Here is a 52,194-nt window from a genome sequence, read left to right as displayed (position 1 = left end):
AAATGAAAAGACAACCTAAAAATGGTTGTTTTTTTGTGCTTTAATGATAAAAGCCGTGTTTAAGTAAAAAAGTACGAAGTGTTTTAAAAGAAATCGTCTATAGACATACACCCATTTCAACATTTCTACATAGTATATTACAGGATGGAATCGAGATGATTATTCAAAAAATTGTATACAAATGTTAATTGAGGGACAGAATGGATGTATGGAGGTGGAGGGCTTGAGTTCATTTTTAGCACATAGTCATTACGAGGAAACGTGCGTTATTTGTGAGAATCTTAAACCGAAAGGCATACATCTATATACTTCTTTTATCTGTACGGATTGTGAAAGTGATTTAATACAGACAGATACAAATGATCCAAGATATAAATATTTTCTTAAACAACTTAGGAAAATTACCACACCAGAAATTTTCTCTTAACAAGTCCTTTTTAGGGCTTTATTTTTTTGCTATGAAAGGGGAAAGGAAACCACTTTTTTGCTAAAATAAATAAGACTCTTAAAAGGAAGTAATACGATGAAAAAACAAATGAATACGCCTCTTTTTAACGCACTACTTGAACATAACAAAAAGAATCCTATTTCTTTTCATGTCCCTGGACATAAAAATGGACAAAATATTCAAAGCGAAGCAAGCCACTTTTTTGAACAGATATTAAAAATGGATGTAACAGAGCTGTCAGGGCTAGATGATTTGCATTCACCTGAAGGAGTTATCTTAGAAGCCGAGCAACTTTTAGCTGAACTTTTTCAAACGAGGAAGAGCTTTTTATTAGTAAATGGATCAACAGTAGGTAATTTAGCAATGATTATGGCCGCTTGCAGAGAGAATGATACGGTCTTAGTACAGCGAAATTGCCATAAATCTGTATTAAATGCTTTAAGATTAGTAAAAGTAAGACCAATTTTTTTAGAACCCGAGTATGATCACGACTGGAAGGTAGCTACATGTGTTAATGTAGATACAGTAAAAGAGGCAATTAGTCTTTATTCAAACGTGAAAGCCATCATTCTAACCTATCCTAATTATTATGGAATAGTCTCCGATTTAGAAGGAATTATAAAGGAAGCCCATCTTCATCACATTCCTGTTTTAATTGATGAGGCACATGGCGCCCATTTTAATATCGGACAGCCTTTTCCTGCTTCAGCCGTTCAGTTAGGTGCGGATATCGTCGTTCAATCTGCCCATAAAACACTTCCAGCTATGACGATGGGTTCATATTTGCATGTGAACGGCCACTTAGTTGATGTAAATAAGGTAAAGGATTATTTGCAGATATTTCAATCGAGCAGCCCATCATACCCAATTATGGCATCACTCGATTTAGCGAGAAAATACTTGGCTACATACACACAGCAGGATTTAGATGCTTTACAAAAGAGCATCAAGCAGTTTAAAGCAGAATTAGAAGACATTCCTGGAATTAAGGTTCTAGCATACCCCAATCATCAGGGAGACTTATTAAAAGTAACGATTCAAACTAGGAGTAACTTTAGTGGATTTGAGCTTCAAAAGAGATTGGAAGAAGAGGCTGTCTATACAGAATTAGCAGACCCCTATAATGTACTCTTAGTTCTTCCCTTATTAAAAGAAGGTCAAAGGTATCCGTTTGAAGTAACTGCACGAAAAATAAAAAAGGTGTGTAAAGACTTGCCTTTTCACGAACAAAAGAGCAAACTGACGATGAGTAATCGAAAAGTCTCAGGACTAGCAATTCCTTATAAGGAAATGGACGACTTAGAATCAATGGATGTACCTATTGCTGAAGCAATAGGATTTGTTTGTGCAGAAACAATTATCCCCTATCCCCCAGGAATTCCACTCCTGTTAAAAGGGGAAGAAATAACAAATGAGAGGATTAATCAGCTTCAAACACTGTTAGAAGCAGGAGCAAGATTCCAGGGAGGCTCCTTACTAACTCGAGGAAAAATAAGGGTATTTAAATAACAAGTCTGTGTTAAAGAACAATGCTAATTTTATACCCTGTTGATTGGAGTGGAAGGCTCGAAGACTCCTGTGGGAGTACAGGGGAGACCCCGCAGGCGTAAGCGCCGAGGAGGCTCGCCGAAACGCCCACGAACCGCTCGAGTCTGGAGCGGAAAACAACAGGCAATTTTAACAGAGCAGAAAACAAAGAAGTAGTTTGCTTTTTTAATATATGGAGGTTTTATTTTGAACAGTGGAATATTTATTACGTTTGAAGGTCCAGACGGTGCCGGAAAAACAACAATTTTAAGTATGGTAGCTACTCACTTTAAAGAGGCCATGGTGACAAGAGAGCCTGGCGGCATCGATATTGCTGAACAAATTCGCCAAGTAATCCTAAACAAAGAGAACACCGCTATGGACCCGAGAACAGAAGCCTTGCTATACTCGGCTGCACGAAGACAGCATTTGATTGAAAAGGTAAAACCTGCTCTAGAAGAAGAGAAAATGGTTTTATGTGATCGGTTTGTTGATAGTTCACTAGCCTATCAGGGGTATGCAAGGGGCCTAGGAATTGATGAGGTATGGTCTATTAACCAGTTTGCCATTGAAGACTTAATGCCCCAGTTAACAATCTACTTTGACATTGAGCCAGAGTTAGGGTTAAAACGGATTAACAAAAATAAAGAAAGAGAGATCAATCGTTTAGATTTAGAAAATCTCGAGTTCCATCAAAAGGTAAGAGACGGATATTATCTATTAATGGAACGTTTCCCAGATCGAATTGTGCGTATTGATGCATCCGGTACAGTTGAAGAGGTCTATGAACAAACAGTAAAAATGATTAATGAGAAACTAGGAAAGTAAAGGCCTACAGTTGTTAGGCCTTTTTTTGACATATCAGAATTAATCCCGTGTTCCTATCTATAACAAATGTAAGCAGGACAATAACCTGTTATAATATAGGTAAGAAAACTTTTGCCGAAAAATTAAGAAGAGAGGGTGTTCCACATGAAACTTATCATTGCTGTTATACAAGATCAAGATAGTAACCGATTATCAAAGGCTTTAATAGAAAATAATTTTAGGGCGACAAAATTAGCTAGTACAGGTGGGTTTTTAAAATCGGGGAACACCACTTTTATGATTGGGACGGAGGATATTCGAGTTGACCGAGCACTTCAAGTTATTAAAGAAAACTGTAGGGCTAGGGAACAGCTAGTGTCACCAGTTTCACCTATGGGTGGAAACGCAGACTCTTTTGTTCCATACCCCGTAGAAGTAGAAGTCGGCGGTGCAACAGTTTTCGTTCTTCCAATCGAACAATCCTTACATTTTTAATTTGATGAATACCTTAAGCTATCTTAAACAGTAAGTGAGTGATTACATTGGTCAAAACATGGGATCAACTAGAAGAGCTACAGCCAACAGTCCTAAAAATGTTAAAAAACAGCTTAGTGAAAAATCGAGTGGCCCATGCGTACCTATTTGAAGGCATGAGAGGAACAGGTAAAAGGGAAATAGGCATATTGCTAACAAAATCCCTTTATTGTGAAGCGCTAATCGATGGTTACAAACCATGTGAATCCTGCAATAATTGCCGACGAATCAATAATGGAAATCATCCGGATGTTCATATTGTGGAACCGGACGGGCTATCTATTAAAGTCGATCAGATTAGGAATCTACAAGCAGAGTTTGCAAAAAAAGGTGTAGAATCTTTGAAAAAAGTATATTTAATCTCATATGCTGATAAAATGAGTGTAAGTGCGTCTAATAGTCTTTTAAAATTTCTTGAGGAACCTAATCCTGGAACAGTAGCCTTTTTATTGACGGAGCAAATGCAACAAATATTACCTACTATTCTTTCTAGGTGCCAAATATTAGCATTCCAACCTTTAGCCCCTCAAGTGATGGTTAAAAAACTGGTCGAAAACGGTGTAAAACCAACTAAGGCGCCATTACTAGCTCAGCTTACAAATAATTTAGAGGAAGCTCTTAAATTAAATGTCGATGAATGGTTTGCACAAGCCCAAAAAATAGTGTTAAAATTATATGAGGTGTTGAAAAAAAATCCGTTGGAGGCAATGGTCACACTCCAAGGGGATTGGTTTTTACACTTTAGAGAAAAAGAACAAATTAATCGTGGTTTAGATCTTTTACTTCTTATCTTTAAGGATTTACTATATATACAGCTAGATAAGCAGGAGCAAATTGTTTTCATTGAAGAAAACGAGCGGTTAAAACAGTTTGCCTTGCAATCATCTGGACGGCGCATATCGGATCAAATGTCAGCTATTCTTGATGCAAAAAGGAAGCTGCAGGCAAATATGAATCCTCAGCTGATGATGGAACAGCTTGTGTTAAAATTGCAGGAGGGATCTTCATTTGTATGATGTTGTAGGAGTACGCTTTAAAAAAGCGGGGAAAATCTATTATTTTGATCCAGGAGAGCTCTCCATTCAAAAGGATGACTTTGTCATTGTTGAAACAGTCCGTGGCGTTGAATATGGAAAGGCTGTCATTGCTCGTAAACAGGTTGAGGAGCACGATGTCGTCCTTCCATTAAAAAAGGTGGTCAGAATTGCGGACCAAAAGGATCGAATGATTGTCGAAGAAAACAAGTTTGCAGCCCAGGAAGCTTATGAAGTATGTAATGAAAAAGTCAATGAACATCAGCTGGATATGAAACTGGTGGATGTTGAATATACATTTGATCGAAATAAAATCATCTTTTACTTTACTGCCGATGGAAGAGTAGATTTCCGTGAGCTAGTAAAAGATTTAGCAGCTATTTTTCGGACACGAATTGAATTGCGACAGATTGGCGTACGTGATGAAGCCAAGATGCTTGGGGGCATCGGCCCTTGTGGAAGAATGCTGTGCTGCTCCACATTTTTAGGTGATTTTGACCCTGTTTCAATTAAAATGGCGAAGGATCAAAATCTTTCATTGAATCCTACCAAAATTTCTGGCTTATGTGGCAGGTTAATGTGCTGCCTAAAATATGAAAATGATGAATATGAATCTGCAAAAGCACTACTTCCAGATTTAGGGGAAATCATTGAAACGCCACAAGGTACAGGAAAAGTAGTAGGATTAAATATATTAGAGCGGGTGCTTCAGGTTGAACTAAAGGAACAAGAGCGGGTTCTGGAGTATACTTTGGATGAAATCACTAAAGAAGGTGCCTTTTCTATACAATCCACAGATTAATGAGGTGGAAGACGTGGATAAAAAAGAAATTTTTGAGTCAGTAAGTAATATGGAAACACAAATTGGACATCTTTATCAGAAGCTAGGGGAATTAAAGCAGCACCTAGCCGAAATACTAGAAGAGAATCATTATTTAAAGCTTGAAAATGAACATCTGAGGCGCCGTTTAGATGTAACCACGGAAAATGACAAGAAAGAAATAAAGAATAAGAAGGGGATAATCCCTGAAGCATCTCCTGGGGTAAAACCATTTGATGTTGGTGAAGGATATGATAACCTCGCCCGTCTTTATCAAGAAGGGTTTCATATTTGCAACCTTCATTTTGGGAGCTTGCGTAAGGAAGGCGATTGCTTATTTTGTCTTTCTTTCCTTAATAAGAAATAACCGAAAGAGGCTGACGAAATCAGCCTCTATTTTCATACATTTTTAGATAGGATGATTACGTGTGGTTAACTTAAAAGATGATGAGCGGCTTGATTATTTACTAGCTGAGAATTTAAGAATTATTCAAAGCCCCTCCGTTTTTGCTTTTTCACTCGATGCTGTATTATTAGCTCGGTTTGTGTATGTACCTATACAAAAGGGAAATCTTATTGATCTTTGCAGTGGAAACGGAGTCATTCCGTTGTTTTTAAGTGCTCGTACTAAGGGACAAATTACGGGTGTAGAAATACAAGAGCGTTTATATGATATGGCGAATAGAAGTATTGAATATAACGGTCTACAAGATCGACTACATATGATTCATGGAGACATAAAGGAAATACCAAAGCAGCTAGGATATGGAAAATTTGATGTGGTTACTTGTAATCCGCCTTACTTTCCAACTCCGTCAAAGGATGAAATGAATCCCAATGAACATTTAGCGATTGCTCGACATGAGATCCTTTGTACCCTAGAGGATGCGATCAAGGCCTCGAGTCAGTTAGCGAAGCAGGGAGGAAAGGTAGCTTTTGTACACCGCCCGGGCAGACTATTGGATATCATCACTCTTATGCGTCAGTACAGACTTGAGCCAAAACGAATTCAATTTGTCTATCCTAAGAAGGGGAAAGAGGCCAATACCCTGTTAGTAGAAGCAATTAAAGACGGCAGCCCTGACTTAAAAGTTTCCCCGCCGCTGTTTGTTTATGATGAGGATGATCAGTACACTTCGGAAATAAGGGCAATCTTATATGGAGAATAACAACCACTTCTTTTATGTGCTAACATGTAAGGATGGAAGTCTTTATGGCGGATATACCACGAGCCTTGAGCGTCGAGTGATGCAGCATAATGAAGGAAAAGGGGCCAAATACACTCGGGGAAGAGGGCCGGTAAAACTAACCTATTTTAAAAGGTTTGATAATAAAGGGGATGCACTGAGGGCAGAGCATCATTTTAAAAGTTTAACTCGAAAGAAAAAAGTCGAGTTTTTAATACGCGAAACGGGTGATGAACATGTGGCAGCAGAAAAGCTTTGAGAATGAAGAAAATAAGGGGATTCTATATCTTGTTCCCACTCCAATTGGAAATCTTGAAGATATGAGCTTCCGGGCGATTAGGATATTAAAAGAAGCTGACTTGATTGCTGCAGAAGACACTAGAAATACCAAAAAACTATGTAACTATTTTGAAATTGGCACCCCGATTGTCAGCTATCATGAGCACAATAAAGAAACGAGTGGGGAGAAACTGATTCAAAAAGTACGACAAGGTTTAAAGGTAGCTCTTGTAAGTGATGCAGGTATGCCAGCAATATCTGACCCTGGTTACGAGTTGGTTACGGCGGCAATTAACGAGCAAGTGCCGGTTGTTCCATTACCCGGGGCCAATGCCGCGTTAACATCCTTAATTGCCTCAGGGATAGTTTGTCAGCCATTTTACTTTTATGGGTTCTTACATCGCAGCAAAAAAGATAAGCGGGCCGAATTAGAGCTCTTAAAGAGACAAACGGCAACCATTATTTTTTACGAATCACCCCACCGGCTGAAAGAAACATTAGCCGTTATGCTGGAAGTTCTGGGGAATAGAAATATGGCTGTTTGCCGCGAGTTAACAAAGAAGTATGAAGAGTTTATTAGAGGAACACTTGAAGAAGTAATCAAGTGGGCACATAAAGATGAAATTCGTGGAGAATTTTGTATTATTGTTGAAGGAACAAAAGAAGAGGTAGAAGAGGACACCAACTGGTGGGAAGCCCTATCTATTGAAGAGCATGTCAATCACTATATGTCAGTTGAAAACATTTCTTCTAAGGATGCTATTAAGCAAACAGCCAAAGATCGAGGCCTGAACAAAAGAGAAGTGTATCAGGTATATCATATTGAATAAAAAAAGCTCCGGCACGTAAAGTGCCCGGAGCTATTATTTTGCTAATTCAAAGTTGCTTTTGATTTCTTCTAGTAATTTCTCTGCACCTTCGCGGCTTAGAATTAATTTCCCGCCAGCAAGAGCTAGGTTATCATCAGAAACTTCACCAGTTACCTGACAAGTCATATTTGGCTTGTATTTTTTTAAGATAATACGCTCATCGTCTACATAGATTTCTAGAGCATCCTTTTCAGCAATACCAAGAGTACGTCTTAATTCAATCGGAATAACCACACGACCTAATTCATCAACTTTACGAACAATACCTGTAGATTTCATTTTAAAGTGATCTCCTCTCATCAATACGAAATTATTTATCTATTTTTATTCGTCATTATTCGACAAAATTCTTACAAATTTATAATACCAGTACTTCCCATATCCGTCAATTACTTTATGTTAAAAATAATATAAAATTTTTTCCAACAGTACAAACGTTGATTTAATAGGGTTTTACTAAATATTCATACAATTGTCATAGATTTTTAATATTATTGGATTTTCAGAAAGTTGCTTTTGCAATATCTACATCATTCGACAAATTTCTACAACAACAGACTTAATCCCATATATTGTTCGAATATCAGATTTGATTTATGGGGGCAGAAAAAAGAGTTTTAAAAAAGAGTCAAAAGAAGCGCGTCCTTGCACAAAAGTTTATTTTTCGGTATATTTTGATGATAGAAGCGGGAAAAAAAGGCAATAATGGGTAAATGGGGTTTAGGCTTTTTTACCCGATTATTGTCTATCCCCAGAGCTTGTGCTTTTCTGATGAGGAGGAAAAATAATGGAGGAAAAACTAAAGACTTTTTACCTTACCACACCTATTTACTATCCAAGTGGAAATTTACATATAGGACACGCCTATACGACTGTTGCTGGTGATGCAATGGCACGGTATAAGCGGATGCGCGGTTATGAAGTCATGTACTTAACTGGAACGGATGAGCATGGTCAAAAAATCCAGCGTAATGCCGAGGAAGCAAACATTACACCACAACAATATGTGGATGGAATTGTAGATGGGATTAAAGAGCTGTGGAATAAGCTCGATATTTCCTATGATGACTTTATTCGTACAACAGAAGAAAGACATAAGCAAGTGGTGTCAAAGATTTTTGCGAGACTTTTGGAGCAAGGAGATATTTACCTCGATCAATATGAAGGCTGGTATTGCACTCCATGTGAGTCCTTTTTTACGGACCGCCAATTAGTAGAAGGAAATTGCCCGGATTGTGGCCGAACAGTAGAGCTCGTCAAAGAGGAATCCTACTTTTTTAGAATGAGTAAGTATGCAGATCGGTTATTACAATACTATGAGGAAAATCCGGAGTTCATCCAACCCGAGTCTCGTAAAAATGAAATGATTAATAATTTCATCAAACCTGGGTTGGAGGATTTAGCGGTTTCTAGAACTACGTTCGATTGGGGGATTAAAGTTCCTGGCGATCCAAAGCATGTCATTTATGTTTGGATTGATGCTTTATCCAATTATATTACCGCCCTTGGATATGGGACGGAGAATGACTCCAAATATTTAAATTACTGGCCGGCGGATGTTCATCTTGTTGGAAAGGAAATTGTCCGCTTCCATACGATTTATTGGCCGATCATGTTAATGGCGCTTGAGCTGCCTTTACCAAAGAAGGTTTTCGCTCATGGCTGGTTATTAATGAAAGACGGCAAAATGTCCAAATCGAAAGGGAATGTGGTGGACCCTGTTACATTAATTGACCGCTACGGTTTAGATGCTCTTCGCTACTACCTATTAAGAGAGGTACCGTTCGGTGCAGATGGTGTTTTTACACCAGAAGGATTTGTTGAAAGAATCAATTTTGACTTAGCCAATGATTTAGGAAACTTGTTAAATCGGACTGTTGCAATGATAGAAAAATATTTTGATGGTGTTATTCCTGAGTACAATGGGTCAGTTGGAGCATTTGATGAGTCATTGTTACAAATGAATCATGAAACCATTCAAAAGTATGAAGAGGCCATGGAGAAAATGGAGTTTTCTGTTGCACTAACATCAATTTGGCAATTAGTCAGCAGGACCAATAAATATATCGATGAAACACAACCGTGGACATTAGCGAAGGACGGCGAGAAAAAAGGTGAACTTGCGAGTGTAATGGTACACTTGGCGGAGTCACTACGAAGAATGGCCATTCTTTTACAACCTTTCCTAACTCGTACACCTGGTGGAATCTTTAAGCAACTTGGGATCCATGGTGAGGAGCTTAGAACATGGGAAAGCCTTGAAAACTTTGGATTGATCCCAAATGGAACAAAGGTTGAAAAAGAGGCGCCTCTATTCCCAAGACTGGAAATTGCTGATGAAGTAGAATTCATTAAAACGAAAATGCAAGGATCAGCTCCAGCAGAGGAAGAAAAGAAAGAGGAAAAGGAAAAGGTAGAAGAAAAGCCTGAACCTATGGAAGAAATTTCTATAGATGATTTCATGAAGATTGACTTACGTGTAGCGGAAGTCATTCAGGCTGAACCAGTTAAAAAAGCAGATAAGCTTTTGAAGCTCCAGCTTGATTTGGGTTACGAAGAGCGTCAAGTGGTTTCTGGAATTGCTCAATACTATAAGCCTGAAGAATTGGTAGGACGTAAGGTGATTTGTATTACTAATTTAAAACCAGTTAAGCTTCGTGGTGAATTGTCACAAGGAATGATCTTAGCAGGATCAAAAGACGGCCAGCTTTCCCTGGCAACCGTTGATCAAACGTTACCAAATGGTTCCAAGGTAAAATAATTGTTTAATAAAAGCGCCAATTTTGGCGCTTTTCCTTTTAACGTTGTCCAGTTGCAGCGCCTAGCCCCTCGGGTCAAATAACCTTCGGCAATAAAAGTCAAAATGCGGACTTTTTTTGCCGAAGAACATTTGCCTGTCGGGGCTGCCCAAGGCGCTTCCGCTTTTCTATGTTTCACGTGAAACAATATTCGCTAAATTTTGTCTTTTTTATTAAAGGCTGTGTTAAAGAACAGTGCTGATTTTTACACCCTGTTGATTGGAGCGGAAGGCACGAAGACTCCTGTGGGAGTATGGTTCAGGGGAGACCCCGCAGGCGCTTTTCGCCGAGGAGGCTCGCCGAAACACCCACGGAAAGCGAAGTGCCTGGAGCGGAAATCAACAGGCAAGGTTAACAGAGCCTTATTAGAAAAATAGAAAGTATTGCAGAAAAAAGGAGAAAAGATATGCTATTCGACACACATGTACACTTAAATGCTGATCAATATAATGAGGACTTAGAGGAAGTAATTGCTAGGGCACAGGAAGCGGGAGTTAACAATATGGTGGTCGTCGGGTTTGACCGCCCAACGATTACAAGAGCAATGGAATTAGTGGAACAATATGAGTTTTTGTATGCCTGCGTGGGCTGGCATCCCGTTGATGCCATTGATATGACAGATGAGGATTTACTGTGGATTGAGGAATTAGCTTCACATCCAAAGGTAGTGGCTATTGGTGAAATGGGCTTGGATTATCATTGGGACAAGTCTCCTAAAGATATTCAAAAAGAGGTCTTTCGTAAACAAATCAGACTGGCTAAAAAAGTGAAGCTACCCATTGTGATTCACAATCGAGAGGCAACAGCAGATATCGTTGATATTTTAAAGGAAGAGGGGGCAGAAGAAGTAGGGGGAATCATGCATTGCTTCAGCGGAAGTGCAGAAGTTGCAAAAGAATGTGTGAAAATGAATTTCTATATTTCTCTTGGCGGCCCTGTTACCTTTAAAAATGCAAAAAAACCAAAGGAAGTTGCAGCGGAAATCCCTTTAGAAAAGCTGTTGATTGAAACAGACTGTCCATATTTAGCACCACATCCATATCGAGGAAAGCGCAATGAACCGGGATATGTGAAGCTAGTTGCCGAAGAAATTGCCGAAATAAAGGAGTTGACATTTGAAGAAGTAGCGGATGCAACGACACGAAATGCTAAAAAAGTATTCGCCATAAAATGATAAGGGAATTTGTCGAAGAGACGGGAAGCTTGTCTTAATTTTTTCTGATAACAAAAAGTTCTACATGTCTCCTTTTCTACATAGGATAAACGTGTCGAGAAGTTTTTCTTTGCAAAGATTCCAGTTTTGTGCATAATTAGAAATACCTTCACAGGTGATGCAGGGATTGACCGCCGACAATAGGTTTTCCATAATCTCTCCAAGAAAAGGAGGCGTTTTTCATCGTATTCCAAAACATGAAAAACCTGTTTCCCAAGTCTTTGAGTGGAAGGTCATGGGTCATTATTTTTGCTAGTTTCGTAGTATTGCTAACTACTTTCGGAATTCTGTTTTTTGAAGGATCGAAGAATACAGTAGCGATAACACTAAATGGCAAAGAGATGGTCGTGAACACACATGCGGATACAATCGATGAATTATTAGATGAAATGAATGTATCGCTTCGCTCACAAGACTACTTGTATCCAAAGGCAAACACTAAGGTGAAGGACCACCTTAAGGTCATTTGGAAGCAAGCTAACAAGGTTCACATTGTCAAAGACAACGAGAAGAAAACGATCTGGACTACAGCCCAAACGGTGGCTGAGCTCTTAAAAGAGCAAAAAATTGCATTAAACGGACATGATCAAGTTACACCAAAACCACAAGCGGCAATAAAAGATAAGATGAATATAGATATAAAAATTGCTTTTCATCTTACATATGTGGACGGCGGTAAAGAACAACAAGTTTGGACCACTTCGGCTACGGTCGCTGACTTTTTAACACAACAGGGAATTATACTAAATGAATTTGACCGAGTTGAACCGTCATTAACAGAAACCATCTCAAAGAATGGTGTAGTTAACGTCATTCGAGTAGAAAAAGTCACCGATGTAGTGGAAGAACCAGTTCAATTTGCCGTGGTTACGAAAAAGGATGAAAGTCTAGAAAAAGGTAAAGAGAAAGTCCTAAGTGCAGGTATGCATGGCCTCGTGTCAAGAAAGTACGAAGTGATACTGGAAAATGGCAAAGAGGTAGCTAGGAAACTAGTAAGCGAGCAAAATCTCAAAGAGAAAAAAGATAAAATTGTGGCTGTTGGAACGAAGGATCTGGCTTTACAAGTTTCACGTGGTGCAGTAGAAACGGGTAAAGAGTTTTACGTAACTTCAACTGCGTATACTGCTAATTGCAACGGTTGTTCCGGTCGTACGGCAACAGGTCTCAATTTACGGGCTAATCCGAACATGAAAATTATTGCTGTGGACCCTAGAATCATCCCGCTAGGAACAAAGGTGTATGTGGAAGGCTACGGCTATGCAGTAGCTGCTGACACAGGTGGGGCAATAAAAGGATACAAAATTGATGTATTCATGCCCTCTAACCAGGATTGCTATCGATGGGGGCGCAAGAAAGTAAAAATTAAAATTTTACAGTAGTTTATTCTGTGCAGAGGGTCCTTCCTCTGCATTTTGCTTTTTCCGAGTTTTTCTTTATACTTACATCGATACATACTTTATCATTTTTTCTTTATTTCTTTAGTTTAGTGTATGAATCTGTTCAATAATATAGACGATGGACATTACAGAATTGTTTCAAATTTTTTTCATTTTTTCTTAATTTTATTACGAAGGAATTGGCTTTTATTATGAAGATCAAAGAAATCATTGTGGTAGAAGGGAAAGATGATACCACTGCCATTAAACGAGCGGTTGATGCCGATACAATTGAAACGAATGGTTCAGCTGTCAATCAAGTGACTATTGAAAAAGTAAGACGTGCTCAGGGGACAAGAGGGGTCATCATTTTTACTGACCCTGATTTTCCAGGTGAGAAGATTAGAAAGACCATTGCAGAAAGTGTCCCTGGCTGTAAACATGCCTTTTTGACAAAGGCAGCTGCGCTTGCAAAGGGTGGAAAGGGTATTGGAGTTGAGCACGCCAGCCCAGAAGCGATTAGAGAAGCATTGAAGGAGGCCCAAATTTTAAGGGAGAAACCTTCAGAGGTCATTACACAGGAAGATCTTCTAACAGCTGGTCTAATTGGTGGAGAAGGCGCCAAAGAGAGAAGAATGCTGCTGGGAGAGATTTTAAAGATAGGCTATACCAATGGAAAACAACTGCATAAACGCTTAATGATGTTCCAAATTAGCAAACAGGAATTTGCTGAAGCAATAAGAGTTGTCCAGCATCGGGAGGAAGAATATGAATAAAGATATCGCAACCCCAGTGAGAACAAGGGCTATCTTAGAGAAATACGGTTTTTCATTTAAGAAAAGCCTGGGTCAAAATTTCTTGATTGATACCAATATTTTAAAAAAAATTGTTAGCTTCGCTGATTTGAGTGAGAATTCCGGAGCTATTGAAATTGGTCCGGGAATCGGGGCATTAACCGAACAACTTGCCCGCTCGAGTAAGAAGGTCGTGGCTTTTGAAATTGACCAACGCTTATTACCCATTTTAAATGATACTTTGTCGCCATACGCTAATGTCAAGGTTATTCATAAAGACGTGCTAGAGGCGAATGTGCAAAGCATGATGGCGGAGGAATTCCAAGGCATTGAGGATGTAATGGTGGTAGCTAATTTGCCTTATTATGTAACCACACCCATTATCATGAAACTTCTAGAGGAGCACCTGCCCATCCGTGGAATTGTTTGCATGCTTCAAAAAGAAGTGGCTGATCGAATTTCTGCCAAGCCTGGTACAAAGGAATATGGTTCTCTTTCGATTGCCATACAATATTACACAGAAGCTGAGACAGTAATGATCGTACCTAAAACTGTTTTTGTTCCACAGCCAAATGTAGATTCAGCTGTTATCCGGTTAACTAAGCGAAATCAACCTGCTGTTAGTGTGAAGGATGAGGGCTTCTTTTTCCAAGTGACAAAAGCGAGTTTTGCGCAGAGGAGAAAAACCATTCTTAATAATTTAACTAGTCAGCTTCCTGAAGGGAAACAGAAGAAGGAAGAAATTTTGGCTGCTTTATCGGCGAGCGGGGTTGAACCAACTAGAAGAGGGGAGACGCTTTCCTTAGAGGAGTTTGGTATGCTAAGTGATCAACTATATCCATACTTCCATTAAGACTCTTATAAAGGGTCTTTTTCTTTTTCACAAAGACAATGCACTTAGCATAGCCTAAGGAAGAGAAACTATCTAGAAAAGGCCCTTTTGCTGGTCTTATTGGAGTGACGGCAGTGAATATAAAAATAATGGATATTGTCGGTAGAAAATCATATAACTGTGATATTCTATTTCGCGTTATTGATATTCAACATATAAACGGCCAAAAAGTTGCTATCCTTTATGGTGAGGATTTTCGTCTGATCGCAGATTCACCTTTCACTGATTTAGTCAGTATTGACCAAAATGAAAGAGTGAAACTGGAACAAGAATATAGAACGCTCGAGGAACAATCATTAAAACTGTTTGAACAGGATGTAGATCTGTTAAGGCAAAGGCAAGAATATGAGGCTACTGGGGGATATGTGAAGCCGAGCAATTACTTTCAAATCCCAGGGAAGGTCCTCCATTTAGATGGAGATCCTGCCTATTTAAAAAAATGCATGACTTTATACGAAAAGATTGGAATACCTGTGCTTGGAATACATTGCAATGAAAAGGAAATGCCTGAGAGAATTGGTGAATTAATTGATTATTATCGTCCTGATATTCTCGTTATCACTGGTCACGATGCGTATTCAAAGGCAAAGGGAAAGATAACAGATATTAATGCTTACCGACATTCCAAACATTTCGTTCAAACAGTTAGAGAAGCTAGAAAAAAGATTCCTCATTTAGATCAACTTGTTATTTTTGCTGGAGCCTGCCAATCTCACTTTGAATCCCTCATTCATGCAGGAGCAAACTTTGCCAGCTCACCATCCAGGATCAATATTCATGCGTTAGACCCCGTTTATATTGTTGCTAAAATAAGCTTTACACCCTTTATGGAAAGAATAAACGTTTGGGATGTTCTAAGGAATACACTAACTGGTGAAAAGGGGCTTGGAGGAATTGAAACAAAAGGGGTATTACGTACGGGAATGCCCTACAGGCCACACCACGAGGAAGAAGAAGAATAAGCTTATTAGAGAAGCGGAAGTACTAATAAGTACTGCCCCATTATTCTAATGGGCTTATTTTTTTATGAGTGATACATAATCCACGTCCAATACGGTAACGATAGGAATGTTGAAATTTTAGAGAAAAAGTAGAAGAAAAAGGATTGACAATCATTTTGTTGGACTGATATAATTTATGTTTTTGTTTGACAGAATTATGTCAGTGTGTTATACTTTACACAGTGAGGTGGACCGAATGCCAAAAACCTTAGCCGATATTAAAAAGGCTCTCGACACAAACTTAGGGAAAAGGTTACTGCTAAAGGCAAATGGAGGACGTAGAAAGACGATTGAACGTTCCGGTGTTTTAGCTGAAACTTACCCATCTGTTTTTGTTATTGAACTTGACCAAGATGAAAATTCATTCGAGCGTGTTTCATACAGCTATGCGGATGTCTTAACGGAAACAGTTCAAATTACATTCTACGATGAAACAACAGGACATGTAGCTTTAAGTTAGTATATAAGCAATGAGTGGCAGTAAACTTAAAGTTTACTGCTTTTTGCTGTCTTTAGATTACACTAGGTTTGGCTCCAGGAACTCTTGTGATTCCGATTTAATCATTCCCTTTTATCCCATACTAATAATGCTGTGGGCTGAAGGGGGTTGTTTAGATGGCCAGGAGAAGAGGAATTATGTCCGATCGACTGAAAGTAGAGCTTGCAAAAGAGCTTGGTTTTTATGATGTGGTTCAAAAAGAAGGTTGGGGCGGTATTAAGTCCAAGGACGCAGGAAATATGGTGAAGCGGGCCATGGAACTTGCCCAGCAACAAATGGTCAATCGAGGTTCACATTCTTAATCCTTAGGCTGTGTTAAAGAACAGTGTTGATTTGTACGCCCTGTTGATTGGAGCGGAAGGCACGAAGACTCCTATGGGAGTATGGTTCAGGTGAGACCCCGCAGGCGCTTGCGCCGAGGAGGCTCAACGAAACACCCACGGAAAGCGAAGTGCCTGGAGCGGAAATCAACAGGCAAGTTTAACAGAGCCAATCTTTAAAAAGGTGAGTAAGCATTTCGTTTAAACAAAATCTGTCCCACAGCTGCCAGGGGGCTATGCCCTCTGGTATTTATTTATATATATATATGTATTTCTAAAGCAGCAACACTCGTGATGAGAATATGGACAGAGTCAGTGAAAACCAGTGCACCCTTGTCCGAATCGATGGGAGTCGGACAGAATAGCTGATCCCAAGGGAAATTGTGTCTGAACTAGAGGTTCATCTGTCAAGGAATTATAGTGAAATCTGTACAATTATTAACAACCTTGGCGAAAATAGCATAAATTTATTAAGATATATGATAACTGACGTCTTACATTTATCTTTTTGTGGTAAAATAGGACAAAATGTGGATTTTTCGGAAAGCGCCCGTATGCAAATAACTCGCTTAGGGGTGGATAATATAGAAGTAGGTGGACGTAGTGAAGCTTTTAGTAAAAGCACCGGCCAAAATCAATTTAGCATTAGATGTTTTACATAAACGTCCGGATGGATATCATGAAGTAGAAATGATAATGACAACCATCGATTTGGCGGATCGGGTGGAACTCACCTTATTAAATCAAGATAAAATACATATTCAATCTCATAATCGTTATGTACCTGATGACCAGCGTAACTTAGCTTATCAAGCTGCACAGCTTTTAAAGGACCGCTTTCAGGTAAAAAAGGGTGTTGTCATAACGATTGAAAAAACGATTCCAGTTGCTGCAGGACTCGCAGGAGGAAGCAGTGATGCTGCTGCCACCTTAAGAGGCTTAAATAAGCTTTGGGATCTTGGTTTAACCTTAGATCAATTAGCTGAGCTGGGCTCAGAAATTGGATCGGATGTTTCTTTTTGTGTATATGGTGGGACGGCTCTAGCAAAGGGTAGAGGGGAAATGATTACCGAGCTTCCTGCACCACCGACTTGCTGGGTTATTCTAGCGAAACCGTTTATTGGCGTTTCAACAGCTGAAGTATACCGAAGACTAGATGTTAATGGAATGAAGCACCCTGATATTCCAGGAATGATTGAGGCCATTAACCAGCATGATTATCAAAAGGTATGCAGTAATATGGGGAACGTCTTAGAAGAGGTTACGTTAAACCTCCACCCTGAGGTTGCCCAGATAAAGGATCAAATGAAGCGCTTCGGAGCAGATGCAGTCCTCATGAGCGGAAGCGGTCCAACAGTATTTGGTATTGTCCAGCATGATTCCCGTATGCACCGAATCTATAATGGATTAAGAGGATTCTGTGATCAGGTCTTTGCTGTCCGTTTGTTGGGTGAGCGACACACGCTTGATTAGAGACGTACAATAATATATTCTTTAAGTAGAATATACGGGTTTTGGGGGTTCTTTATGAAATTTCGACGCAGTGAACGTTTGATTGATATGACAAATTATTTACTCGACCATCCTCGTCAGCTTGTTCCACTCACTTTTTTCGCAGAACGTTATGCGTCAGCAAAGTCTTCCATAAGTGAGGACCTAGCGATTGTGAAGGAAACCTTTGAGCAAAGAGGAATAGGGACATTGCAAACCGTTCCTGGTGCTTCGGGCGGTGTAAAATTCTTTGTCAAAGTCAGTAAAGAAGAGGCGGAGCCTTTTGTCAATGAATTATGTACCTTAATTGCAAATCCCGAAAGACTTCTGCCTGGAGGGTATTTATATTTAACCGATATTTTAGGCGACCCTCAGGTTGTGCAAAAGGCCGGACGGATTATAGCATCTGCCTATGCAGATGCAAAAATTGACGTGGTCATGACAGTAGCAACCAAAGGAATTCCCCTTGCTTACGCTGTTGCCAGTCAATTAAATGTCCCTGTTGTTATCGTTAGAAGGGATAGTAAGGTAACGGAAGGGCCAACAGTTAGCATCAATTATGTCTCTGGTTCAGCCAAAAGAATACAAACTATGGTTCTTTCTAAGAGAAGCATGAAGCAGAATTCCCGTGTACTTATTGTCGACGATTTTATGAAGGCTGGCGGTACCGTAATGGGCATGATTAGTATGCTAGAGGAATTTAATGCTCATTTAGCTGGAATTGCGGTGTTAGTAGAGGCTGAAAAAATGCAAGAGCGCTTAGTAGATGAGTATATCTCACTCGTGCAGCTCTCAGATGTCGATGTAAAAGGGAAAAAGATAAAAGTAGAAGCAGGAAATTATTTTTCGATATGGAGGAGTTAAAATGAGAACAGTCCAAACTAAGCAAGCACCAGCGGCAATCGGTCCTTATTCGCAAGGTATAATCGTAAATAATCTGTTTTATAGCTCTGGCCAAATCCCGTTGACTGCTGAAGGGGATTTAGTAACCGGTGATGTGAAAGAACAGACACACCAGGTGTTTAAAAATTTACAGGCTGTCCTAACAGAAGCAGGTGCCTCCTTTGAAACGGTAGTAAAAGCTACAGTATTTATTAAAAGTATGGATGATTTTGCGGCTATTAATCAAGTATATGGTGAGTATTTCAGCACGCATAAACCTGCACGTTCTTGTGTAGAAGTGGCTCGTCTTCCTAAAGATGTATCAGTAGAAATCGAAGTAATTGCGCTCGTAAAATAATCGAGCGTTTTTTTTTTGACTGTGTTAAAGAACATTTTTGATATCCTGTTGATTGGAGCGGAAATCAGCAGGCAAGTTTAACAGAGCCTAAAAGATAAGAAAGTATATAATTCAGCTCCACCAAAATCTTGATAATTGTGGTGTTTTTCTGGAAGAGTGGGTGTAGTTTAGTAATTGGCGAGTAAAATGGGGTTATTGACGAGTAAAGTGTGAGTTTGACGAGTAAAATAGAAAAATAGACGAGTAAATCATATTTTTGACGAGTAAATCATCGAAAATGACGAGAAAGAAAGAAAATCATATAAAAAAGGAAATTATTAAGGTACTTCAAGAGGTGATCAACACATAAATTTATAGGAGGATACTTGAGCCAGGCTAAACGCCTGGCTTTTTGTATAAAAATTAGGTTATCGAGATTCGAGAAGGTTTCTAATGTTCGTGGAAAGTGATTTTTTTGATAAACCGAAAGTTAATTTTTATACCCTGTAAATTGGAGCGGAAATCGACAGATAAATTTTAACAGAGCCTTTTTATGGGTTAAAAATAGGATATAAGTAGCCATTTTTTACAAATGTTCACTATTTTGCCCTAAATTTTCAAAATTTTTTTTTATTTAAAGAAGGAAAATGAAAATAATTGTTGAATTTATTAAACTAGCTTTTTATACAAAGAAAAGGGTGTGAGCACATGGAAGTAACTGACGTAAGATTACGCCGGGTTAACACGGATGGAAGAATGAGAGCGATTGCATCGATCACATTGGACAATGAATTTGTTGTTCATGACATCCGCGTTATCGACGGAAACAACGGTTTATTTGTAGCTATGCCAAGTAAACGTACTCCAGATGGAGAATTTCGTGACATTGCGCATCCAATCAATTCAGGAACACGCGGTAAAATCCAAGAAGCTGTTTTGGCTGAGTACCACCGTTTAGGTGAAATGGAAGTAGAATTTGAAGAAGCCGGAGCTTCCTAAGGATTTTAACAACTAGGGCCTTTCTTCTGAGTAAGGCTCTTTTTTATTGCCTATTAATGTCTATTTATAATCCCCTACCAAAATTTCTCCTCCTTAAACAAAAAACTTAATATTATGAAATTAGACACATACCGTTCATTCCTTGAAAACAGAGCCAATTTACGTTAATATTTTTAATGGATAAAAAGGTAAATTGGAGGACTGTCCATGTCTAATCGTTATGCTGTGATTTTAGCCGCAGGGCAAGGTACGCGGATGAAATCAAAGCTTTATAAAGTTTTACACCCAGTATGCGGCAAACCAATGGTACAACATGTCGTTGACCAGATCATGAAACTAAATGTTCAAGAAATGGTCACAATTATTGGCCATGGAGCAGAAATGGTGCAATCACAGTTAGGTGACAGCAGTCTTTACTCCTTACAGGAGCAACAGCTTGGTACTGCACATGCAGTGATGCAGGCAAGCAGTATGCTTGAGGGTAAAGAGGGTGTAACCATCGTCGTTTGCGGTGATACGCCACTAATAACAGCCGAAACGATGGAGTCAATTTTCAAACAACATGAAGAATTATCTGCAAAAGCTACAATCCTCACAGCAAAAATAGACAACCCAACTGGATACGGTCGAATCATACGAAATGAAGAAGGCTTAGTTGAAAAAATTGTTGAGCATAAAGATGCTACAGAAGCGGAACGTGAAATAAATGAAATTAACACAGGCACATACTGTTTTGACAATCGAGCATTGTTCGAAGCATTAAGAAGTGTGTCCAATGACAATGTTCAAGGGGAATATTACTTACCAGATGTGATTGAAATTCTTAAAAAGCAAGGGGAGGTAGTGACTGCCTTCCAAACGAATGAATTTGAAGAAACATTAGGTGTAAATGATCGTGTAGCTCTAGCCGAAGCAGAGAGAATTATGCGCAATCGGACAAATATTGTTCATATGCGTAATGGTGTTACGATTATTGATCCTGCTAACACATACATTGAGACAGAAGTTGAAATTGGACAGGATACTGTCATCTATCCAGGAACCATTATTAAAGGCAACACAATCATCGGTTCTGAATGTCATATTGGTCCAAATTCAGAAATTGATTCTTGTCAGATTGGAAATGAGACAGTTATTCGCCAATCAGTAGCACATAAAAGCTCAATTGGTTCACACGTTAATATTGGTCCGTTTGCACATATTAGACCGGATTCAAATATTGAAGATGAAGTGAAAATCGGAAACTTCGTGGAGATCAAAAAGGCCGTTTTCGGAAAAGGAAGCAAAGCTTCTCATTTAAGCTATATTGGTGATGCGGAAGTGGGCAGTGATGTAAACCTTGGCTGTGGTTCCATTACTGTCAATTATGATGGTAAAAATAAATATTTAACAAAAATTGAAGATGGAGTCTTCATCGGCTGTAACTCAAATCTAGTTGCCCCTGTCACAATTGGCAAGGGTGCATACGTGGCTGCCGGTTCAACCATTACAAAGGATGTACCAGGTGAAGCCTTATCTATTGCCCGTGCACAACAAGTGAATAAAGAAAATTATGTCCAAAAGCTTAATGTAAGGAAATAAGCAATGATAATTGGAGGGCCATCATGTCAAATCAATATTTAGATCCGAACTTAAAGGTATTTAGCTTAAATTCTAATGTTCCACTTGCGAGAGAAATAGCAAAAGTTATCGGAGTTGAATTAGGGAAGAGCTCTGTAACTAGATTCAGTGACGGTGAAATTCAAATAAATATTGAAGAAAGTATTCGTGGCTGTGATGTGTATGTCATTCAGTCAACTAGTTCACCTGTGAATGAAAATATCATGGAATTATTAATCATGATCGATGCCCTCAAGAGAGCGTCTGCTAAAACGATTAATATTGTAATGCCGTACTATGGTTATGCCCGTCAAGATCGTAAAGCACGTGCACGTGAACCAATTACAGCAAAACTATTTGCAAACCTTGTTGAGACTGCTGGTGCAACTCGTGTAATCTGCCTGGATTTACACGCACCTCAAATTCAAGGATTCTTTGATATTCCGATTGATCACTTAATGGGTGTACCTATTTTATCAGAATACTTTAAGACAAAAGATCTAAGTGGTGACATCGTTATTGTTTCTCCAGACCATGGCGGTGTAACTAGAGCAAGAAAAATGGCTGAACGCTTAAAAGCTCCAATAGCGATCATTGATAAACGCCGTCCAAGACCAAACGTCGCAGAAGTCATGAATATTGTCGGTAACATAGAAGGAAAAGTTGCCATTTTGATAGATGATATTATTGATACAGCAGGAACAATTACACTTGCTGCTAATGCGTTAGTTGAGAATGGTGCAGCAGAGGTTTTTGCTTGCTGTACACATCCTGTGTTGTCAGGACCGGCAATTGAAAGAATTGAAAACTCAAAAATAAAAGAATTAGTTGTGACTAACTCTATAGCTCTTCCAGAAGAGAAGAAGAGCAGTAAAATTATTAACCTATCGGTTGCGCCATTAATTGGTGAAGCCATTATTCGTGTCCACGAAGAGCAGTCTGTAAGCACATTGTTTGATTAATAGTCCCTTAACAGGACCTGGCATAGCAGTCAGGTTCTGCTCCGCTTTAATACAGCCAGAATTCCGACCTTGTAAGAATGCAAAAAAATGTTTAGACCTTCCGATTTTAGGGCATTTTTATATAGACAGATATGAATAGGAAGGGGACTAAACGTATGAGTACTGTATTACAAGCAAAAGAACGGAAGGAACTCCGTCATTCTGCATTAAAGCAAATTAGAGAGAATGGAAACATCCCTGCTGTTATATATGGGGCAAAGGTTGACAGTAAGCCAGTAATGATAAGTTCAGCTGATTTAACAAAAACCATCCGCTCTGTAGGTAGAAATGGCGTCATTTCTCTTGATGTGGACGGAAATAAACAGGATGTTGTCCTAACCGATGTCCAAAGCGATTTTATCAAAAAAGAAATTATTCATGTTGATTTCTTAGCCGTCGATAAATCATCTAAAATTCATGTTGATGTGAAACTTGTTCTTGTTGGTGAGGCAGCAGGAGTAAAAGATGGTGGTGTCTTGCAGCAGCCGGTTCACCAGTTATCTATTACTTCTACTCCTGATAATATTCCACAGCAAATAGAAGTTGATATTACGAACTTGCAAGTAGGAGAAACCGTATTGGTCGGTGATATTCCTTCGGCTGGTGGATTTACAATCAACCATGAGGACGATGAAGTAGTCGCTTCCATCCTACCTCCAAGACAGGAAGAGGAAATTAACTCAGGTGAACAGCAAGAAGAAGGACATCCAGATAAAGAAGAGGGACGAGAAACTACTCCAGAATAAATCAGCTTTTAATTTAAGAGGAAAAGACGTAACCAACCTGTGGTTACGTCTTTTGCCGCATAAATAAATGACAATGGGAGAAAACCATGTTTCGAAAACTATTTAAAAGGTTGGCTGAACCGGAAGAGGTGGGTAAGATGAAATGTATCGTTGGTTTAGGTAACCCAGGAAAACAGTATGATCAAACGAGACATAATATTGGTTTTGAGGTAATTGATGAACTATCGCATCAATTTTCCATCCCGCTCACACAGTCTAAATTTAAAGGGCTGTACGGAATGGGTGTATATAAAGGGGAAAAAGTATTATTACTAAAACCACTTACATATATGAATTTATCAGGTGAATCCATTCGAGCTGTTATGGATTATTACCAAATAGATTTGGAAGATTTATTAGTTATTTATGATGATCTTGATCTTCCAGTCGGAAAAGTAAGGCTCCGTCAAAAAGGAAGCCCTGGTGGACATAATGGAATTAAATCAACAGTAGCCCATCTTGGTACACAGCAATTTAATCGAATCAGAATAGGTATTGACCGTCCTACTCCAGGAATGAGCGTGCCAGATTATGTTTTAGGACACTTTCGGAGTGAGGAGAGACCATTAACCCAAGAGGCCGTTAAAAAGAGTGTAGCTGCATGTGAAACTTGGTTGGAGAAACCATTTTTACAAGTAATGAATGAATATAATCAATAATTGTTCATGTAACAAGCCCTATTTTCATATGATTGAAAAAGACAAAAATGGAAGCAAATCTCTTGTCCGTTCATCTAATTGAATAAGTTCCTCCCAACAGGTACATACTACTAAGGAATCATAGATTAGGGAGGGACAGGCGTGGCCATTCATTATCATTGTCGTCATTGTGGTACAAAGCTTGGTTCCATTGAAAAAGCATCGATACACAGCGAAACCCTTGGTCTTCATAAACTGACAGAACAGGAAAGACAGGAAATGGTTGCGTATGACTCATCCGGCGATATTCACATCTCAGCTATTTGTGAAGACTGTCAGGAAGCTTTAGAACGGAATCCAGATTACCACCAATACGATTTCCTTATTCATTAGCTTTGGAATCATATCCAAAGCGTTTTTCTATTTTTAATTTTCTACTATTGGGCTCTGTTAACTTGCCTGTTGATTTCCGCTCCAGACGCGAGCGGTTCGTGGGTGTTTCGGCGAGCCTCCTCGGCGCTAGCGCCTGCGGGGTCTCCCCTGAACCATACTCCCACAGGAGTCTTCGCGTCTTCCGTTCCAATCAACAGGGTATAAAAATCAACACTGTTCTTTAACATAGCCAGCTATTAAAATGTTAATTATATTTAAATTCGAATATAAAGAACCCAATTTGGGTCATTTGTATATATGTTAGAAGGGAGGAGAAACCTTGGATGGTTTAAAGTCACTGTTCCTTAAACAAGAAGATGTCCACTCGGTGATTGCCGGTGTGGAAGAAGGATTAAGGGAACAACTGGTCGCAGGCTTGTCAGGTTCCTCAAGAACAGTAGTAACCGCTTCAATTTACGAACAAATGCAGAGGCCAATTATGCTTGTAACCCATAATCTATTACAAGCACAAAAACTCTATGATGATATTGTTAATCTACTAAGTGACAAGGAAGTATTTCTTTTTCCAGCCAATGAATTAATTGCCGCAGAGCTAAGTATTGCGAGTCCGGAATTGAAGGCTCAAAGAATAGAGGCATTAAACCATTGGAGCAAAAATAATAAAGGGATTTTAATTGTCCCGATAGCCGGTCTGAAAAAAGTCGTTCCTCCTAAGTCACAGTGGAAACAATATCAGCTCTCGCTAAAATTAGGGGAAGACATCGATATAGATTATCTTTTAAATACCTTTGTCCAAATGGGCTACATTCGTGCTGAAATGGTCACAACACCAGGCGAATTTAGTGTAAGGGGCGGAATCATCGATATCTATCCTCTTACAGAAGCCAACCCGCTGCGAATTGAATTATTCGATACGGAAATTGATTCCATTCGTTATTTTTCTCTTGAAGATCAGCGTTCAAAGGAAAAAGTAAAAAAGGTTATGATTGGACCTGCCACTGAAATTCTGTTAGAAGATGAGAATTATAGCCGGATGGTCAATCAATTAGAGACTGGGTTAGCAAAAAGTCTTAGGACATTAAAAGATGATAAGGCAAAAATTCAGCTTTCGCAAAATATTAGCTATGAATTAGAACTATTAAAAAATAGACAAAAGCCAGACCAGGTGTATAAGTACCTATCCTTAGCCTACGAAAAGCCTGCTAGTTTACTAGACTATCTTCCAACCAATGGTCTTGTGTTTATTGATGAAATAAGCCGAGTCCAAGAGATGAATGATTCATTGGTAAAAGAGGAAGCGGAATGGTATACCGGGTTGCTTGCAGAAGGTCAGATTATCCATGACCTCCACATTTCTCATGACTTGCAGGCCATGCTGCAAAAGAAGGAATTTCCTGTCGTTTATATGTCCTTATTTTTACGGCATGTGGCTAATACCAGCCCGCAAAATATTATTAATGTTTCATGTAAACAAATGCAAAACTTCCACGGGCAAATGCATTTATTGAAGGCAGAAATTGATCGATGGAAGAAGGGCAATTATTCTATTCTTTTTTTAGGACCAGATGAAGAACGGGTAAAAAAATTAGAGCGTGTCCTAGAGGATTATGAAATTGAGGGCAGCATTGTTAAGGGAAACCAGCAGCTTTTGCCAGGAAAAGTGCAAATTATGAAAGGAAACCTCCATTCAGGGTTTGAGCTTTCCATTCAAAAAATTGCCGTCATCACGGAAGAAGAGTTATTCAATAAACGGGTGAAGAAGTCGGTCAGCCGCCAAAAACTATCGAATGCGGAACGAATTAAAAGTTACTCAGAGCTTAAAATTGGCGATTATGTGGTCCACGTCAATCACGGGATTGGAAAATACTTAGGCATTGAAACACTGGTAATCAACGGAATCCATAAAGATTACCTCCACATTCGATACCAGGGGACAGATAAACTGTATGTGCCTGTAGAACAAATTGATCTTGTCCAAAAATACGTAGGGTCAGAAGGCAAAGAGCCTAAGGTCTATAAACTGGGCGGAACCGATTGGAAAAAGGTGAAGAAGAAGGTTGAATCATCCGTCCAAGATATTGCCGATGATTTAATCAAGCTATATGCAGAACGCGAGGCAGCAGTCGGCTATGCTTTTTCACCGGATGGAGATATGCAGAGGGAATTTGAGACTTCTTTTGCCTATCAGGAAACGGATGATCAGCTTCGTTCCATCCATGAGATTAAAAAGGATATGGAACGAGCGCGTCCGATGGATCGCTTGCTTTGCGGAGATGTTGGATATGGAAAAACAGAAGTGGCTATTCGTGCAGCCTTTAAGGCAATAGCGGATGGAAAGCAGGTCGCGTTTCTTGTGCCAACAACGATTTTGGCGCAGCAGCATCATGAAACCCTACGAGAGAGGTTTCAAGACTATCCAATCAATATCGGACTGTTAAGTCGATTCCGCTCCAAAAAACAACAAACAGAAACGCTTAAAGGCTTAAAAGCTGGAACAGTTGATATTGTAGTGGGTACCCACCGGTTGCTCTCAAAGGATATTGTCTATCGTGATTTAGGACTATTAATTATTGATGAAGAACAACGATTCGGAGTGACACATAAGGAAAAGATTAAAAAGTTAAAAACTAATGTAGATGTATTAACCTTAACAGCCACTCCAATCCCAAGAACACTTCATATGTCAATGCTTGGGGTTCGGGACCTATCGGTTATTGAAACGCCGCCTGAAAATCGTTTCCCGGTGCAAACGTATGTAATGGAATACAATGGTTCATTAGTACGTGAGGCAATCGAGCGGGAGCTTGCGAGGGACGGACAAGTATTCTTTTTATATAACAGAGTAGAAGATATCGAACGTAAAGCAGAAGAAATATCGATGCTTGTCCCGGATGCACGTGTCACCTATGCTCATGGACAAATGACAGAAAATGAGTTGGAGTCTGTGATGCTCAGCTTTCTCGCGGGCGAATTTGATGTGCTTGTCAGTACAACCATCATCGAAACCGGGGTAGATATTCCGAATGTAAATACGTTAATTGTCTTTGACGCCGATCGAATGGGGCTTTCTCAGCTTTATCAGCTTCGAGGGCGAGTAGGAAGATCAAACCGTGTCGCTTATGCCTATTTCACTTACCGAAAAGATAAGGTTTTAACGGAAGTAGCTGAAAAACGATTACAGGCCATTAAAGAATTTACCGAATTAGGGTCGGGTTTTAAGATTGCTATGAGAGATTTGTCCATTCGGGGAGCGGGTAATCTATTAGGTTCCCAACAGCATGGCTTTATTGATTCGGTTGGTTTTGACCTCTATTCACAAATGCTAAAAGAAGCGATTGAAGAACGCAAGGGAGATCTGGGGGCAGAAGTGAAAAAATCAATTGAAATTGACCTCGAGATTGATGCGTATATTCCGGATACTTATATTAAGGACGGACACCAGAAGATCGAGATGTATAAACGGTTTAGGGGAGCCGATTCGCTTGAAGAGATTGAAGAACTACAAGCAGAAATCCTTGACCGCTTTGGCGAGTATCCAGAAGAAGTAGCTTTCCTTTTCCAAGTTGCCGAAATAAAGGTTTATGCACTTTCAAATGGTGTGGAACAAATTAAACAAGCGAAACAAGAGGTAACGATCCTTATAAATGAGCAAGTTACCCAAAGTATTGATGGAAGCAAAATTTTCCATATCGGCAGTCAGTTTGGCCGAAATGTGACCCCTGGCATGGAGGGACCTAGGTTAAAAATAATGATAAAAACAAAAGAGTATCAGACACAGCAATGGCTTCATATCGTTGGTGAAATGGTAAAAGGAATCTCAAAGGCTAAAAGAGCACAAGAAAATCCTGTGAACTAATTTCCTGTATATGTGAAAATGTGAAAATTATATGTCTAATGTGTATAGAACTTTCCAGATGAAAGATACTAAGTTCAAAGTTGGTGATGATTTCAATAAAAGGAAGATTATCATTACCAAGTTGAATAATCATCAGATGAAAGTGAGGCAACATTGGATGAAAGCAACTGGAATAGTTCGTCGAATCGATGATTTGGGTCGTGTTGTTATTCCCAAAGAAATACGTAGAACTTTGCGTATCCGTGAAGGGGACCCGTTAGAGATTTTTGTGGATCGTGACGGGGAAGTCATTTTAAAAAAATATTCACCAATCAGCGAGTTAAGCGATTTTGCCAAAGAATATGCAGAAGCCCTATTTGATAGCCTCGGTAATCCCATTTTAATTTGTGATAGAGATACGTATATTGCTGTCGCAGGCGGGTCTAAAAAAGAGTATTTAAATAAGAATATAAGTGATTTAGTAGAAAAGACGATGGAAGAGCGGAATTCAGTTCTACATACGCAGCAGGGTGACATTGCACTCTCTGATGGAAATGATGAAGCCGTCGCTTCCTATACCATTGGACCAATTATTGCTAATGGAGATCCAATTGGAGCCGTCATTATCTTCTCTAGAGAAGGTACCCTTGGCGAAGTAGAACAAAAAGCAGTTGAAACAGCTGCAGGGTTCTTAGCTCGACAGATGGAGTCATAAAATTCTTTCATAATAAAAAAGGCAGCCACCCGCTGTCTTTTTTATTTAAACTAATATTAGGCCTTCATATGCTATAATACTTTGGAGTTTATTATTAGTGGGTGAAGCAATGTATTCAACGAAGTCTGCCAATCAATCAAAGGCATTGTTTAGAGGAGCGTTCATTCTAACCATTGCAGCACTAGTGGTGAAAATCCTCAGTGCTTTTTACCGTATTCCTTTTCAAAACATTGTCGGAGATATTGGCTTTTACATATATCAACAAGTCTATCCAATCTACGGGATAGCTATCGTCCTATCTACAACAGGCTTCCCAGTTGTCATATCTAAGCTATACGCAGAGCAGAGAGAAAAAGGGAACGTTGATAAGTCTCGACTTCTTCTTTTTACTTCATTTATATATTTACAACTATTCGGTTTTATTTGTTTCCTGATTCTTTATTTCGGGGCAGATATTATAGCTCTTTGGATGAACGATCCGCATTTAGCCATATTATTGAGGGTCGTTTCTATTGTTTATCTAACCTTCCCTTTTGTCTCAATACTAAGAGGATACTATCAAGGAATTGGTGATATGGTTCCGACTGCTCTGTCGCAAGTGGGAGAGCAAACCATTCGGGTGTTGACGATTCTTTTGCTGTCCTATCTGTTTATGCAGAAGGGATATTCGCCTTACCTTGTTGGCGGTGGGGCGATGTTTGGATCTATTACGGGAAGCATGGTTTCTAGCATCATTTTGTTTATGTTTCTATGGATTCGTAAAGAATGGAAATGGATTGCTCCATCAAGAGGAATGTTTCGAACCTTCGCTGTAGAAATAAAGGGAATTTTCAAAGCACTCACTTTTCAAGGCTTAATGATTTGTTTAAGCGGCATGCTGCTGATCTTCATTCAATTAGCGGACTCATTGAACTTATACTCATTATTAACGATAAATGGAATGGAAAAAGATATGGCCAAAAGCTTGAAGGGTGTATTTGACCGTGGTCAGCCACTCATTCAATTAGGAACAGTTGCAGCGACCTCGTTGTCCTTAACCCTTGTTCCGCTTATTACCCGTGAGAGATTGTCAGAGAAACAAAGCAATTTAACGGATAAAGTCCAACTGGCGTTAAAGGTCAGTATTGTTATTGGCCTCGGTGCCTCAGCGGGACTATGGGCCATTATAAGACCAACAAACATCATGCTGTTTGAGAATGACCTTGGTTCCGCCGAATTAGGTATATTAGGATTTGTTATTCTTTTTACATCGATTATATTAACCATTATTGCCATCATGCAGGGGCTAGGCAGTCTGGTGTTCCCGGCATTAGCCGTAACCGTCTCGTTTCCCATTAAATATGGCTTAAACATGTTGCTGGTTCCCTGGTGTGGCACCAAAGGAGCGGCCATTTCTACCATTATTACCTTGGCTTTTGTTACAGTAGTACTTTTATTAAAACTAAAGAAAATGTTCTCAGCTCGCCTTGCCTCATTTCGCTCTTTAGCGACTGTCCTATGGGCAACAACAGCTATGGTTGTATTTTTAAAAGGATACATATGGGGTACTGATATATTTATGGATGATTTTCACCTAGAGAGAATAGGAGCAGCCATGCAGTCCCTAAGTGCAGTCTTTTTTGGAGGGATTATCTTTTTGGCCATCATCCTTAGAGGTGGGGTATTCCTTGAACAAGAACTGACATTATTTCCATTGGGTAGCAGGTTAATACATTTTTTAGCGCGAAGGGATAGAGATAAACATGGCGAAAAGAATTGAAGTACTTGGATTGGGAGCAGGAGATTTAGAACAGCTTCCGATGGGAGTATATAAAAAATTATTGGGTTCAAGTCATTTGTTTTTAAGGACCAAAGAGCATCCCGTTGTGCAGGAGTTAGAAAAAGAAGGAATGACATATTCCTCCTTTGATTCGGTCTATGAAAAACACGATCAGTTTGAAGCGGTATATGAGGAGATTGTGCAGACGTTATTGCAACAAGCGGAACATGAGACCGTTTTCTATGCTGTGCCCGGGCATCCGCTTGTTGCCGAACGCACGGTTCAGCTTCTTTTACAATATGGACCGGAGAACCAGGTTGAAATAAGCATTGGCGGAGGTCAGAGTTTTATTGATGCCTTGTTTGCTTCCTTAAAAATCGATCCAGTTGAAGGATTTCAATTGCTTGATGGAAATGCATTACATGTGGGTCAACTGCAATTAGAGCAGCACATTTTTATCAGCCAGGTGTACGACCAATTTATTGCTTCCAATGTAAAATTAACTTTAATGGAAAAACTGCCGGATGATTACACGGTGTTTATTGTTACAGCAGCAGGCAGTAAACAGGAGGTTATTGAAAAAGTACCACTCTATGAGCTTGACCGAAATGTATCTATCAATAACCTCACTTCCGTCTATGTACCACCTGTCGTGGAAGAAGAGATTCTCTATAAAAATTTCTCTAAGCTAAGAGGAATTATTGCTATTTTAAGAGGACCAGATGGCTGCCCTTGGGATAAGAAACAAACACATGAATCATTAAAAAGATATTTAATTGAAGAAACCTATGAAGTCATTGAGGCGATTGATAGTGGTGACATTGATCATTTAATTGAAGAACTAGGCGATGTCTTGCTGCAGGTAATGCTTCATGCCCAGATTGGTGAGGATGATGGATATTTCTCAGTTGATGACGTGATTGAGGGGCTATCAGCCAAAATGATTCGCCGCCATCCTCATGTGTTCGGGAACGCGAAAGCTGAAAATGCAGAGGAAGTAGTGCAAAATTGGCAGGCAATTAAGGAGCAGGAAAAGGGAAAATCCCCATCTTCCTTATTAGAGGGAGTGTCAAAGTCCCAGCCGAATTTATTAAGAGCCTATGAATTACAAAAGAAAGCGGCAAAAGTAGGGTTTGATTGGCAGGAAATTACACCTGCTTTAGAGAAAGTGAAAGAAGAGCTAGATGAATTTATCCAGGAATTAGATGGAACGGATGAAGGATTACAACGGGCAAAAAAAGAATTTGGAGATCTATTGTTTGCCTTTGTTAACGTAGCTCGATTTTTAAACATACACCCGGAAGAAGCACTTTTTGAAACGAACGAAAAGTTTATTCGCCGTTTTCAATACGTTGAAGAGAGAGTGAAGGAGAGCGGCAGAGCTTTTGAGGAGCACACGCTTGAACAGCTCGACAAGTATTGGGACGATGCAAAAGAAAAAGGATTATAACTGAGGAGGATTCACATATGCGTTTAGATAAATTTTTAAAAGTATCTCGATTAATTAAGAGAAGGACTTTAGCAAAAGAAGTATCCGATCAAGGGAGAATTGAGATTAATGGGAAGGAAGCAAAAGCAAGCTCAACTGTAAAAGTTGGTGACGAATTAACGATTCGTCTTGGACAGCGTGTAGTTACCGCCCGAATCGATCGAATCCAAGATACAACGCGGAAAGAAGACGCAGCGGAGATGTATACGATTATAAAAGAAGAGAGACTTGGTTCTACGGAGAGCTTCTAATTCAAATGTTCTAATTCATTCATTTGTCACATAGAAATGTACAAAGGGTTGTACAAATGATTGTGAGGGATGAATGATGAGTCAATATTATGAAAGCAATCCATCGAAGAGTAGTGTTCCTGATCATGATGTCGTTATGAGAGGGAGAAAACTCCTTGATATTACGGGCGTTAAACAAGTAGAAAGCTTTGATAATGAGGAATTCCTGTTAGAAACATCGATGGGTTTTTTAGCTATTAAAGGGCAAAACCTGCAAATGAAGAATCTTGATGTCGAGAAGGGCATTGTTTCAATTAAAGGGAAAATTTTTGATTTAGTCTACCTGGACGAACAGCATGGGGAGAAGGCTAAAGGGTTCTTTAGCAAGTTGTTTCGATGACTCTTTCTACGCAATTTTTAACCATGCTTTCGATGATTGGAATGGGGTCTGTGTTTGGCGCCATGTTTGATACGTATCAGCGGTTTTTGAATCGGCCGAAAAGGAAGCAATGGATTGTCTTTATAAATGATTTACTATTTTGGATTATCCAGGCATTGCTCATTTTTTATACGTTATTTATGGTGAATGATGGAGAATTGCGTTTTTATATCTTTATCGCACTTCTATGTGGATTTGCCGCCTATCAAAGCTTGTTTAAAGGGATCTATTTAAAGTTACTGGAGATAATTATTCAGACGGTTATTGCAACCATTAACTTTTTGAAAAAAACCTTCAGACTACTCATCTATAAACCTGTCCTTGGTCTGATTCAGCTAGTTATTGCCATTATTATTGCATTTGGCAGGGGCATTTTCACCCTTGTCAAATTTATTTTTAAAGTTGTATTATTTATTCTTAAAATCATTATCTTTCCTGTGCAAAAAATTCTATTACTTTTTTGGAAACTTTTTCCGAAAGGTATTAAAAAAAGCGTCGAGAAGTTATATAATAAAACGGCAGGAAATTTTAAGGAAATCAAGAATTATATTAATACATTCATAAATAAGTGGAAGAAAAGAAAAGAGTAAGGAGGGACGGGAAATGGGAGCGGAACCGAAACGAAATGTATCAAGAATCCAGTCAACCTATGTGCAACAGCAAGAATATGCAGAAATCGCCTCAGCGAGGAAAAGAAAACTGTTGATCAGACGACTATCAATTTTTATCGTTCTTGCCAGTTTACTATCATACTTCATGATTTCCAGTACTATTTCCCAATCTGCTAAACTCGAAGCGAAAATAGCACAAAAGAAGCAGCTAGATCATCAGCTTGCGGATTTGAAAAAAAAGCAGGACATCCTTAAAGAGGATATCGTCAAATTAAATGACGATGATTACATTGCGAAATTAGCCAGAAAAGAATATTTTTTCTCAGAAAAAAATGAAATAATTTTTAATATTCCTGAAGATAAGAAAGAAAATTAGCCAATCTGGTGACTTATTGACACTGATTTTTTCCTTTTTGTATAATATAGAGTAAGATTGATTTTTTATATTTTTAAGGAGGAACATTCTTTTTATGTCAATTGAAGTAGGCAGCAAGTTACAAGGAAAGGTAACAGGGATTACAAAGTTCGGTGCATTTGTGGAGCTGCCAGAAGGCTCAACAGGACTTGTACACATCAGTGAGGTTGCTGACAATTATGTGAAAGATATTAACGATCATCTAAAAGTAGGCGACCAAGTTGAGGTAAAAGTTCTTAATGTTGAGAAAGACGGAAAAATTGGCCTATCTATAAAAAAAGCAAAAGATAGACCAGAGCCGCAACAAAGATCCCAATCACAACGTCCTCGTCAGGGTAGAGCAAATGATCGGAATAATGCTAGACCTGAGAATTTTGAAACGAAAATGGCGAAGTTCTTAAAAGAGAGTGAGGATCGTTTAACTTCCTTAAAACGGCACACGGAATCCAAGCGTGGAGGAAGAGGAGCTAAACGGGGCTAACTTAGCTGCTTATTTATATAATCGATCAGGTAAATATCGCCGATAATGATAAATCAAAGACAAGTCAAACGACTTGTCTTTTTTGTTATATTAAGAAATTAACAAATGATACTAGTATGGATAATTGGAATAGTTATCTGAATCTAGCTCCAGCGCCTAGCCCCTCGGGTCAAATAACCTTCGGCGAGAAAAGTCAAAAGGCGGACTTTTCCCACCGAAGAACATTTGCCTGTCGGGGCTGAACGAGGCGCTTCCGCTTTTTGTCTTTCTGATATATTTTGAATAAAAATAGTGAAAACCGTCGAACGATTATTTTCATTCGGTCACTATTTTGACAAACTTCTAACCCTATTAATTTTATAATTATCTGAACGATGAAAGAATAGGGAGTGTGATTTATGGAAAAGACAAATGCAAGTTTCATAGAACCAATCAGAGAAGTCAACCTTCATTCGTCAAAATGGGATGTAGGGAGGGGACTGAAGAAAGTTCAATTCATGCTCGAGTCCTTTTTTATAAAAAAGGGTTTCCTCTTACTAATCGTCGGCTTTTTACTTGGCCGAGCTTTAATATTGGCGAAGTTAACCCCATTCTGTCTTCCCTTCTTTGCTTCTGTGTACTTAATTAAAAGGGATCGGGCACCGCTTGCCCTTATCGGACTGACTGTAGGGGCAGCTACTATCTCGTTAGGGAATGCCGCTTTTACCTTTATAGTCACCATTCTCTTTCTCGCTGTTTTTCGAATCAGCAGAAAATGGCTGACAAACGAAATGAAAGCCATGCCCTTCTTTGTCGGGATTATTTTAGGGTTAGGAAAACTAGCAGAAGCATTCATCTTAACTAAACAACTAACTGTGTATGACTTAATGATGGTAGGTGTACAAGCTAGTCTTTCATTTATTTTGACACTCATTTTTTTACAAAGCATTCCTCTATTAACCTTAAATAAACGTAGACAATTATTAAAAACAGAAGAAATTGTGTGCTTAATCATTATGCTAGCTTCCATTATGACAGGAACAATTGGCTGGAAGGTGTATGATTTGTCGATTGAGCATATTATGTCGAGATATTTGGTATTAGTGTTTTCCTTTATTGCAGGGGCCACGGTTGGCTCGACGGTTGGTGTCGTAACAGGCTTGATTTTTAGCCTTGCAAGTGTATCAAGCTTCTATCATATGAGCTTGCTTGCATTTTCAGGTGTGTTGGGCGGCCTGTTAAAAGAAGGAAAAAAAATAGGTGTATCCGCAGGGCTAATGATTGCCACTCTTTTAATTAGTATGTATGGGGAGGGAGGAGGGTCCATCCTTTTAACGGTACTAGAATCGACGGCGGCTATTTTCTTATTCTTCATAACACCCCAAGTTTTCACTTCTAGATTAGCCAAGTATATTCCTGGTACGCCAGAATATACAGCTGAACAGCAAAAATATATGAGGAAAATGCGGGATGTAACGGCACAAAGGGTTTCGCAATTTTCCAGTGTATTTCATGCCTTATCAAAGAGCTTTTCCCAAATGGAAGTTCAGCCTGATGATAATGAAAATGACAGAGAAATGGATTACTTTATGAGCAATGTAACAGAAAGAACCTGTCAAACTTGTTTTAAAAAGGAACAATGCTGGGCGAAGAATTTTAATACAACCTATGCTTACATGGAAGAAATTATTCATGAGATGGATCAGAATGATGGGAATGTCTCTCCAAGATTATCAAGAGAGTGGGACAAGCATTGCACACGTTCGAAAAAAGTATTCGAAACAATTGGTCAGGAATTAACTTTCTTTCAAGCTAATCAAAGATTAAAGAAACAAGTCCAGGAAAGTCGTAAGCTGGTTGCCGACCAATTGTTAGGTGTGTCTGAAGTAATGGAGAACTTTGCAAAAGAAATCCAAAGGGAAAGGGAAAATCATCATAAGCAGGAAGAGTTAATTATGGAAGCACTCCAGGACTTCGGTATCCACATCGAACAAGTAGAAATTTATAGCCTTGAACAAGGGAATGTAGATATTGAGATGTCTGTCCCATTTTGTAATGGGCATGGTGAGTGCGAAAAGTTAATTGCACCAATGTTATCCGATATTCTGGGGGAAACAATTGTAGTGAATAAGGAGGAATGTGCATCTTATCCGAGTGGATTCTGTCACGTAACGTTTCGTTCATCAAAAGCCTATACGGTTGAAACAGGAGTGGCACATGCTGCTAAGGATGGTGGATTGGTATCGGGGGACAGCTATTCAACGATTGAACTAGGGTTAGGTAAGTATGCAATTGCCATCAGTGATGGGATGGGAAATGGCGAAAGAGCTCATTATGAAAGTAAAGAAACACTGCTGTTACTACAAAAAATTCTCCAATCTGGCATTGAAGAAAAGGTAGCAATTAAATCGGTCAATTCGATCCTTTCCCTTCGAACAACAGATGAAATATTTTCAACCTTGGATTTAGCGATGATTGACCTTAAAGATGCCTCGGCGAAGTTCTTGAAGATTGGATCTACACCAAGCTTTATTAAGAGGGGAAATAAGATTATAAAAATTCAGGCAAGCAATTTGCCAATGGGAATTCTTCAAGAGTTTGATGTGGATGTGGTCAGTGAGCAGCTTAAGGCCGGAGACTTACTAATTATGATGAGTGACGGAGTGTTTGAAGGGCCGAAGCATGTAGAGAATTATGATTTATGGATGAAAAGAAAAGTACAAGAATTACAGACTGATGACCCGCAAGAAGTTGCTGACTTAATCATGGAGGAGGTTATTCGATCAAGGTCAGGGCTAATCGAAGACGATATGACAGTTACGGTTGCAAAAATAAAACATAACACACCAAAATGGGCATCAATCCCAGTCTACAAAAAAAATGCATAGGAAATGTCTAAGTAATATGCTGTGTTAAAGGTGATGGTTGATTGTTTACACCCTGTTGATTGGAGCGGAAGGCACGAAGACTCCTGTGGGAGTACGGTTCAGGAGAGACCCCGCAGGCGTGGGCGCCGAGGAGGCTCGCCGAAACGCCCACGAACCGCTTGTGCCTGGAGCGGAAATTAACAGGCCAAATTTATAAAACTAATAAAACCCTTGTGTGATGCCTTCACACTTTAAACCGATTATTTTACCCTCTCCCTAGGAAACTATGTATAAATCACCCTGAACCCGTCGAAAATGGTACCAATACGTTTATGGAGGGAGAAGGTTATGTACACAGGGAAAATACGCCAGATCCTATTGATAACAGATGGGTGCTCTAATCAAGGTGAAGATCCAATCGCTATGGCTGCTCTTGCGAAAGAACAAGGCATTACGGTAAATGTCATTGGTGTGGTTGAACAGGATATTATTGATGAAAAAGGTATGACAGAAATAGAAGGAATCGCGCTATCAGGTGGAGGAGTCAGCCAAATAGTCTATGCACAGGCTCTTTCTCAAACCGTCCAAATGGTTACTCGTAAAGCCATGAATCAAACCATTCAAGGAGTTGTGAACAGTCAATTAAAGCAAATCTTGGGCCGCTCACAAACAATGGAAGACTTGCCTCCGGAAAAACGAGGAGAAGTGATGGAAGTCGTTGATGAATTAGGAGAAACTGTCGAATTAGATGTGTTGATTCTTGTCGATACAAGCGCCAGCATGAAACATAAACTGCCGATGGTAAAAGAGGCGCTTTTTGACCTCTCTCTAAGCTTAAATGCTCGCTCAGGAGAAAATCAGTTTTCTGTTTATGTATTTCCCGGGAAAAAGAATGATGTCGAAAAATTGCTGGATTGGACACCAAAGATGCAATCTTTGACAAGTGTATTCTCCCAACTTTCGACAGGAGGAATTACACCAACGGGGCCGGCATTGCGGACGGCTATTTCAGCATTTAATCAAAAACAATCTTTAAGGAGCCTGCTTTCACGTGATGATGAATCATACTTTGAAGAATCAATGTAAGGTGAGCCCCGGGACTGTCATTTCAGGGAAATGGCATTCAAATAACTATACAATTATAAAAGAGCTAGGATTTGGAGCAAATGGGGTCGTCTACCTTGCGAAACATAAAAACACTCAAGTAGCTTTAAAGATGAGTGATAACGGTATGTCGATTACCTCTGAGGTAAATGTATTAAAGTCCTTTGCAAAGGTCCAGGGATCAACCCTCGGGCCTTCTTTACTTGATGTCGATGATTGGCAGAGTCCTCGCGCACGAATTTCCTTTTATGTCATGGAATATATCCAAGGTCCGGATTTGCTAACTTTTATTCGAGAAAAGGGCAAGTCGTGGTCAACGGTACTATTTATTCAGCTGCTTAAGGATTTAGACACGCTTCATGAAAACGGATGGGTATTTGGCGATTTAAAACCAGAAAATCTAATCGTTACCGGCCCGCCTCCGAAAATAAGGTGTATCGATGTGGGAGGTACCACCATTCAAGGGAGATCCATTAAGGAATTTACGGAGTTTTATGACCGAGGCTACTGGGGGTTAGGTTCAAGGAAAGCCGAACCTTCATATGATTTGTTTGCTGTAGCCATGATCATGATTAATACCGCGTATCCAAAACGTTTTAATAAAACAACTGGAGGAATACAGCAGTTAAAGGATGCGATCCGACAAAAGCCGGAGTTAACAAAATACGAAAAAATAATCCTGCGTGCGCTTCAAGGACAATACAGTAATGCCAAAGAGATGCGTGAGGATCTTTTAGACCGAATGACTGATAAAAAAACAGATACTCCTCCTTTAAAATCATCTATGTCTACTCCAACTTCCTCAAACCAGATAAAAGGGGGATTGGCAAAGAATCAAAAACAAGTAACAAGGCAGACTTACCGAAAAAAGAAGAAAAAAAGCGGTTGGCTTGAATTTTTAATCATTGCGGTCCTTTTAGGTGCGTTCTATGCTTGGTACACATTCGATAAATTACTATAAATAGTTGAAACCTTTTTGAGTTACAAACGTATTAAGAAGGTAATCCTACATTTATAATGCCTAAATTTTGATAGTTATTTATGGTTAGTGGTAAGCTATTTGTATTCTAAATTTTTTTTTGCAAATACTTTGTTGTAAGGAAAGAGTGCCATACTATGTTGGAAACAAAGATTGAGGATTATCTTAATCGTCACTCGTTTCAATTAGATAACAAACAGATTGTTGTTGGAGTTTCAGGTGGGCCTGATTCCCTGGCACTGCTTCACTATCTGCATTCTCAAAAAGACAGGAAAAATCTTTCCATCGTTGTCGCCCATGTGGACCATATGTTCCGTGGAGAGGAGTCCTATGAGGACGCCATGTTTGTAAAAGGTTTCTGTCAAGAGTACGCTATTCCGTTTGAAATGAGACAGATTGATGTAACGAAAATAATGGATACTACAGGAAAGAGTTCTCAAGTAGCAGCAAGAGAAGTGCGATACCAATTTTACTCAGAAATAATGGAGAAGTATGATTTCCACTATTTGGCCCTTGGTCATCACGGGGATGATCAGATTGAGACCATTCTCATGCGCTTAACTAGAGGTAGTTCTGGAAGGGCGAGAGCCGGGATTCCATTTACACGCACGTTTGGAAAAGGATTTATTTTTCGCCCGTTCCTTTCAGTGACAAAGGATGAAATCGAGTACTACTGTAAAAAACATGCATTAAAACCGAGGTTAGACCCTAGTAACTTGAAAAGTATCTATAGTAGAAATCGATTTCGCAAACAGGTTCTTCCTTTTTTAAAGGAGGAAAATAATCAAGTTCATGAGCATTTTCAGCGATTTAGCGAAGAATTACAAGGTGATGAAGTCTTCCTTTTGGACTTAACAAAAAAACAGATGAATTCCGTAATGACAAAAAGAGAAAAGGGCAAAATTACTATTGACATAAAAACATTTCTTGAAATGCCTTTACCTTTACAAAGGAGAGGTATTCAACTAATATTAAAATATCTTTACAAAGATAAGCCTGCTTCTCTTTCGGCCGTACATATCGACCAAGTATTTTCAATCATTCATCACCGTGAGCCTTCAGGTAAACTTGATTTCCCAAATGGTTTAAAAGTTATTCGCTCCTACCAGCAATTGTCGTTTCAATTTCAACAACATAAGGCTAAGCCTTATCGGATTGAAATCGAGGAACCAGGAATGGTTATGCTGCCAAATGGCGGGAGTATTCGATTCGATTATTTAGACGGGGAAAATCCTGAATTACATCATCCATTCACAGCTTTGTTTTATGCGGATGTGATCAAATGGCCGCTTGTCATCCGAACAAGGAAAAATGGTGATCGAATGACATTAAAGGGAATGCACGGATCAAAAAAAATAAAGGATATTTTTATTGATCAAAAGGTTCCTGTACAGGATAGGGATACATGGCCTGTAATAACCGATAGTGAAGATTGTATTCTCTGGCTTCCAGGTTTAAAAAAATCTTCATTTGAAGGTATAGATTACAACGCTAAGCAATATATACTACTCACATACAATACGTAACGATCTTCTAGGGGGCACATTTTATGATGAATCAGGATATTGAAAAGGTGTTAGTTTCAGAAGAAGAAATTCAAGAAAAAATTAAAGACTTGGCTACACAGTTAACTGAAGAATATAAGGACCGTTTCCCGCTAGCAATCGGTGTTTTAAAGGGAGCAATGCCTTTTATGGCTGATTTACTGAAGCGGATGGACTGCTATCTAGAAATGGACTTTATGGATGTTTCAAGTTATGGTAGCGCCTTTGTTTCTTCAGGTGAAGTAAAAATCCTTAAGGATTTAGATACTTCTGTAGAAGGAAGAGACATATTAATTATTGAGGATATCATTGACAGTGGTTTAACTCTCAGCTACTTAGTAGATTTATTCCGCTACAGAAAAGCAAAATCAATCAAAATTGTTACTCTGCTTGATAAGCCTACAGGCAGAAAAAGTTCCATCAAAGCAGACTATGTAGGATTTATTGTTCCAGACGAGTTTGTTGTTGGATATGGATTGGATTATATTGAGAAATACCGCAATCTTCCATATATTGGGGTTTTGAAACCGGAAATATATAGCAATAATCAATAAATTTCATTGGAAATGGAATCATAATTCCTTCAACGGTGGGCTTTCAACACCCTATAGAATTGAGAGTAATTCCTTGAATTAGTAAGATTTTCTATGATACTATTTAATATAGTTTTTACCCTCGGGAGGAGGTAAGAGATGAATCGGATTTTCCGTAATACCATCTTTTATTTATTGATATTTTTAGTCATTATTGGTGTAGTAAGCTTCTTTAACGGAAGCAATGAGACTACGACTCGTTTAACGTATGATAAGTTTGTTCAAAAGCTCGAAAACGGGGAAGTGAAATCTTTCTCCATGCAGCCTGAACGGGGTGTATTTGAAGTTCGGGGCGAGGATAAAGCAAGTAAGAAGTTTATCACTTACGTACCAAACAGTGAGAAGATTCTTGATCGGATAGATAAGTCAGGGAAAGATGTAGAGGTGATGCCGGCTAAAGAAACTAGCGGCTGGGTTACCTTCTTTACTTCCATTATTCCGTTCGTGATTATCTTTATTTTATTCTTCTTCTTATTAAACCAAGCTCAAGGCGGCGGAAGCCGAGTAATGAACTTCGGAAAAAGTAAGGCTAAGCTTTATAATGATGATAAGAAAAAGGTTCGTTTTAGAGATGTAGCTGGTGCAGACGAGGAAAAGGCAGAATTAGTTGAGGTGGTTGAATTCCTAAAAGACCCTCGCAAATTTGCTGAGCTTGGCGCCAGAATTCCAAAAGGTGTTCTTTTAGTAGGACCTCCAGGAACAGGTAAAACATTGTTAGCAAGAGCAACTGCTGGTGAAGCAGGAGTCCCTTTCTTTTCAATAAGTGGTTCTGACTTCGTTGAAATGTTTGTTGGGGTTGGAGCTTCCCGTGTGCGTGACTTATTTGAAAATGCTAAGAAAAATGCACCATGTATCATTTTCATTGATGAAATTGATGCTGTAGGACGTCAGCGTGGAGCCGGACTTGGCGGTGGACATGACGAACGTGAACAAACCTTGAATCAGCTATTAGTTGAAATGGATGGTTTCGGTGCGAATGAAGGAATTATCATTGTTGCAGCGACTAACCGTGCAGACATTCTTGATCCTGCGTTGTTACGTCCAGGACGTTTTGACCGCCAAATTACGGTGGATCGTCCTGATGTTATTGGTCGTGAGGCTGTATTAAAAGTCCATGCTCGTAATAAGCCTTTAGATGAATCAGTAAACTTAAAGAATATTGCTATGCGTACACCTGGTTTTTCAGGTGCCGATTTAGAAAACTTATTGAATGAGGCAGCCCTTGTTGCAGCCCGTAGCAGTAAGAAGAAAATCGACATGGAAGATATTGATGAAGCAACAGACCGAGTGATTGCAGGCCCGGCTAAGAAGAGCAGGGTTATTTCGGAAAAAGAACGTAATATTGTTGCTTTCCACGAAGGTGGTCATACGGTTATTGGGTTAGTACTTGATGAAGCGGATATGGTTCACAAGGTTACAATCGTTCCTCGTGGGCAAGCTGGTGGATATGCTGTCATGCTTCCAAGAGAAGACCGTTACTTTATGACTAAACCGGAATTACTTGATAAAATTGTTGGTCTATTAGGTGGACGTGTCGCTGAGGAAATCGTTTTTGGAGAAGTAAGTACGGGTGCGCACAATGACTTCCAACGTGCGACAGGTATTGCTCGTAAAATGGTAACTGAATACGGTATGAGTGATAAACTTGGACCACTTCAGTTTGGCCAAGGTCAAGGCGGTCAAGTATTCTTAGGCCGTGACATCCATAATGAGCAAAATTATTCGGATGCGATTGCTTACGAAATCGACCTTGAAATCCAAAGAATTATTAAAGAGTGTTATGAAAGAGCTAGAAAGATTCTTACTGAGAATCGCGATAAGCTTGATTTAATTGCTAAGACTCTACTTGAAGTGGAAACGCTTGTTGCTGAACAAATCAAATACCTGGTTGAACATGGTCATATGCCAGATCCTTCTCTTCACTTAGATGCTGTGAAGATTGGACCGAAGAATGATGTGAAGGTAAACATCAGCACGAAAAAGGAAGAGGCACCTAAAGAAGAAAAATCCTTTTTAGATACCCCTCCAGATGACATCGATTATAAGTAAACTACGAAAGAGTGCTTCTCTGAAGCACTCTTTTTTTTCATCTATATTTTTTTATGGTATGATGTTTCCGAGTAATGAAAAGTAAAGAAAAATCGGTAAAGTGAGTGATAGATTTGATTTTCGTATTTGATGTAGGAAATACAAATATCGTATTAGGTGTATATCATGGGGATGAACTTAAATATCATTGGCGGATAGAGACAAACCGAAATCGTACAGAAGACGAATTTGGTATGAATATAAAAGCATTGTTTGATCATTCTGGTCTATCTTTTACCGATATTGATGGTATCATTATTTCTTCTGTCGTACCACCAATCATGTTTGCACTAGAAAGAATGTGTCAAAAGTATTTCCATATAAAGCCGCTAGTAGTGGGGCCTGGAATTAAGACGGGACTTAATATTAAATATGAAAACCCAAGAGAAGTGGGTGCAGACCGTATTGTAAATGCGGTGGCAGCGATTCATGAATATGGAAGTCCGCTCATTATTGTTGATTTCGGTACAGCTACTACCTATTGTTATGTGAATGAAGAGCGTCAATATATGGGAGGAGCGATTGCTCCTGGGGTGGGCATTTCTACAGAAGCATTATACTCAAGGGCTGCCAAGTTGCCCCGGATTGAAATTGCTCGACCTGAAGGTGTTATCGGTAAAAATACGGTAGCAGCGATGCAAGCAGGTATTGTTTATGGGTATGTAGGACAAGTAGAAGGCATCGTTAAGAGGATGATGGAACAAGGTGGTAAGAGACCAACAGTGATTGCCACAGGTGGACTTGCCAATTTAATTGCCCAAGAGTCCACAATTATTGATATAGTCGATCCATTTTTAACTTTAAAAGGATTGCAGCTTATCTATAAGCGTAATATGGGATAACCTAAGGTTTAGCAGCGTAGAAGGGAGTTTTACCATGAGTGATTATTTAGTTAAGGCGTTAGCCTGTGATGGAAATATACGTGCATATGCAGTAAGAACAACGGAAACTATCCGAGAGGCACAAGAGCGTCATCAAACCTGGAGGACTGCATCAGCGGCACTTGGCCGCACGTTGACCGCAGGGGTCATGATGGGAGCTATGCTTAAAGGCGAGGATAAGCTTACTATTAAAATTAACGGTGGCGGTCCACTGGGTCCGATCGTTGTTGACAGCAACGCGAAAGGAGAAGTCCGTGGGTATGTAACAAATCCAGAGGTTGATTTTGAATCGAATGAGCATGGTAAGCTTGATGTCCGCCGCGCGGTCGGAACAGACGGGATGTTAGCAGTAGTGAAGGATATTGGCCTACGTGATTTCTTCTCTGGGCAGGTTCCTCTTGTATCTGGAGAATTGGGTGAGGACTTTACGTATTATTTTGCCACCTCTGAGCAGGTACCATCTTCTGTTGGTGTCGGTGTGCTGGTTAATCCAGACGATACAATCTTAGCGGCAGGTGGGTTTATTTTTCAACTAATGCCAGGAACCCCTGAATCTGTTATTTCACAAGTGGAGGAACGGTTAAATACCATTCCGCCTGTTTCCAAATTAATTGAGCAAGGGTTAACACCTGAGGAGATTTTAGCGGAGTTATTCGGAAAAGATCAGGTAAAGATATTAGAAAAGATGCCTGTTCAATTCGCGTGTAACTGCTCGAAGGATCGATTTGCTAATGCAATCATTGGATTAGGTAAAGTTGAAATTGATGCTATGATTGAGGAAGACGGCCAAGCGGAAGCTCATTGTCACTTCTGTAATGAGAAATATCTTTTCACTAAAGAAGAACTAGAAGAAATGAAAAAGGAAGCTAAATAAGCATTCCTAGGGGGAAAGAGATTGGGGAAGAAGCAGCTTTGGATGGTAATTGCTGCCCTTATTTTGGTGAATGTTCTAACGGTTGTTTTTTTTCAGTCGAAGGTGAAAGAAGCAAGCGGGGCAGCGATGAGCGAGGAAACCGTTGCGACAGTGGGAAAAACGTCTATTTCCAGGCAGGATTGGCTCAATGAATTAGAAGCTAAATATGGAAAAGACGTCTTAAAGGAAATGATCGATCAGAAGGTTGTTACAGAAACAGCGGCTAAGTACAAAATAACAATTTCAGATCAAGAGGTTGAGCGTGAATTTAGAATGCTTCAATCCACTGTGGATCCACTTAGTCAAAAAAATCATGCTAGCGATAAGAAGTGGAAAGAAGAAATACGCAACACCCTTCTGTTAGAAGAACTTTTAACAAGAGATGTGGACGTTTCTTCAAAAGAATTAAAAAGGTATTATGAAAAAAATAAAGACCTTTTCAATATCCCTACTGCCTATCACTTATCACATATTATTGTAAAAACAAAAAATGAAGCAACAAAAGCATCAAAAGAGTTAGCACATGGATCTAGTTTTCCTGCGTTGGCGATGGAACGCTCAATTGATGAATTCTCAGCTAATGATGGCGGAGATATTGGGTATATTACGGAAGAGGATGAACGGTATCCCCAAAAATATATAGAAACAGCTAAAAAGCTTAAAAAGGGTGCATACAGTAAACCAATAAAGGTGGATGACGGGTACGTCTTAATTAAGCTAGAAGGAAAGCTGAGCGGAAAAAGTTATTCTTTTGATGAAGTGAAAGAACAAATCCGCAGGCAAATAGCCCTAGAGCAAATGAAGACACCTGCTACCGCTTCGACTTTTTGGGATGAGGTTGAGGTAAAATGGTTTTATGGAAAAGATAAAAATAAAGAGTAAGTCATGCTAAAAAACACAGCAAAATGTCTGTGTTTTTCTTTTAGGCTATGTTAAAGAACATTGTTGATTTTTATACCCTGTTGATTGGAGCGGAAGGAGCGAAGACTCCTGTGGGAGTATGGTTCAGGGGAGACCCCGCAGGTGCAAGCGCCGAGGAGGCTCGCCGAAACACCCACGAACCGCTCGCTCCTGGAGCGGAAATCAACAGACAATTATAACAGTGCTTTCTTTTACGAAATTTGCGGAAAATTTCATAATTTTAGTGAGTTAAAACAATTGACAAAACTAGCATAAAACTGGTAAATTCATTATAAATCCAATAAAAATACTCGGAATAGAGGTGCCAATATGGTTCGCGTTGCAAATTCAGTTGCCGAATTAGTCGGCCAAACTCCTATTGTAAAATTAAACAGATTAGTAGATGAAAATAGTGCTGAGGTTTACTTAAAGCTGGAATATTTCAATCCAGGCAGCAGTGTAAAGGATCGTATAGCATTAGCCATGATTGAAGCGGCTGAGGAAAAAGGGTTAATTAAACCTAGCGTAGATACAATTATAGAACCTACAAGTGGTAATACTGGTATCGGTCTTGCTATGATTGCTGCTGCAAAGGGATATAAAGCAGTCTTTGTAATGCCAGAGACAATGAGCTTAGAAAGACGGAACCTGCTTCGTGCTTATGGTGCTGAACTAGTGTTAACGCCAGGTCCTGAAGGGATGAAAGGGGCAATTGCTAAGGCAGAAGAACTTGTAAAGGAACATGGTTACTTCTTACCACAGCAATTTAAGAATGAAGCGAACCCAGAAGTTCACAGAAGAACAACAGGAAAAGAGATTGCTGAGCAAATGGATCAACTGGATGCGTTTGTTTCAGGAATTGGAACTGGTGGTACGATTTCAGGAGCAGGAAGTGTGCTTCGTGAAAAATTCCCTGAAGTTACAATCTATGCGGTAGAGCCACAGGATTCTCCAGTATTATCAGGTGGAAAACCAGGGCCGCATAAGCTTCAAGGACTTGGAGCAGGATTTATTCCTGACACCTTAAATACAAATATCTATGACGAGATTATAAAAGTTGGAACAGAAGAAGCTTTTGAAGCATCACGCCGAGCAGCTAAAGAAGAAGGAATTCTTGGCGGAATCTCTTCAGGTGCAGCTATTCACGCAGCAATCGAAGTAGCAAAGAAGCTTGGAAAAGGTAAAAAGGTCCTTGCGATTATTCCAGACAACGGTGAGCGTTACTTAAGTACTCCATTGTACCAATATGACGCAGAGTAAATAAATAGAGAGACGCATTGGCCATTGCCAGTGCTTCTTTTTTTGCATGAAAAATGAAACAATTATATATTTCATGTATGATAAAGGGAGTGAAAATATTTGCTAGGAGGAATTGGGTTGAACACACACCGAAGACAAATTCATTGTGGACCTTATACCTTAGACTTTACAAAGAAAACTATGATAATGGGAATTCTAAATGTCACTCCAGATTCCTTCTCTGATGGCGGGAAATATAATCATATTGAAAATGCGATTGAATATGCCAAAGAAATGGTAGCGAATGGTGCGGATATTATCGATATTGGCGGAGAATCAACTCGACCAGGCTTTGCAGCTGTTCCTGTAGAGGAAGAGTTAGAAAGAGTCATCCCTATCATTAAGGCGATCTCAGAGCATGTCCAAGTACCAATTTCCATTGATACCTATAAAGCCGAAGTTGCCAAACAGGCCATTGAAGCAGGCGCTCATATTATTAACGATATTTGGGGAGCAAAGGCTGATGAGCAAATGGCCCCTGTGGCTGCTCGATATGAAGTTCCCATTGTGTTAATGCATAATCGGCATGACCGGAACTATCGATTTTTCATGAGAGATGTTATAAATGACCTTTTTGAAAGTATTGCTATTGCAAAAAACGCTGGAGTAAGAGATGAAAATATTATCCTCGATCCAGGTATCGGATTTGCGCGGGACTATCACGAAAATGTGCTGACAATGCAAAATTTAGATAAATTAGTGATGTTAGGCTATCCTGTGCTTCTAGGGACCTCAAGAAAATCGATCATTGGACAAGCATTAAATCTCCCTGTTGATGAAAGAATGGAAGGTACGGGAGCAACTGTTTGTTACGGAATACAAAAAGGCTGCCAAATCATTCGAGTGCATGATATTAAAGAAATGAGTAGAATGGCAAAAATGATGGATGTACTAATGGGAAAGGGTGAAGTACTTGGATAAAATATTTGTCAACAGGATGGAATTTTACGGGTACCATGGTGTGTTTCCTGAGGAGAACCGATTAGGACAACGTTTTGCTGTTGATTTATCAGTGACAGTCGATTTGAAAAAAGCAGGAGAAACGGACGAGCTTGAGCATTCCGTCAATTATGGTGAACTTTATCAAGTGTGCAAAGAAATAGTTGAGGGAAAACCATATAAGTTAGTGGAAGCTGTTGCAGAAAGAATTGCTAGCAGTGTGTTGAAGCAATTTCCTTTAGTTTTAGATGTAACGGTAAAGGTCATTAAGCCAGACCCGCCTATTCCGGGTCACTATCAGTCTGTAGCCGTAGAAATTACGAGGAGAAGATAAAAGTGGAAAATACAGCATTTATTGCCCTTGGTTCTAACATAGGAAACCGCTATGATAATCTAATGAGTGCTATTAAGCATTTAGTAGATTATTCACAGATAGAACTAGTAAATTATTCCTCGATCTACGAAACAGACCCTGTCGGCTATGAAGACCAGGATCTATTTTTAAATATGGTAATCGAGATTCAAACAACATTTAGTGCAATAGAACTATTAGACGTATGCCTAAAAACAGAATTAGAACTTGGCAGAAAAAGGGAAATAAAATGGGGGCCACGCACAATTGACCTTGACATTCTCCTTTATAACCAAGAAAATATTGAAACAGAGAAGCTAATCGTTCCGCATCCGAGAATGATAGAGCGGGCGTTTGTAATGATACCACTTTTAGAAACAAATCGTGACATCAGTATTCCAGAAATGGAAAAACCTCTTGCAGCATGGTTAAATGCTATACCTGATAAAGAAGGAGTCCGAATATGGAAGCAGAAAAATGGGGAAGACGTATTCGAGCCTATCGAAAGCTAAAAGGTTTTACACAAGAAGGCTTCTCGAAGGAACTAGGTGTATCCGTGTCAATACTAGGAGAGATCGAAAGGGGAAACCGTCTGCCGGCAGACGATTTACTACAGCGAATCGCACACTCCTTAAAAATAACGATAGAAGATCTAATGCCAAAAGAATAGGAGGTCGCTTTATGTTGAAAATAGGCAACCTTGAAATAAAGAATCCAGTTGTCCTAGCGCCGATGGCTGGGATATGTAACTCAGCATTCCGTTTAACGGTAAAGGAATTCGGTGCAGGCTTAGTCTGTGCTGAAATGGTCAGTGACAAAGGGATCGTTCTTAAAAATGAAAAAACGATGAATATGCTCTATATCGATGAGCGCGAAAAACCACTAAGCTTGCAAATTTTTGGTGGTGAGAAGGAAACGCTCGTTGAGGCGGCAAAGTTTGTTGATAAAAATACGAACGCGGATATTATTGATATTAATATGGGTTGTCCGGTTCCAAAAATTACGAAATGTGACGCAGGAGCAAAATGGCTACTTGATCCGAATAAAATCTATGAGATGGTATCTGCTGTTGTGGCTGAGGTAGAAAAGCCAGTTACCGTTAAAATGCGCATGGGCTGGGATGAAGAGCATATTTTTGCGGTTAAAAATGCCCAGGCTGTAGAGCGTGCGGGCGGAAAGGCGGTTGCTCTTCACGGTCGTACACGTGTTCAAATGTATGAAGGAAAAGCAAACTGGGATATTATTCGAGAAGTAAAACAATCTGTTAACATTCCTGTTATCGGTAACGGTGACGTGCAAACGCCACAGGATGCGAAGAGAATGTTAGATGAAACAGGTGTGGATGGGGTTATGATCGGTAGAGCCGCGCTAGGTGATCCTTGGATGATTTATCGCACTGTTCAGTATTTAGAAACAGGTAAATTAATGCCAGAGCCTTCTGTTCGTGAAAAAATAGATGTGTGTATCCTGCATTTAGATCGGTTAATTGCACTTAAAGATGAGTATATTGCAGTTCGAGAAATGCGTAAACATGCTGCTTGGTATTTAAAAGGCGTACGTGGAAATGGCAGAGTCCGCAATGCCATCAATGAGTGTAATACAAGAGAAGACTTAGTGATCATTCTTAATGGATTAGTCGCTGAGGTCGAAGAAATAGAACAAAGTGAATTAATCGTAGGTTAGTTTGACATCTAATCTATCTTTTTCTATACTATTTTTGATTATAATGAAGGAGGATGTCCCAGAGGGTCTGACCTCACGTTTAACACTCATATATAGTCGCCTTTTATGAGAAGTTCAGCGATATGTTGAGGTTGTGGGGTCTGACACTTTGCTTTGGGGCATTCTCTTTTTATTCTATATATGAACTTTTTTGATGTCTGAATTCTTAAGTTTGTGTAAAATAATATAGTATGTAAAAAAAGTGATAATGCGCGGATTTGTTTAGCGTTTTACATAATAAAAGAATAAATGGAGTTGATTGCATTGAGTCAGGAAGAATTAAATGACCAATTGAGGGTCAGACGCGAAAAAATGAATAACATGCGTGAACATGGTCTTGATCCATTCGGCAAGCGATATGACCGTTCTCACAGCGCAGTGGAATTAATTAATCAGTACGGAGAAGTTGAAAAGGAAGAACTTGAGACAAAGAATGTATCTGTCTCTCTTGCTGGTCGTATTATGACTAAGCGTGGTAAGGGTAAGGCGGGATTTGCTCATATTCAAGATTTAACTGGTCAAATTCAAGTCTATGTTCGTCAGGATGCGATTGGGGAAGAATCCTATAAGATTTTCGATTCTGCTGATTTAGGTGATATTATCGGAGTAACTGGCACTCTATTTAAAACAAAAGTTGGCGAGCTTTCTGTAAAAGTAGAGACCTTTGAATTCCTAACAAAAGCATTACGCCCACTTCCGGATAAGTTCCACGGTTTAAAGGATGTAGAACAACGTTACCGCCAGCGCTATTTGGATCTAATCATGAGCCAAGAGAGCAAGGCGACCTTTATTGCTAGAAGCCGTATTATCCAATCTATGCGTCGCTATTTAGATGACCATGGTTATTTAGAGGTTGAAACACCGATGATGCATTCGATTGCTGGTGGAGCATCTGCAAGACCTTTCATTACGCATCATAATGCATTAGATATGCCGTTATTTATGAGGATTGCCATCGAGCTTCACTTAAAGCGTCTAATCGTCGGTGGACTTGAAAAGGTATATGAAATCGGCCGTGTATTCAGAAATGAGGGTGTGTCTACACGTCACAACCCGGAATTCACCATGATTGAGTTATACGAAGCGTATGCAGATTACAGAGACATCATGAGCCTAACAGAAAATCTAATTGCTCATATTGCCCAAGAGGTAGTAGGGACAACAACTATCCAATATGGTGAATATGAAGTAGATCTTAAACCTGAGTGGAAGAGATTACACATGGTAGATGCGATTAAAGAATATACCGGTGTAGATTTCTGGAAAGAAATGAGTGTAGAAGAGGCACGTCAACATGCCAAAGAACATGGAGTGGAGATTAACGACAATATGCTCTATGGCCATATTGTTAATGAGTTCTTTGAGCAAAAGGTTGAGGAAAAACTGATTCAACCTACCTTTATATATGGTCATCCAGTAGAGATTTCACCATTAGCAAAGAAAAATGAGGAAGACCCTAGATTTACAGATCGCTTCGAATTGTTTATCGTTGCTCGTGAGCATGCAAATGCCTTTACTGAGTTGAATGATCCAATTG

The 52,194-nt window shown here is 39.4% G+C and carries 53 protein-coding genes (1 of these 53 running past the window's edge); 52 read left to right on the top strand and 1 reads right to left on the bottom strand.

Annotation, left to right across the window (positions count from 1 at the left end; translation table 11 throughout):
• Nucleotides 1–208 precede the first annotated feature (208 nt).
• The 10 genes from RCG25_RS26025 to rsmI all read left to right on the top strand — a co-directional run bounded on the left by RCG25_RS26025 (nucleotide 209) and on the right by rsmI (nucleotide 7,466).
• Entirely contained in the window at nucleotides 209–427 is a 219-nt protein-coding gene (locus RCG25_RS26025) for a sigma factor G inhibitor Gin (protein ID WP_308081643.1), read from the top strand.
• A gap of 96 nt (nucleotides 428–523) precedes the next feature.
• Entirely contained in the window at nucleotides 524–1,957 is a 1,434-nt protein-coding gene (locus tag RCG25_RS26020; RefSeq protein WP_308081642.1) for an aminotransferase class I/II-fold pyridoxal phosphate-dependent enzyme, read from the top strand.
• A gap of 225 nt (nucleotides 1,958–2,182) precedes the next feature.
• A complete protein-coding gene (tmk, locus tag RCG25_RS26015) occupies nucleotides 2,183–2,803 on the top strand; it encodes a dTMP kinase (protein WP_308081641.1) in 621 nt (206 codons plus the stop codon).
• 144 nt (nucleotides 2,804–2,947) lie between these two features.
• Nucleotides 2,948–3,277, top strand: a complete 330-nt coding sequence (locus RCG25_RS26010; protein WP_308081640.1) for a cyclic di-AMP receptor DarA — start codon at nucleotides 2,948–2,950, stop codon at nucleotides 3,275–3,277.
• Nucleotides 3,278–3,324: 47 nt separating this feature from the next.
• Nucleotides 3,325–4,332, top strand: a complete 1,008-nt coding sequence (gene holB, locus RCG25_RS26005) for a DNA polymerase III subunit delta' (RefSeq protein ID WP_308081639.1) — start codon at nucleotides 3,325–3,327, stop codon at nucleotides 4,330–4,332.
• The gene (locus RCG25_RS26000) at nucleotides 4,325–5,152 is read left to right on the top strand and encodes a PSP1 domain-containing protein (RefSeq protein ID WP_308081638.1); all 828 of its coding nucleotides are present in this window, start codon (nucleotides 4,325–4,327) and stop codon (nucleotides 5,150–5,152) included. The genes holB and RCG25_RS26000 overlap by 8 nt, the downstream gene beginning before the upstream one ends.
• Nucleotides 5,106–5,537 (top strand): DNA replication initiation control protein YabA, encoded by a 432-nt coding sequence (gene yabA / locus RCG25_RS25995; protein WP_308081637.1) that lies wholly within the window; start codon nucleotides 5,106–5,108, stop codon nucleotides 5,535–5,537. The genes RCG25_RS26000 and yabA overlap by 47 nt, the downstream gene beginning before the upstream one ends.
• 61 nt (nucleotides 5,538–5,598) lie before the next feature.
• A complete protein-coding gene (locus RCG25_RS25990) occupies nucleotides 5,599–6,339 on the top strand; it encodes a tRNA1(Val) (adenine(37)-N6)-methyltransferase (RefSeq protein WP_308081636.1) in 741 nt (246 codons plus the stop codon).
• Complete coding sequence (locus RCG25_RS25985; protein WP_308081635.1) at nucleotides 6,329–6,616, top strand: GIY-YIG nuclease family protein; 288 nt, start codon at nucleotides 6,329–6,331, stop codon at nucleotides 6,614–6,616. Before RCG25_RS25990 ends, RCG25_RS25985 begins: the two co-directional genes overlap by 11 nt.
• Nucleotides 6,594–7,466 carry a 16S rRNA (cytidine(1402)-2'-O)-methyltransferase gene (rsmI, locus tag RCG25_RS25980; RefSeq protein WP_308081633.1) on the top strand — a complete coding sequence of 291 codons (873 nt, stop codon included), beginning with the start codon at nucleotides 6,594–6,596 and terminating at the stop codon, nucleotides 7,464–7,466. Before RCG25_RS25985 ends, rsmI begins: the two co-directional genes overlap by 23 nt.
• Before the next feature lie 33 nt (nucleotides 7,467–7,499).
• Here rsmI and RCG25_RS25975 read toward each other — a convergent pair whose 3' ends face one another.
• Entirely contained in the window at nucleotides 7,500–7,784 is a 285-nt protein-coding gene (locus tag RCG25_RS25975) for a transition state genes transcriptional regulator AbrB (protein ID WP_308081632.1), read from the bottom strand.
• A 508-nt stretch (nucleotides 7,785–8,292) separates the two neighbouring features.
• Here RCG25_RS25975 and metG point away from each other — a divergent pair.
• The 42 genes from metG to lysS form a co-directional block, all read left to right on the top strand.
• Nucleotides 8,293–10,266: a methionine--tRNA ligase gene (gene metG, locus RCG25_RS25970; RefSeq protein WP_308081631.1), complete on the top strand. Its 1,974-nt coding sequence runs from the start codon at nucleotides 8,293–8,295 to the stop codon at nucleotides 10,264–10,266.
• A gap of 443 nt (nucleotides 10,267–10,709) precedes the next feature.
• On the top strand, nucleotides 10,710–11,477 hold the full coding sequence (locus RCG25_RS25965; protein ID WP_308081630.1) for a TatD family hydrolase: 768 nt from the start codon (nucleotides 10,710–10,712) through the stop codon (nucleotides 11,475–11,477).
• A 236-nt stretch (nucleotides 11,478–11,713) separates the two neighbouring features.
• Nucleotides 11,714–12,895 carry a ubiquitin-like domain-containing protein gene (locus RCG25_RS25960; protein WP_308081629.1) on the top strand — a complete coding sequence of 394 codons (1,182 nt, stop codon included), beginning with the start codon at nucleotides 11,714–11,716 and terminating at the stop codon, nucleotides 12,893–12,895.
• Nucleotides 12,896–13,104: 209 nt separating this feature from the next.
• Nucleotides 13,105–13,668 (top strand): ribonuclease M5, encoded by a 564-nt coding sequence (rnmV, locus tag RCG25_RS25955; protein WP_308081628.1) that lies wholly within the window; start codon nucleotides 13,105–13,107, stop codon nucleotides 13,666–13,668.
• Nucleotides 13,661–14,539 carry a 16S rRNA (adenine(1518)-N(6)/adenine(1519)-N(6))-dimethyltransferase RsmA gene (gene rsmA, locus RCG25_RS25950; protein WP_308081627.1) on the top strand — a complete coding sequence of 293 codons (879 nt, stop codon included), beginning with the start codon at nucleotides 13,661–13,663 and terminating at the stop codon, nucleotides 14,537–14,539. The genes rnmV and rsmA overlap by 8 nt, the downstream gene beginning before the upstream one ends.
• 113 nt (nucleotides 14,540–14,652) lie before the next feature.
• Nucleotides 14,653–15,540, top strand: a complete 888-nt coding sequence (gene yabG / locus RCG25_RS25945; RefSeq protein ID WP_308081626.1) for a sporulation peptidase YabG — start codon at nucleotides 14,653–14,655, stop codon at nucleotides 15,538–15,540.
• A gap of 235 nt (nucleotides 15,541–15,775) precedes the next feature.
• Nucleotides 15,776–16,039: a biofilm formation stimulator Veg gene (veg, locus tag RCG25_RS25940; protein WP_307282979.1), complete on the top strand. Its 264-nt coding sequence runs from the start codon at nucleotides 15,776–15,778 to the stop codon at nucleotides 16,037–16,039.
• 155 nt (nucleotides 16,040–16,194) lie between these two features.
• On the top strand, nucleotides 16,195–16,380 hold the full coding sequence (locus tag RCG25_RS25935) for a small, acid-soluble spore protein, alpha/beta type (protein ID WP_308081625.1): 186 nt from the start codon (nucleotides 16,195–16,197) through the stop codon (nucleotides 16,378–16,380).
• A 621-nt stretch (nucleotides 16,381–17,001) separates the two neighbouring features.
• A complete protein-coding gene (gene ispE / locus RCG25_RS25930) occupies nucleotides 17,002–17,871 on the top strand; it encodes a 4-(cytidine 5'-diphospho)-2-C-methyl-D-erythritol kinase (protein WP_308081624.1) in 870 nt (289 codons plus the stop codon).
• Between the two features lie 54 nt (nucleotides 17,872–17,925).
• Nucleotides 17,926–18,753: a pur operon repressor gene (gene purR, locus RCG25_RS25925; RefSeq protein ID WP_308081623.1), complete on the top strand. Its 828-nt coding sequence runs from the start codon at nucleotides 17,926–17,928 to the stop codon at nucleotides 18,751–18,753.
• Nucleotide 18,754: 1 nt separating this feature from the next.
• The gene (locus RCG25_RS25920) at nucleotides 18,755–19,129 is read left to right on the top strand and encodes a RidA family protein (RefSeq protein WP_308081622.1); all 375 of its coding nucleotides are present in this window, start codon (nucleotides 18,755–18,757) and stop codon (nucleotides 19,127–19,129) included.
• Between the two features lie 687 nt (nucleotides 19,130–19,816).
• Nucleotides 19,817–20,107: a septation regulator SpoVG gene (spoVG, locus tag RCG25_RS25915; RefSeq protein WP_007084183.1), complete on the top strand. Its 291-nt coding sequence runs from the start codon at nucleotides 19,817–19,819 to the stop codon at nucleotides 20,105–20,107.
• A 207-nt stretch (nucleotides 20,108–20,314) separates the two neighbouring features.
• Nucleotides 20,315–21,688 (top strand): bifunctional UDP-N-acetylglucosamine diphosphorylase/glucosamine-1-phosphate N-acetyltransferase GlmU, encoded by a 1,374-nt coding sequence (glmU, locus tag RCG25_RS25910; protein WP_308081621.1) that lies wholly within the window; start codon nucleotides 20,315–20,317, stop codon nucleotides 21,686–21,688.
• Nucleotides 21,689–21,711: 23 nt separating this feature from the next.
• Entirely contained in the window at nucleotides 21,712–22,668 is a 957-nt protein-coding gene (locus RCG25_RS25905) for a ribose-phosphate diphosphokinase (protein ID WP_308081620.1), read from the top strand.
• Between the two features lie 155 nt (nucleotides 22,669–22,823).
• Complete coding sequence (locus RCG25_RS25900; protein ID WP_308081619.1) at nucleotides 22,824–23,453, top strand: 50S ribosomal protein L25/general stress protein Ctc; 630 nt, start codon at nucleotides 22,824–22,826, stop codon at nucleotides 23,451–23,453.
• A 137-nt stretch (nucleotides 23,454–23,590) separates the two neighbouring features.
• Nucleotides 23,591–24,151 carry an aminoacyl-tRNA hydrolase gene (gene pth / locus RCG25_RS25895; protein WP_308084280.1) on the top strand — a complete coding sequence of 187 codons (561 nt, stop codon included), beginning with the start codon at nucleotides 23,591–23,593 and terminating at the stop codon, nucleotides 24,149–24,151.
• A gap of 141 nt (nucleotides 24,152–24,292) precedes the next feature.
• Nucleotides 24,293–24,523 carry an anti-sigma-F factor Fin gene (locus RCG25_RS25890; RefSeq protein WP_308081618.1) on the top strand — a complete coding sequence of 77 codons (231 nt, stop codon included), beginning with the start codon at nucleotides 24,293–24,295 and terminating at the stop codon, nucleotides 24,521–24,523.
• A 319-nt stretch (nucleotides 24,524–24,842) separates the two neighbouring features.
• On the top strand, nucleotides 24,843–28,379 hold the full coding sequence (gene mfd / locus RCG25_RS25885; protein ID WP_308081617.1) for a transcription-repair coupling factor: 3,537 nt from the start codon (nucleotides 24,843–24,845) through the stop codon (nucleotides 28,377–28,379).
• Nucleotides 28,380–28,536: 157 nt separating this feature from the next.
• A complete protein-coding gene (gene spoVT / locus RCG25_RS25880; protein WP_308084279.1) occupies nucleotides 28,537–29,073 on the top strand; it encodes a stage V sporulation protein T in 537 nt (178 codons plus the stop codon).
• A gap of 97 nt (nucleotides 29,074–29,170) precedes the next feature.
• Nucleotides 29,171–30,832 (top strand): putative polysaccharide biosynthesis protein, encoded by a 1,662-nt coding sequence (locus RCG25_RS25875; RefSeq protein ID WP_308081616.1) that lies wholly within the window; start codon nucleotides 29,171–29,173, stop codon nucleotides 30,830–30,832.
• On the top strand, nucleotides 30,816–32,282 hold the full coding sequence (gene mazG / locus RCG25_RS25870; RefSeq protein ID WP_308081615.1) for a bifunctional methyltransferase/pyrophosphohydrolase YabN: 1,467 nt from the start codon (nucleotides 30,816–30,818) through the stop codon (nucleotides 32,280–32,282). Before RCG25_RS25875 ends, mazG begins: the two co-directional genes overlap by 17 nt.
• Before the next feature lie 17 nt (nucleotides 32,283–32,299).
• The gene (locus tag RCG25_RS25865) at nucleotides 32,300–32,572 is read left to right on the top strand and encodes an RNA-binding S4 domain-containing protein (RefSeq protein ID WP_308081614.1); all 273 of its coding nucleotides are present in this window, start codon (nucleotides 32,300–32,302) and stop codon (nucleotides 32,570–32,572) included.
• Nucleotides 32,573–32,648: 76 nt separating this feature from the next.
• A complete protein-coding gene (gene yabP, locus RCG25_RS25860) occupies nucleotides 32,649–32,951 on the top strand; it encodes a sporulation protein YabP (protein WP_308084278.1) in 303 nt (100 codons plus the stop codon).
• Entirely contained in the window at nucleotides 32,948–33,580 is a 633-nt protein-coding gene (yabQ, locus tag RCG25_RS25855) for a spore cortex biosynthesis protein YabQ (protein WP_308081613.1), read from the top strand. The genes yabP and yabQ overlap by 4 nt, the downstream gene beginning before the upstream one ends.
• A 13-nt stretch (nucleotides 33,581–33,593) precedes the next feature.
• On the top strand, nucleotides 33,594–33,977 hold the full coding sequence (locus tag RCG25_RS25850; protein WP_308081612.1) for an FtsB family cell division protein: 384 nt from the start codon (nucleotides 33,594–33,596) through the stop codon (nucleotides 33,975–33,977).
• Between the two features lie 94 nt (nucleotides 33,978–34,071).
• Nucleotides 34,072–34,497 carry a S1 domain-containing RNA-binding protein gene (locus RCG25_RS25845; protein WP_308081611.1) on the top strand — a complete coding sequence of 142 codons (426 nt, stop codon included), beginning with the start codon at nucleotides 34,072–34,074 and terminating at the stop codon, nucleotides 34,495–34,497.
• A gap of 398 nt (nucleotides 34,498–34,895) precedes the next feature.
• Complete coding sequence (gene spoIIE, locus RCG25_RS25840; protein WP_308081610.1) at nucleotides 34,896–37,364, top strand: stage II sporulation protein E; 2,469 nt, start codon at nucleotides 34,896–34,898, stop codon at nucleotides 37,362–37,364.
• Between the two features lie 327 nt (nucleotides 37,365–37,691).
• Nucleotides 37,692–38,429, top strand: a complete 738-nt coding sequence (locus RCG25_RS25835) for a VWA domain-containing protein (RefSeq protein ID WP_308081609.1) — start codon at nucleotides 37,692–37,694, stop codon at nucleotides 38,427–38,429.
• On the top strand, nucleotides 38,398–39,408 hold the full coding sequence (locus tag RCG25_RS25830) for a serine/threonine protein kinase (RefSeq protein ID WP_308084277.1): 1,011 nt from the start codon (nucleotides 38,398–38,400) through the stop codon (nucleotides 39,406–39,408). The genes RCG25_RS25835 and RCG25_RS25830 overlap by 32 nt, the downstream gene beginning before the upstream one ends.
• A 155-nt stretch (nucleotides 39,409–39,563) precedes the next feature.
• Nucleotides 39,564–40,952: a tRNA lysidine(34) synthetase TilS gene (gene tilS / locus RCG25_RS25825; protein WP_308081608.1), complete on the top strand. Its 1,389-nt coding sequence runs from the start codon at nucleotides 39,564–39,566 to the stop codon at nucleotides 40,950–40,952.
• 23 nt (nucleotides 40,953–40,975) lie between these two features.
• The gene (gene hpt / locus RCG25_RS25820) at nucleotides 40,976–41,524 is read left to right on the top strand and encodes a hypoxanthine phosphoribosyltransferase (protein WP_308081607.1); all 549 of its coding nucleotides are present in this window, start codon (nucleotides 40,976–40,978) and stop codon (nucleotides 41,522–41,524) included.
• 138 nt (nucleotides 41,525–41,662) lie between these two features.
• Nucleotides 41,663–43,612, top strand: coding sequence for an ATP-dependent zinc metalloprotease FtsH (gene ftsH / locus RCG25_RS25815; RefSeq protein ID WP_308081606.1), 1,950 nt, complete (start codon nucleotides 41,663–41,665; stop codon nucleotides 43,610–43,612).
• 113 nt (nucleotides 43,613–43,725) lie between these two features.
• On the top strand, nucleotides 43,726–44,493 hold the full coding sequence (locus RCG25_RS25810; RefSeq protein WP_308081605.1) for a type III pantothenate kinase: 768 nt from the start codon (nucleotides 43,726–43,728) through the stop codon (nucleotides 44,491–44,493).
• Nucleotides 44,494–44,527: 34 nt separating this feature from the next.
• Nucleotides 44,528–45,406, top strand: a complete 879-nt coding sequence (gene hslO, locus RCG25_RS25805) for an Hsp33 family molecular chaperone HslO (protein WP_308081604.1) — start codon at nucleotides 44,528–44,530, stop codon at nucleotides 45,404–45,406.
• A gap of 21 nt (nucleotides 45,407–45,427) precedes the next feature.
• A complete protein-coding gene (locus RCG25_RS25800; RefSeq protein ID WP_308081603.1) occupies nucleotides 45,428–46,327 on the top strand; it encodes a peptidyl-prolyl cis-trans isomerase in 900 nt (299 codons plus the stop codon).
• A gap of 348 nt (nucleotides 46,328–46,675) precedes the next feature.
• The gene (gene cysK, locus RCG25_RS25795) at nucleotides 46,676–47,605 is read left to right on the top strand and encodes a cysteine synthase A (RefSeq protein ID WP_308081602.1); all 930 of its coding nucleotides are present in this window, start codon (nucleotides 46,676–46,678) and stop codon (nucleotides 47,603–47,605) included.
• Between the two features lie 180 nt (nucleotides 47,606–47,785).
• The gene (gene folP, locus RCG25_RS25790) at nucleotides 47,786–48,565 is read left to right on the top strand and encodes a dihydropteroate synthase (RefSeq protein WP_308084276.1); all 780 of its coding nucleotides are present in this window, start codon (nucleotides 47,786–47,788) and stop codon (nucleotides 48,563–48,565) included.
• Nucleotides 48,558–48,917, top strand: coding sequence for a dihydroneopterin aldolase (gene folB / locus RCG25_RS25785; RefSeq protein ID WP_308081601.1), 360 nt, complete (start codon nucleotides 48,558–48,560; stop codon nucleotides 48,915–48,917). Before folP ends, folB begins: the two co-directional genes overlap by 8 nt.
• A 2-nt stretch (nucleotides 48,918–48,919) precedes the next feature.
• Nucleotides 48,920–49,447: a 2-amino-4-hydroxy-6-hydroxymethyldihydropteridine diphosphokinase gene (gene folK, locus RCG25_RS25780; RefSeq protein WP_308081600.1), complete on the top strand. Its 528-nt coding sequence runs from the start codon at nucleotides 48,920–48,922 to the stop codon at nucleotides 49,445–49,447.
• The gene (locus RCG25_RS25775) at nucleotides 49,399–49,605 is read left to right on the top strand and encodes a helix-turn-helix domain-containing protein (RefSeq protein WP_308081599.1); all 207 of its coding nucleotides are present in this window, start codon (nucleotides 49,399–49,401) and stop codon (nucleotides 49,603–49,605) included. The genes folK and RCG25_RS25775 overlap by 49 nt, the downstream gene beginning before the upstream one ends.
• 11 nt (nucleotides 49,606–49,616) lie before the next feature.
• Nucleotides 49,617–50,618, top strand: coding sequence for a tRNA dihydrouridine synthase DusB (dusB, locus tag RCG25_RS25770; protein ID WP_308081598.1), 1,002 nt, complete (start codon nucleotides 49,617–49,619; stop codon nucleotides 50,616–50,618).
• A 303-nt stretch (nucleotides 50,619–50,921) separates the two neighbouring features.
• Nucleotides 50,922–52,194, top strand: the 5' portion of a protein-coding gene (gene lysS, locus RCG25_RS25765; protein ID WP_308081597.1) for a lysine--tRNA ligase. The gene runs 212 nt beyond the window's last position; only the first 1,273 of its 1,485 coding nucleotides appear in the window; its start codon is at nucleotides 50,922–50,924; the stop codon falls past the right edge of the window.

It is taken from the genome of Neobacillus sp. PS2-9 (assembly GCF_030915525.1).
GTDB lineage: Bacteria > Bacillota > Bacilli > Bacillales > Cytobacillaceae > Neobacillus.
Note: the sequence above shows the minus strand (reverse complement) of the source record. Positions and strands in the feature narration are given on the sequence as shown.

Bases quoted from the DNA above. Each gene is read 5' to 3' on its own strand.
- yabQ (WP_308081613.1), top strand. From the start codon at position 32,948: ATGACTCTTTCTACGCAATTTTTAACCATGCTTTCGATGATTGGAATG.
- RCG25_RS25835 (WP_308081609.1), top strand. From the start codon at position 37,692: ATGTACACAGGGAAAATACGCCAGATCCTATTGATAACAGATGGGTGC.
- RCG25_RS25850 (WP_308081612.1), top strand. From the start codon at position 33,594: ATGGGAGCGGAACCGAAACGAAATGTATCAAGAATCCAGTCAACCTAT.
- spoVG (WP_007084183.1), top strand. From the start codon at position 19,817: ATGGAAGTAACTGACGTAAGATTACGCCGGGTTAACACGGATGGAAGA.
- RCG25_RS25865 (WP_308081614.1), top strand. From the start codon at position 32,300: ATGCGTTTAGATAAATTTTTAAAAGTATCTCGATTAATTAAGAGAAGG.
- pth (WP_308084280.1), top strand. From the start codon at position 23,591: ATGAAATGTATCGTTGGTTTAGGTAACCCAGGAAAACAGTATGATCAA.
- dusB (WP_308081598.1), top strand. From the start codon at position 49,617: ATGTTGAAAATAGGCAACCTTGAAATAAAGAATCCAGTTGTCCTAGCG.
- folP (WP_308084276.1), top strand. From the start codon at position 47,786: ATGATAATGGGAATTCTAAATGTCACTCCAGATTCCTTCTCTGATGGC.
- RCG25_RS25900 (WP_308081619.1), top strand. From the start codon at position 22,824: ATGAGTACTGTATTACAAGCAAAAGAACGGAAGGAACTCCGTCATTCT.
- RCG25_RS25935 (WP_308081625.1), top strand. From the start codon at position 16,195: ATGGCCAGGAGAAGAGGAATTATGTCCGATCGACTGAAAGTAGAGCTT.
- tilS (WP_308081608.1), top strand. From the start codon at position 39,564: ATGTTGGAAACAAAGATTGAGGATTATCTTAATCGTCACTCGTTTCAA.
- cysK (WP_308081602.1), top strand. From the start codon at position 46,676: ATGGTTCGCGTTGCAAATTCAGTTGCCGAATTAGTCGGCCAAACTCCT.
- veg (WP_307282979.1), top strand. From the start codon at position 15,776: ATGCCAAAAACCTTAGCCGATATTAAAAAGGCTCTCGACACAAACTTA.
- RCG25_RS25905 (WP_308081620.1), top strand. From the start codon at position 21,712: ATGTCAAATCAATATTTAGATCCGAACTTAAAGGTATTTAGCTTAAAT.
- rsmA (WP_308081627.1), top strand. From the start codon at position 13,661: ATGAATAAAGATATCGCAACCCCAGTGAGAACAAGGGCTATCTTAGAG.
- mazG (WP_308081615.1), top strand. From the start codon at position 30,816: ATGGCGAAAAGAATTGAAGTACTTGGATTGGGAGCAGGAGATTTAGAA.
- rsmI (WP_308081633.1), top strand. From the start codon at position 6,594: ATGTGGCAGCAGAAAAGCTTTGAGAATGAAGAAAATAAGGGGATTCTA.
- RCG25_RS25845 (WP_308081611.1), top strand. From the start codon at position 34,072: ATGTCAATTGAAGTAGGCAGCAAGTTACAAGGAAAGGTAACAGGGATT.
- RCG25_RS25775 (WP_308081599.1), top strand. From the start codon at position 49,399: ATGGAAGCAGAAAAATGGGGAAGACGTATTCGAGCCTATCGAAAGCTA.
- hslO (WP_308081604.1), top strand. From the start codon at position 44,528: ATGAGTGATTATTTAGTTAAGGCGTTAGCCTGTGATGGAAATATACGT.
- RCG25_RS25965 (WP_308081630.1), top strand. From the start codon at position 10,710: ATGCTATTCGACACACATGTACACTTAAATGCTGATCAATATAATGAG.
- RCG25_RS26020 (WP_308081642.1), top strand. From the start codon at position 524: ATGAAAAAACAAATGAATACGCCTCTTTTTAACGCACTACTTGAACAT.
- RCG25_RS25960 (WP_308081629.1), top strand. From the start codon at position 11,714: ATGAAAAACCTGTTTCCCAAGTCTTTGAGTGGAAGGTCATGGGTCATT.
- RCG25_RS25920 (WP_308081622.1), top strand. From the start codon at position 18,755: ATGAGAACAGTCCAAACTAAGCAAGCACCAGCGGCAATCGGTCCTTAT.
- metG (WP_308081631.1), top strand. From the start codon at position 8,293: ATGGAGGAAAAACTAAAGACTTTTTACCTTACCACACCTATTTACTAT.
- glmU (WP_308081621.1), top strand. From the start codon at position 20,315: ATGTCTAATCGTTATGCTGTGATTTTAGCCGCAGGGCAAGGTACGCGG.
- rnmV (WP_308081628.1), top strand. From the start codon at position 13,105: ATGAAGATCAAAGAAATCATTGTGGTAGAAGGGAAAGATGATACCACT.
- RCG25_RS25975 (WP_308081632.1), bottom strand. From the start codon at position 7,784: ATGAAATCTACAGGTATTGTTCGTAAAGTTGATGAATTAGGTCGTGTG.
- purR (WP_308081623.1), top strand. From the start codon at position 17,926: ATGAAATTTCGACGCAGTGAACGTTTGATTGATATGACAAATTATTTA.
- RCG25_RS25985 (WP_308081635.1), top strand. From the start codon at position 6,329: ATGGAGAATAACAACCACTTCTTTTATGTGCTAACATGTAAGGATGGA.
- spoVT (WP_308084279.1), top strand. From the start codon at position 28,537: ATGAAAGCAACTGGAATAGTTCGTCGAATCGATGATTTGGGTCGTGTT.
- RCG25_RS26025 (WP_308081643.1), top strand. From the start codon at position 209: ATGGAGGTGGAGGGCTTGAGTTCATTTTTAGCACATAGTCATTACGAG.
- ftsH (WP_308081606.1), top strand. From the start codon at position 41,663: ATGAATCGGATTTTCCGTAATACCATCTTTTATTTATTGATATTTTTA.
- yabA (WP_308081637.1), top strand. From the start codon at position 5,106: ATGAAATCACTAAAGAAGGTGCCTTTTCTATACAATCCACAGATTAAT.
- hpt (WP_308081607.1), top strand. From the start codon at position 40,976: ATGATGAATCAGGATATTGAAAAGGTGTTAGTTTCAGAAGAAGAAATT.
- spoIIE (WP_308081610.1), top strand. From the start codon at position 34,896: ATGGAAAAGACAAATGCAAGTTTCATAGAACCAATCAGAGAAGTCAAC.
- yabP (WP_308084278.1), top strand. From the start codon at position 32,649: ATGAGTCAATATTATGAAAGCAATCCATCGAAGAGTAGTGTTCCTGAT.
- RCG25_RS25830 (WP_308084277.1), top strand. From the start codon at position 38,398: ATGATGAATCATACTTTGAAGAATCAATGTAAGGTGAGCCCCGGGACT.
- RCG25_RS26010 (WP_308081640.1), top strand. From the start codon at position 2,948: ATGAAACTTATCATTGCTGTTATACAAGATCAAGATAGTAACCGATTA.